The organism is Thermomonospora sp. CIF 1 (assembly GCF_001896795.1).
Taxonomy (GTDB): domain Bacteria; phylum Actinomycetota; class Actinomycetes; order Streptosporangiales; family Streptosporangiaceae; genus Thermomonospora; species Thermomonospora curvata.
Genome location: NZ_MOYN02000023.1, coordinates 450863 through 508060 on the forward strand (window position 1 = coordinate 450863; position 57198 = coordinate 508060).

The 57198-nt window shown below is 73.0% G+C and carries 49 protein-coding genes (2 of these 49 only partly in view); 20 read left to right on the forward strand and 29 right to left on the reverse strand.

Annotated elements, in window-relative coordinates:
• Both BUE48_RS20390 and BUE48_RS20395 read left to right on the forward strand, forming a co-directional pair.
• Positions 1-2622 carry the 3' portion of a bifunctional glycosyltransferase/CDP-glycerol:glycerophosphate glycerophosphotransferase gene (locus BUE48_RS20390; RefSeq protein ID WP_286990756.1) on the forward strand. Its footprint begins 825 nt before the window's first position, so 2622 of the gene's 3447 nt are visible here — the last part of the coding sequence; its start codon lies off the left edge, out of view; the stop codon is at positions 2620-2622.
• A gap of 183 nt (positions 2623-2805) precedes the next feature.
• Complete coding sequence (locus BUE48_RS20395; RefSeq protein ID WP_012854411.1) at positions 2806-3774, forward strand: CDP-alcohol phosphatidyltransferase family protein; 969 nt, start codon at positions 2806-2808, stop codon at positions 3772-3774.
• Between the two features lie 70 nt (positions 3775-3844).
• On the opposite strand, the gene BUE48_RS20400 is transcribed toward BUE48_RS20395, so the two are convergent.
• Positions 3845-5443, reverse strand: a complete 1599-nt coding sequence (locus BUE48_RS20400; RefSeq protein WP_286990757.1) for a hypothetical protein — start codon at positions 5441-5443, stop codon at positions 3845-3847.
• 316 nt (positions 5444-5759) lie between these two features.
• Here BUE48_RS20400 and BUE48_RS20405 point away from each other — a divergent pair, with 316 nt between their 5' ends.
• The 4 genes from BUE48_RS20405 to BUE48_RS20420 all read left to right on the forward strand — a co-directional run bounded on the left by BUE48_RS20405 (position 5760) and on the right by BUE48_RS20420 (position 10135).
• Positions 5760-6374 (forward strand): HD domain-containing protein, encoded by a 615-nt coding sequence (locus BUE48_RS20405; RefSeq protein WP_286990758.1) that lies wholly within the window; start codon positions 5760-5762, stop codon positions 6372-6374.
• Between the two features lie 8 nt (positions 6375-6382).
• Complete coding sequence (locus BUE48_RS20410) at positions 6383-6868, forward strand: SRPBCC family protein (protein WP_041440165.1); 486 nt, start codon at positions 6383-6385, stop codon at positions 6866-6868.
• 31 nt (positions 6869-6899) lie between these two features.
• Entirely contained in the window at positions 6900-7616 is a 717-nt protein-coding gene (locus BUE48_RS20415; RefSeq protein ID WP_012854415.1) for an acetoacetate decarboxylase family protein, read from the forward strand.
• Between the two features lie 119 nt (positions 7617-7735).
• Entirely contained in the window at positions 7736-10135 is a 2400-nt protein-coding gene (locus BUE48_RS20420; protein ID WP_012854416.1) for a HelD family protein, read from the forward strand.
• Here the strand turns inward: BUE48_RS20420 and BUE48_RS20425 are convergent.
• The 6 genes from BUE48_RS20425 to BUE48_RS20450 all read right to left on the reverse strand — a co-directional run bounded on the left by BUE48_RS20425 (position 10132) and on the right by BUE48_RS20450 (position 16006).
• A complete protein-coding gene (locus tag BUE48_RS20425) occupies positions 10132-11013 on the reverse strand; it encodes a glycosyltransferase family 2 protein (RefSeq protein WP_041442487.1) in 882 nt (293 codons plus the stop codon). The two genes, BUE48_RS20420 and BUE48_RS20425, sit on opposite strands and share 4 nt — an antisense overlap.
• 157 nt (positions 11014-11170) lie before the next feature.
• On the reverse strand, positions 11171-11992 hold the full coding sequence (locus tag BUE48_RS20430; RefSeq protein WP_012854418.1) for a CDP-alcohol phosphatidyltransferase family protein: 822 nt from the start codon (positions 11990-11992) through the stop codon (positions 11171-11173).
• Positions 11970-13043 carry an iron-containing alcohol dehydrogenase family protein gene (locus BUE48_RS20435; protein ID WP_012854419.1) on the reverse strand — a complete coding sequence of 358 codons (1074 nt, stop codon included), beginning with the start codon at positions 13041-13043 and terminating at the stop codon, positions 11970-11972. Before BUE48_RS20435 ends, BUE48_RS20430 begins: the two co-directional genes overlap by 23 nt.
• Before the next feature lie 4 nt (positions 13044-13047).
• A complete protein-coding gene (locus BUE48_RS20440) occupies positions 13048-13779 on the reverse strand; it encodes a phosphocholine cytidylyltransferase family protein (protein WP_012854420.1) in 732 nt (243 codons plus the stop codon).
• Positions 13776-14486: a DUF5941 domain-containing protein gene (locus BUE48_RS20445; RefSeq protein ID WP_012854421.1), complete on the reverse strand. Its 711-nt coding sequence runs from the start codon at positions 14484-14486 to the stop codon at positions 13776-13778. The genes BUE48_RS20440 and BUE48_RS20445 overlap by 4 nt, the downstream gene beginning before the upstream one ends.
• Positions 14483-16006, reverse strand: a complete 1524-nt coding sequence (locus BUE48_RS20450) for a CDP-alcohol phosphatidyltransferase family protein (RefSeq protein WP_012854422.1) — start codon at positions 16004-16006, stop codon at positions 14483-14485. The genes BUE48_RS20445 and BUE48_RS20450 overlap by 4 nt, the downstream gene beginning before the upstream one ends.
• A 96-nt stretch (positions 16007-16102) precedes the next feature.
• Between BUE48_RS20450 and ispD the strand changes: the two genes are divergently transcribed.
• Both ispD and BUE48_RS20460 read left to right on the forward strand, forming a co-directional pair.
• On the forward strand, positions 16103-16831 hold the full coding sequence (gene ispD / locus BUE48_RS20455; RefSeq protein ID WP_012854423.1) for a 2-C-methyl-D-erythritol 4-phosphate cytidylyltransferase: 729 nt from the start codon (positions 16103-16105) through the stop codon (positions 16829-16831).
• Complete coding sequence (locus BUE48_RS20460; RefSeq protein ID WP_012854424.1) at positions 16828-17634, forward strand: glycerophosphodiester phosphodiesterase; 807 nt, start codon at positions 16828-16830, stop codon at positions 17632-17634. Before ispD ends, BUE48_RS20460 begins: the two co-directional genes overlap by 4 nt.
• Before the next feature lie 410 nt (positions 17635-18044).
• Here the strand turns inward: BUE48_RS20460 and BUE48_RS20465 are convergent, their stop codons facing one another.
• Entirely contained in the window at positions 18045-19076 is a 1032-nt protein-coding gene (locus tag BUE48_RS20465; RefSeq protein WP_012854425.1) for a glycosyltransferase family 2 protein, read from the reverse strand.
• A 498-nt stretch (positions 19077-19574) separates the two neighbouring features.
• Here BUE48_RS20465 and BUE48_RS20470 point away from each other — a divergent pair, with 498 nt between their 5' ends.
• The gene (locus BUE48_RS20470; RefSeq protein ID WP_012854426.1) at positions 19575-21224 is read left to right on the forward strand and encodes an LCP family protein; all 1650 of its coding nucleotides are present in this window, start codon (positions 19575-19577) and stop codon (positions 21222-21224) included.
• A 70-nt stretch (positions 21225-21294) separates the two neighbouring features.
• Here the strand turns inward: BUE48_RS20470 and BUE48_RS20475 are convergent, their stop codons facing one another.
• Positions 21295-22467: an acyl-CoA dehydrogenase gene (locus BUE48_RS20475; protein ID WP_012852930.1), complete on the reverse strand. Its 1173-nt coding sequence runs from the start codon at positions 22465-22467 to the stop codon at positions 21295-21297.
• 152 nt (positions 22468-22619) lie between these two features.
• Between BUE48_RS20475 and BUE48_RS20480 the strand changes: the two genes are divergently transcribed.
• Both BUE48_RS20480 and BUE48_RS20485 read left to right on the forward strand, forming a co-directional pair.
• Entirely contained in the window at positions 22620-24164 is a 1545-nt protein-coding gene (locus BUE48_RS20480) for a serine/threonine-protein kinase (protein WP_012854427.1), read from the forward strand.
• Positions 24165-24177: 13 nt separating this feature from the next.
• Entirely contained in the window at positions 24178-24597 is a 420-nt protein-coding gene (locus BUE48_RS20485; protein ID WP_012854428.1) for a CoA-binding protein, read from the forward strand.
• A 3-nt stretch (positions 24598-24600) separates the two neighbouring features.
• Here BUE48_RS20485 and purE read toward each other — a convergent pair whose 3' ends face one another.
• Both purE and BUE48_RS20495 read right to left on the reverse strand, forming a co-directional pair.
• On the reverse strand, positions 24601-25110 hold the full coding sequence (gene purE / locus BUE48_RS20490) for a 5-(carboxyamino)imidazole ribonucleotide mutase (protein ID WP_286990759.1): 510 nt from the start codon (positions 25108-25110) through the stop codon (positions 24601-24603).
• Positions 25107-26279 (reverse strand): 5-(carboxyamino)imidazole ribonucleotide synthase, encoded by a 1173-nt coding sequence (locus BUE48_RS20495; protein WP_083789909.1) that lies wholly within the window; start codon positions 26277-26279, stop codon positions 25107-25109. The genes purE and BUE48_RS20495 overlap by 4 nt, the downstream gene beginning before the upstream one ends.
• 226 nt (positions 26280-26505) lie before the next feature.
• Here BUE48_RS20495 and BUE48_RS20500 point away from each other — a divergent pair, with 226 nt between their 5' ends.
• Positions 26506-27141, forward strand: coding sequence for a GtrA family protein (locus BUE48_RS20500; RefSeq protein ID WP_286990760.1), 636 nt, complete (start codon positions 26506-26508; stop codon positions 27139-27141).
• A gap of 16 nt (positions 27142-27157) precedes the next feature.
• Here BUE48_RS20500 and BUE48_RS20505 read toward each other — a convergent pair whose 3' ends face one another.
• From BUE48_RS20505 to BUE48_RS20515, 3 genes are all read right to left on the reverse strand, one after another.
• The gene (locus BUE48_RS20505; RefSeq protein ID WP_012854432.1) at positions 27158-28435 is read right to left on the reverse strand and encodes a sensor histidine kinase; all 1278 of its coding nucleotides are present in this window, start codon (positions 28433-28435) and stop codon (positions 27158-27160) included.
• A gap of 441 nt (positions 28436-28876) precedes the next feature.
• Positions 28877-29548: a response regulator transcription factor gene (locus BUE48_RS20510; protein WP_012854433.1), complete on the reverse strand. Its 672-nt coding sequence runs from the start codon at positions 29546-29548 to the stop codon at positions 28877-28879.
• A 398-nt stretch (positions 29549-29946) separates the two neighbouring features.
• Positions 29947-31989 carry a glycogen debranching protein gene (locus tag BUE48_RS20515; protein WP_286990761.1) on the reverse strand — a complete coding sequence of 681 codons (2043 nt, stop codon included), beginning with the start codon at positions 31987-31989 and terminating at the stop codon, positions 29947-29949.
• Between the two features lie 113 nt (positions 31990-32102).
• On the opposite strand from BUE48_RS20515, the gene BUE48_RS20520 reads away from it, so the two are divergent.
• Together BUE48_RS20520 and bfr are read left to right on the forward strand one after the other, a co-directional pair.
• A complete protein-coding gene (locus BUE48_RS20520; protein ID WP_012854435.1) occupies positions 32103-32465 on the forward strand; it encodes a (2Fe-2S)-binding protein in 363 nt (120 codons plus the stop codon).
• A 164-nt stretch (positions 32466-32629) separates the two neighbouring features.
• Positions 32630-33127 carry a bacterioferritin gene (gene bfr / locus BUE48_RS20525; RefSeq protein WP_012854436.1) on the forward strand — a complete coding sequence of 166 codons (498 nt, stop codon included), beginning with the start codon at positions 32630-32632 and terminating at the stop codon, positions 33125-33127.
• Between the two features lie 77 nt (positions 33128-33204).
• Here bfr and BUE48_RS20530 read toward each other — a convergent pair whose 3' ends face one another.
• The 3 genes from BUE48_RS20530 to BUE48_RS20540 form a co-directional block, all read right to left on the reverse strand.
• A complete protein-coding gene (locus BUE48_RS20530) occupies positions 33205-34251 on the reverse strand; it encodes an adenylate/guanylate cyclase domain-containing protein (RefSeq protein ID WP_012854437.1) in 1047 nt (348 codons plus the stop codon).
• 192 nt (positions 34252-34443) lie between these two features.
• On the reverse strand, positions 34444-35313 hold the full coding sequence (locus tag BUE48_RS20535; RefSeq protein WP_286990762.1) for a biotin--[acetyl-CoA-carboxylase] ligase: 870 nt from the start codon (positions 35311-35313) through the stop codon (positions 34444-34446).
• A gap of 23 nt (positions 35314-35336) precedes the next feature.
• Positions 35337-38015: a phosphoenolpyruvate carboxylase gene (locus BUE48_RS20540; protein ID WP_012854440.1), complete on the reverse strand. Its 2679-nt coding sequence runs from the start codon at positions 38013-38015 to the stop codon at positions 35337-35339.
• Between the two features lie 115 nt (positions 38016-38130).
• On the opposite strand from BUE48_RS20540, the gene BUE48_RS20545 reads away from it, so the two are divergent.
• From BUE48_RS20545 to BUE48_RS20565, 5 genes are all read left to right on the forward strand, one after another.
• Complete coding sequence (locus BUE48_RS20545) at positions 38131-39723, forward strand: acyl-CoA carboxylase subunit beta (protein WP_286990763.1); 1593 nt, start codon at positions 38131-38133, stop codon at positions 39721-39723.
• 60 nt (positions 39724-39783) lie between these two features.
• Entirely contained in the window at positions 39784-40005 is a 222-nt protein-coding gene (locus BUE48_RS20550; RefSeq protein WP_012854442.1) for an acyl-CoA carboxylase subunit epsilon, read from the forward strand.
• Positions 40006-40167: 162 nt separating this feature from the next.
• Positions 40168-41169: an NYN domain-containing protein gene (locus BUE48_RS20555; RefSeq protein WP_012854443.1), complete on the forward strand. Its 1002-nt coding sequence runs from the start codon at positions 40168-40170 to the stop codon at positions 41167-41169.
• A gap of 61 nt (positions 41170-41230) precedes the next feature.
• The gene (locus tag BUE48_RS20560) at positions 41231-42685 is read left to right on the forward strand and encodes a DNA-3-methyladenine glycosylase 2 family protein (protein WP_286990764.1); all 1455 of its coding nucleotides are present in this window, start codon (positions 41231-41233) and stop codon (positions 42683-42685) included.
• Complete coding sequence (locus tag BUE48_RS20565) at positions 42682-43236, forward strand: methylated-DNA--[protein]-cysteine S-methyltransferase (RefSeq protein WP_012854445.1); 555 nt, start codon at positions 42682-42684, stop codon at positions 43234-43236. Before BUE48_RS20560 ends, BUE48_RS20565 begins: the two co-directional genes overlap by 4 nt.
• Here BUE48_RS20565 and BUE48_RS20570 read toward each other — a convergent pair.
• The 12 genes from BUE48_RS20570 to BUE48_RS20625 all read right to left on the reverse strand — a co-directional run bounded on the left by BUE48_RS20570 (position 43190) and on the right by BUE48_RS20625 (position 54375).
• On the reverse strand, positions 43190-46174 hold the full coding sequence (locus tag BUE48_RS20570; protein WP_286990765.1) for a bacterial transcriptional activator domain-containing protein: 2985 nt from the start codon (positions 46172-46174) through the stop codon (positions 43190-43192). The two genes, BUE48_RS20565 and BUE48_RS20570, sit on opposite strands and share 47 nt — an antisense overlap.
• 7 nt (positions 46175-46181) lie before the next feature.
• Positions 46182-46631, reverse strand: coding sequence for a TadE/TadG family type IV pilus assembly protein (locus BUE48_RS20575; protein ID WP_286990766.1), 450 nt, complete (start codon positions 46629-46631; stop codon positions 46182-46184).
• Positions 46628-47095, reverse strand: coding sequence for a TadE family protein (locus BUE48_RS20580; RefSeq protein ID WP_012854448.1), 468 nt, complete (start codon positions 47093-47095; stop codon positions 46628-46630). The genes BUE48_RS20575 and BUE48_RS20580 overlap by 4 nt, the downstream gene beginning before the upstream one ends.
• 2 nt (positions 47096-47097) lie before the next feature.
• On the reverse strand, positions 47098-47529 hold the full coding sequence (locus BUE48_RS20585; RefSeq protein WP_012854449.1) for a TadE/TadG family type IV pilus assembly protein: 432 nt from the start codon (positions 47527-47529) through the stop codon (positions 47098-47100).
• 7 nt (positions 47530-47536) lie between these two features.
• Complete coding sequence (locus BUE48_RS20590) at positions 47537-47755, reverse strand: hypothetical protein (RefSeq protein WP_012854450.1); 219 nt, start codon at positions 47753-47755, stop codon at positions 47537-47539.
• Between the two features lie 36 nt (positions 47756-47791).
• A complete protein-coding gene (locus BUE48_RS20595) occupies positions 47792-48700 on the reverse strand; it encodes a type II secretion system F family protein (RefSeq protein ID WP_041440168.1) in 909 nt (302 codons plus the stop codon).
• An 85-nt stretch (positions 48701-48785) separates the two neighbouring features.
• A complete protein-coding gene (locus BUE48_RS20600; RefSeq protein WP_012854452.1) occupies positions 48786-49781 on the reverse strand; it encodes a type II secretion system F family protein in 996 nt (331 codons plus the stop codon).
• Positions 49778-51079, reverse strand: a complete 1302-nt coding sequence (locus BUE48_RS20605) for a TadA family conjugal transfer-associated ATPase (protein ID WP_012854453.1) — start codon at positions 51077-51079, stop codon at positions 49778-49780. Before BUE48_RS20605 ends, BUE48_RS20600 begins: the two co-directional genes overlap by 4 nt.
• Positions 51080-52000: a CpaE/TadZ family protein gene (locus BUE48_RS20610; protein ID WP_012854454.1), complete on the reverse strand. Its 921-nt coding sequence runs from the start codon at positions 51998-52000 to the stop codon at positions 51080-51082.
• 2 nt (positions 52001-52002) lie between these two features.
• Complete coding sequence (locus BUE48_RS20615; RefSeq protein ID WP_012854455.1) at positions 52003-52896, reverse strand: hypothetical protein; 894 nt, start codon at positions 52894-52896, stop codon at positions 52003-52005.
• Positions 52897-53123: 227 nt separating this feature from the next.
• A complete protein-coding gene (locus BUE48_RS20620) occupies positions 53124-53645 on the reverse strand; it encodes a YbaK/EbsC family protein (protein WP_012854456.1) in 522 nt (173 codons plus the stop codon).
• Positions 53635-54375 carry a TetR/AcrR family transcriptional regulator gene (locus BUE48_RS20625; protein ID WP_012854457.1) on the reverse strand — a complete coding sequence of 247 codons (741 nt, stop codon included), beginning with the start codon at positions 54373-54375 and terminating at the stop codon, positions 53635-53637. Before BUE48_RS20625 ends, BUE48_RS20620 begins: the two co-directional genes overlap by 11 nt.
• Positions 54376-54561: 186 nt before the next feature.
• Here BUE48_RS20625 and BUE48_RS20630 point away from each other — a divergent pair, with 186 nt between their 5' ends.
• Positions 54562-57198 carry the 5' portion of an FtsK/SpoIIIE domain-containing protein gene (locus tag BUE48_RS20630; protein WP_286990767.1) on the forward strand. The gene runs 1872 nt beyond the window's last position, so 2637 of the gene's 4509 nt are visible here — the first part of the coding sequence; it begins with the start codon at positions 54562-54564; its stop codon lies off the right edge, out of view.

The window sequence follows — 57198 nt, forward strand, 5'->3', positions numbered from 1 at the left end:
CTGGGCGCCGAGCTGGCCGGGCTGCTGGACGGCCAGATCCTGCGCGCGGTTCCGGCCATCACCCGGCTGCAGCTGCACCTGCTGTCCCGCCGCCGGCTGCCGGAGCTGCTGGAAGTGCTGCACTTCGTCACCATCGGCGGGCTGAAGGAGGCCCCGGTGGTGCGCCGCGGCCGCAAGCGCACCTGGTACGCCGCCTACCCCTACTTCGAAGACCCCGAACTGGACATCCCCGTCGAGGTCTACGACGTCACCGACGAGCTGCTGCCGGTGGCCCGCCTCGACAAGGCCACCTGGGTGGACGGGCGGCTGCGCGTGGAGGGCCACGCCTACATCCCGCGCCTGGAGTCCGGCTCGCCGGAGGACTCGCGCATCCGGCTGTGGCTGCGCGGCCCGCACCGGCTGCTGCGGATACCGCTGAAGGTGGAGCGGGTGCGCCGTCCCGACGTGACCGCCGCCAGCGGCCAGGCCGTCGCCTCCCACGACTGGGCCGGGTTCGTCACCCACATCGACCCGTCCTCCTTCAAGGTGCTGGGCCGCTGGCAGACCGGCGACTGGAAACTGGGCCTGGAGGTCTCCTGCCAGGGCATGCGCCGCCGCCGCACCCTGGGCGCCCCCACCGCGGCGAACCGGCGCTGGCCCCAGGACATGGAGATCGCCCCCGGCGTGCATGTGCACGTCCTGGAGCTGGGCCGCAGCATGGTGATGCGGGTCCGCAGCGTCACCGCGCGGCTGACCGGCCACCGCCTGGGCAAGGACGCGCTGGAGCTGACGGGCTGGGTGACGCAGGACCCGCGCAGCGGCCTGATCGCCACCTCCGAGCAGAGCCGCGAGCAGGTGCGCGGCGAGGTGGAGACCGAGCCGCGCCCCGACGGCCGGCTGGGCTTTCGCGCCCGTCTCCCGCTGAGCGGGCTGCTCGCCGAGGGCGAGGGCGGCTGGGAGCTCTCCCTGGGCGAAGAGCACAAGGTGCTGTTCGGCGAGGACCTGGGAGAGGCCAGGTACCTGGTCCGCGACGGGGCCGAGCCGCTGGAGCTGGCCCTGCTGCGCAGCCGCTTCGGCAACCTGCGCGTGGTGCTGCGGACGCCGCGCCCGGTGGTGACGGGGGCCAAGTGGTCCGGTGACGACGAGCTGACGCTGGAGGGCACCTACTGCGGCTCCGACCGCCCAAGCCACCTGCTGCTGCGCCACCAGCGCTTCGCCGAGACCTTCCGGCTGCCCCTGGCCTGGGACGGCGACCGCTTCGCCGTCTCCTTCCGCCCGGCCGCCATGCCGTTCTTCGGCATGCACCGTCCGCTCGGCAAGGGACGGTGGGACCTGCTGGTGCCCACCCCGGGCGGCGGCGAGGCGCCGGTGCTGGTCGAACGCGGCCGTCTCCGCCTGATGCCCGGCCCCCACCGCGCCGGGGTGCACGAGTTCAACCTGCTCACCTACTCCGCCGAGGCGCTGCGGCTGCAGGTCAAGGTCGTCCTCGGCGAGGACGCCCAGGGGCCCTACGCCCAGGCGCAGCTGCGCAACCACGCCTACCCGCGCTACCGGCGCGAGCCGGTGCGGGACCTGGCGGTGTTCGACGCCTACCGGAGCCGGCAGTACTCGTGCAACCCGCGCGGCATCTTCGAGGAGCTGCGCCGCCGCGACCTGGGCATCGAGTGCGTGTGGGTCAGCAACGACGGCCAGTTCCCCACCCCCGAGGGCGCCCGGGTGGTGCTGACCAACAGCCGCGAGCACTACGAGGTGATGGCGCAGGCCCGCTTCATCTTCGCCAACTGGTCCCAGCGCCCCTGGTTCTCCAAGCGTCCCGGGCAGACGTACGTGCAGTGCTGGCACGGCACGCCGCTGAAGAAGCTGGGCTATGACGTCCACGACATGCCCTACAAGCGCACCCAGGGCGTGATCTGGATGGAGTACGACGTCCCCCAGTGGGACCTGCTGCTGTCGCAGAACGCCTTTTCCATCCCGCTGTTCCGCCGGGCGTTCCGCTACGACGGCGAGGTGCTGGAGAGCGGCTATCCCCGCAACGACCTGCTGCGCCGTCCCGAGCGGCACGAGCTGGCCGCCCAGGTGCGACGGCGGCTGGGCATCCCGGCCGGCAAGCGGGTCATCATGTACGCGCCCACCTGGCGGGACGACCTGTACCTGGACCTGAGCACCCGCGCCTTCCAGCTCAAGCTGGACATGGCCGCCGCGCAGGCCGCGCTCGGCGACGACCACGTGCTGCTGCTGCGCACCCACTACCTGGTGACCGACCGTCCCAAGGCCGAGCTCGGCGACTTCGTGATCGACGTGTCGAACTACCCCGACATCGCCGAGCTGTACCTGATCACCGATGTGCTGGTGACCGACTACTCCTCGGCGATGTTCGACTTCGCGGTCACCGGGCGCCCGATGGTCTTCTTCACCTACGACCTGGAGCGCTACCGCGACCACGTGCGGGGGTTCTACTTCGACTTCGAGGCCGAGGCGCCCGGCCCGCTGCTGCGGACCTCTGAGGAGGTCATCGAGACGCTGCGGGACCTGGACCGGATCTCGGCGGGCTACGGCGACGCGTACGCGGCCTTCGCCGCCCGGTACTGCCCGCACGACGACGGGTACGCCGCCGCCCGCGTATTGGATCACCTGTTGAAATAACGGGCGATTACGATAATTCAAAGTCTCCGGTATCTAAAACTGTCGTACCGGTAACCTGTGCTTTCCAGCCCACTTCGGGCCTGTTCGTCCGGATTTGGAGGATCCGGCAACCCCCCAGCCCCAGACCGCCCGCCGCGCTTCCCGGCGGTGGTCTGCGGGACCCCGATGAAAGGAATGCGCTCGATGGCCTTCACGCTCGAGGACGTTCGATCGAGAACGTACAAGGCGCGTGACGCTTGGTGGACGGTACTGCTGGTCGATCCGCTGGCCTCCCGGCTGGTGAAGTTCACCGCGAACCGGACCGGGATCACCCCCAACCAGCTCACCACCGGGGCGCTGCTGCTGGGCCTGGGCGCGGGCGCCTGCTTCGCCACCGCCGAGTCCACCTGGCTGCTGGTCGGCGCGCTGTTGTACCACCTGTCGTTCGTCCTCGACTGCATGGACGGCAAGATCGCCCGCCTCAAGGGCACCGGCTCGGTGTTCGGCGCCTGGCTGGACTACATCTTCGACCGGGTGCGGGTGCTGGCCTGCTCCATCGCCCTGATGGGCGGCCTGTACGCGGCCACCGGCAACGTCGCCTTCGTGTGGACCGGGCTGGCCGTGGTCTTCTTGGACATGCTGCGCTACCTGGACGCGCTGGAGATCTACAAGGTCCGCTCCCAGATGCGCTCGCGGCTGGTCAAGGCCCAGACCCGGGCGGCGGAGCTGGAGCTGGCCACCCGCCGGCTGCCGTCGGAGTCGGAGATGGACTCCATGCTCGGCGGCGACTACGACAAGCTGATCAGCGAGCTGCCCAAGCCGCACGAGCTGATGCAGCAGGGCTTCCACAAGCGGTTCCCCTGGTACGCCCGGGTGCGCAACGGCCTGCTGCGCGGCCGCATCCGCCCGCACCTGATCAGCGGCATCGAGTTCCAGATGTCGGTGTTCATCATCGCCCCGGTGCTGGCCGTGCTGATCGGCCCGACCGCGGTCATCTGGACCGCCGCGCTGGCCGGGGCGGGCCTGCTGTTCTTCGAGCTGGTGATCATTTACAAGTTCTACCTGTCCAGCCTGGACTTCGCGCGGGTGTCCGCCGAGCTGGAGGCCAAGATCGCCGAGTACGAGGCCCAGCTGCCGGCCGAGTCCGAGGTGCCGCTGGGCCGGGCCGTGTGAGCCTTCCTCGCGTCGCCTTCATCCGGCCGCAGACCCTCCGCCCGCCGACGGGGTCTGCGGCCGGTCGTCGTTACGGCCGGTGCTCCCCGGCGACCACCGTCTCCTCGGCGGCCGGCGCGGGTTCCTTCTCGCCCTCTTCCCTCTCGCCGTCTCGGACGGCCGCCGGCTCACCGGGCTCGTCCCCGGCGCGTCCGGCCGGCTCCTCCGGGGCGGCGTCCGCGGAAGGGACGGGCCCGGGGCGGGACTCGGGGATCAGGGCGAAGGCCGCGGCCAGGGCGGCGAAGGGGACGGCGGGCAGCACGTAGCGGTAGTCGAAGTCGGCGGTGGCGGCCGGAACCACCAGCAGCGCCAACGACACCGACCAGGGCAGCAGCACCCGCCCGCCCAGCCGCCGGATCCGCACCACCATGCCGACCAGCCCCACCAGCAGGAACCCGCCGAGGACGGGGCCGGGCAGATACACCGCGCTCTGGTAGTCGCGGACCCACCCGCCGTACGGCTCGACGACCCGCGGCTCCGCCGTCCGCCCCCCGTAGGCGTAGGCGACCGCGGCGTCCTTTTCGGTGAGGGACGCCCCCGGCTGGAAGTGGTATTTGTCCTCCGTCCAGGGCGTCGGGTAGGGGTCGCGTCCCCAGGCGAAGGCCCGCAGGGTGTCGCGGACGATGACCGCGGCGTAGTCGCCGGGCTGGGCGGCGATGGCGGCCCAGGCGAACTCCCCGGCCAGCTCGTTGGCCCGGGGGTCTTCGATGCCGCCGGGCAGGTGGTTGAAGCCGGAGTCCGGCCCCCACATCGCCGCATAGGCCGGCGCCATCCGGGTGCCGGACGGCAGCCGCTCGGGGCACAGCACCGCCACCTCGGGCCGCGGCCTGATCAGCGAGCAGTCGGCGAAGTCGACGGTACGCCCATACAGCCAGACCTGGTCGGAGTCGCTGAGGGCGAACCGGCCGTGCGCCGAGGAGTACCAGGACATGTAGCCCACCACCGGGACCGCGCAGGCCAGCGCGGCCGCCGCGACCGCCCGCCACCCGGCGCGGCGGGCCAGCATGCCCACCGCCAGCACCGCCAGCAGCGGCAGCCCGACCGAGCGGGTCAGCGCGGCGCACGCCATCAGCAGCCCGACCAGCGCCCCGGTCCACCAGCGCATCCGCACCCGCCACAGGGTCACCGTCACCGCCGCCGTCAGCAGGAAGGTGAACAGCAGGTCGGCCATCAGCAGGTGCTCCAGCTGGATCTGGAAGGCGTCCAGCAGCACCGGCGCGGCGAAGACGGCCCCCAGCAGGCCGGGCAGCAGCCTGCGGTGCGGCCAGGCCGCCCGCGCCGCCCGCCGCACCAGCGCATAGACCAGCACCCCGATGGCCACGCCCAGCGCATGCTGCACGATGACGACCACCAGCAGGCTGTGGGCGGGGCTCAGCAGCCACAAGAACACCGAATACCCGCTGGGCCGCAGGGTGGAGGGCCGAAACAGCAGCGCCGCCTCCAGGTAGGCGTAGGAGTCGCCGAACCACAGCACCGACGGGTAGCCCAGCACGGCGAGCCAGCGCACTCCCACCGCCACCGCCAGGACGACCGCGAACGGCCCATGCGCTACGACGAGCCCGCCCAGCCCCGCCACGACCGCGCGGACGCCCCGGACGATCGGCCGTGCCGCGTTCTCCACGTCTTTCACGCCGCCCTCTCCAGCCCACCACCGCCCCGCCGCCCGCTCAGGACGGCGGCGCCCGGCCCCAATCAGTTGACGCGTGCCTCCCTGCGACGGGTTCGCACGAAGGTTCCCAGAACCCACGGCACGCCGGGGCGTTTTTTCAAGATCGTCAGATCAGGATCTAGATCATTCCGGCAGGCGGCACCCACCGCAAACACCTGCAGAAATGGCGCACCGCACCAGGAATCGCCCCACGTGTCCACGACCGGGCAGAGCGGGCGCGGCGAAGGGTCCACCGTCCCGGTGGCACGGAGGCCTCCGCCGGGAGGAGGATCGTCGCATGGAGATGTTCACCGACTGGCGCACCTGGGAGCGGGCGCGCGCCGAGCTGCAGGCCCGTTCCCTGGCGGCCGGCGATCTGGAGGTGCTGGAGCGGGCCGTGGCGGCGGCGCGCCGCTGGCACGGTTCGCAGCAGCGCCCCTCCGGCGCCCCCTACCTGGAGCACCTGCTGGAGACCCTGGAGGTGCTGGTGCGCGGCGCCCAGGTCACCGACGTGGAGATCCTGGCCGCGGCGGTGCTGCACGATGTGGTGGAGGACACCGAGGCCACCGTCTCCGCCGTGGAGGCCGAGTTCGGGCCGGTGGTGGCCGAGCTGGTCGACTGGGTGACCGCCCCGCCGGCCACTGGGCGGGGACGGCAGGCCAAACGCGCCGCCAAGGCCGCCTACCTGCGGCGGCTGCGCGAGGCCCCGCCGGAGGCGATCACGGTGAAACTGGCCGACCGGATCAGCAACGTGCAGACCCTCGACCGGATGCCGCCGGACTTCCAGCGCCGCTACTACGCCGAGACGGTCACCTACATCCTGCCGCTGGCCCAGAGCCTGCCGGATGCGCGCGGGCGGTGGTTCACCGGCTGGTACGAGTCCTGGCGGCGGCATTTCGCCCATCTGGGATGATCTTGCGCATGGAACGGGAGTGGGTGGCCGAAGAGAGCATCCGGATCGAGGCCGAGCCCGCCCGCGTCTACGCGGCGGTGGCGGAGCTGCGGCGGATGGGACGCTGGAGCCCGGAGTGCTTCGCCGTGTGGACGCGCCGCGGCCTCGCCGAGGAGGGCACCAGGTTCGTCGGCTTCAACCGGATCGGCTGGCGGGTCTGGTTCACCACCGGGCGCGTCACGGCGGCGGTGCCCGGCCAGGTGTTCGCCTTCCGGGTCAGCAGCTTCGGCATCCCGGTGGCGCTGTGGGGCTACCGGCTGGAGGACGTCGGCGGCGGCGCCACCCGGCTCACCGAGTACTGGGAGGACCTGCGGCGCAACCACCGCGGCGCCGCGCTGGTCTCGCTGCTGGGCCGCATCTTCACCGGGGTGGCGGCGGGCGATAGGGCCGCACTCAACCGGCGGGGCATGCGCACCACCCTGGAGCGGATCAAGGCCGCCTGCGAAGGGCCGTGACAGAAAAACAAGAACCTGTTCTACTTGTGGTGTGAGCACCCATCTCATCCAGGGCCGCAAGGTCGCCATGCCGGTGCAGATCCGCCGGGCCGCCGTGGCCTCGGCGATGTTCGCGGTGCCGGCCGGCACCGCGCAGCAGATCATCGACTACTCGGGCCTGCAGGTGCTGCGTCCGCTGCCCGGGCGGGCGATCTGCTCGCTGGCGTTCGTCCGCTACGTCGACGGCGACCTGGGCCCCTACCACGAGTTCGCGGTGGCCTTCCTGGTCCGCGACCCCCTGGGCGGGTCCGGCCCGGGGCGGAACGTGGGCGTGTTCATCCACTGGCTGCCGGTCGATCAGGGCTTCACCTTGGAGGCCGGCCGCTCCATCTGGGGCTTCCCCAAGCTCATGGCCGAGCTGCCGCTGGACCTGGACGGCGCGGTCAGGCGCTGCGCGGTCCGGGTGGACGGGCAACTGGTGGCCGCGGTGGCGATCCGCCCCGGGCTGCCGGTGCCCACCCGCGGCGCCGCGCCCGAGGTCGTGGCGTTCTCCTGCCTGGACGGCGTCACCCGCCGCGTGCCCTGGTCGGTGCGGCCCGAAGGGGTCCGCTTCCGGCCGGGCGGGGCCGTGGTACGGGTCGGCGACCCCGCTGGCCACCCGGTCGCCGACGAGCTGCACCGCCTGGGCCTGCACCGGGCCCGCGCGCTCAGCAGCACCACCGCCGCGCAGGTGCGCATGACCTTCCACGACGCCCAGCCGCTCGGCTGAGACCTCGCTTCCCGGCGAGCGGGCCGGATCGCCCGGCCCGCTCGCCCGGGCATGACCGCTACCGGCTGCGACCCGCGTAAGCTTTGTCTTTCGTGCCTTCGCGAAAGGAAGCAGCCCGCATGTCGTCGTCCCAGGTCACCGGACGGCCGACCACGGTCAAGGACGCCGAGATCGCCGTCGAGCAGCGCCGCGTCGACCAGGCGCACGCCCGGCTGGAGGAGATGCGCGCCGAGGCCCAGGCCATGATCGAGGAGGGCTACCGGCAGGCGCTGGCCGGCACCAAGGGCTCCCTGGTGGACCGGGACGCCATGGTGTACCAGGCGGCGCTGCGCGTCCAGGCCCTCAACGTCGCCGACGACGGGCTGGTGTTCGGCCGGCTCGACCTGGCCGACGGCCAGACCCGCTACATCGGCCGGATCGGGGTGCGCACCCGCGACCACGAGCCGATGGTCATCGACTGGCGCGCCCCGGCCGCCGAGGCGTTCTACCGCGCCACCCCCGAAGACCCCCAGGGCGTGGTGCGGCGGCGAGTGCTGCACACCCGCGGGCGCACCGTGGTGGACCTGGAGGACGACCTGCTCGACCCGTCGGCCGCCGACTCGCTCACCATCGTCGGCGACGGCGCGTTCATCGCCTCCCTGGCCCGCACCCGCGAAGGGACGATGCGCGACATCGTCGCCACCATCCAGCGCGAGCAGGACGAGGTGATCCGCGCCCCCGCCGACGGCACCGTGCTGGTGCGCGGCGCCCCCGGCACCGGCAAGACCGCCGTCGCCCTGCACCGGGTGGCCTACCTGCTGTTTCGGCACCGCCGCCGGTTCGGCTCGCGAGGGGTGCTGGTGGTCGGCCCCAACCGGCGCTTCACCGCCTACATCGAACGGGTGCTGCCGTCCCTGGGCGAGGGCTCGGCGACGCTGCGCTCCCTGGGCGACCTGGTGGAGGGGGTGTCGGCCACCGTCCACGACCCGCCCGAGCTGGCCGCGCTGAAGGGCTCGGCGGCGATGGCGCCGGTGCTGCGGCGCGCGGTCACCGACCATCCCCCCGGCGCCCCCGACAAGCTGCGCGTCGTGCACGGCGGCGTGGTGGTCGAACTGGGCCGTCCCCAGCTCGACAAGCTCCGCACCTCGCTGCACCGGCGCAGCACGGGCAGCGTCAACGCCTCCCGCCGCCGCGTCGCCGAGGCGCTGCTGGACGCCCTGTGGGAACGCTACGTCCACACCGGCGGCACCGAACCCGAACCGGACGAGCCCGTGCAGGGCGAGCTGGCGCTGTGGGAGGGCATCCTGGCCGAAGGCGGGCTGGCCCCGCTGGATGAGCAGGACCGGCCCTCCTCCCCCGCCGACCGCACCTCCCGGGAGGCGTTCGTCAAGAACGTGCGCGAGCAGCGGGCCTTCACCGACTTCCTGACCGCCTGGTGGCCGATCCGCCGCCCTCTGGACGTGCTGCGTTCCCTGGGGGATGCCGCCCGGCTGCGCCGCGCCGCCGGACGCGACCTGGACCGCGCGCAGGTGGAGCTGCTGGCCGCCTCCTGGCGGCGGGCCCTGGCGGGCGATCCCCCCACCCTCAGCTACCAGGACATCGCGCTGCTGGACGAGATCGACGCGCTGCTCGGCCCGCCGCCGCAGCCCTCGCGCGCCACGGCCCGCGAAGAGGACCCCTACGTGGTGGACGGGATCGACATCCTCACCGGCGAAGTGGTCGCCGACGAGGACTGGGAGCCGGGGCTGCAGGAGCTGACCACCACCATCGAGCGGCTGGAGCGCGCCCGCCGCGTGGACGACGAGGTCGCCGACGTCCGCCCCGAGTACGCCCACATCGTGGTGGACGAGGCCCAGGACCTGTCCCCCATGCAGTGGCGCATGCTCGGCCGCCGGGGCCGCCAGGCCACCTGGACGATCGTCGAGGACCCCGCCCAGAGCGCCTGGGAGGACCTGGAAGAGGCCCGCAAGGCGATGGAGGCCGCCCTGGACGGCCCGGCCGCCCGCCGCGGCCGGAGCCGCAGGCCGCGGCGCCGCCCCCGCCACGAGTACGAGCTGACCACCAACTACCGCAACACCACCGAGATCGCCGCGGTGTCCGCCCGGGTGCTGCGGCTGGCGCTGCCGGAGGCGCGCCCGGCCCGCGCGGTCCGCTCCTCCGGGCACCGGCCCGTCATCGACCTGGTCCCCGAAGAGGAGCTGCAGGCCGCCGCCCGGCGGGCCGTGCGGACCCTGCTGGAGCAGGTGGAGGGCACCATCGGCGTCATCGTCCCGCTGCCCGGCGACGCCTGGGGCGAATCGGACCGCCGCGCCCTGAGCGCCGGCTTCCCCGAGCGGGTTCAGGTCCTGGACGTGCTGGAGGCCAAGGGCCTGGAGTTCGACGCCGCGGTCATCTGCGCCCCGGAGACCATCGCCGCCCAGTCCCCGCGCGGCCTGCGGGTGCTGTACGTGGCGGTCTCCCGCGCCACCCAGCGCCTGACCGTGCTGACCGCCGACCCCGTCTGGCGGCGCCGGCTCGCCGGCGGGGAGAGCGCCCGTTAGATGATGGGCGGCCGCCCGGTGCGGGTCATCCGCCAGGCGGTGCGCCAGGAGATGGGACGGCGCGGCCCGGCGGGCGTGCGCCAGCCCTCCAGGAAGCCCTTGAACCAGGGCTTGAGGGCGGCCGGGCGGCGCTCGCGCAGCACCGTCATGGCCACCCACACCGCGCAGTAGGCCAGCGCCAGCGGCCACGGCAGGTTGCGGCGGGCCAGCCACACCCGGTTGCGGGCGTTGTAGCGGTAGAACATCGCGTGCCGGGTCGGCTGCACCGCCGGGTGGAACATCACCGCCTCGGCGTCGTAGAAGATCCGGTACCCGGCATCCAGGGCCCGCCAGGCCAGGTCGGTCTCCTCGTGGGCGTAGAAGAACTCCTCCGGCAGCCCGCCGGCCGCCTCGAAGGCCGAGCGGCGCACCGCGCACGCCCCGCCCAGGAACGTGGTGACCTCCGAGGAGCGTTCGGGGTCCCCGGCGCGCAGCCGCGGCACGTGCCGGCGCTCGCCCGGGCCGCCCTCGGGGTCGCGGATGCGGAAGGAGACGATGCCCAGCGACGGGTCGGCGGCGAAGCGGTCCCGCAGGTGCAGGCCGAGCCGGTCGGAGGCGTACCAGCCGTCGTCGTCCAAGAACAGCACGATGTCCCCGGTGGCCTCGGCCACCCCCCGGTTGCGGCCGGCCGGGATGCCGACGTTCTCCGGCAGCCGGACGATCGTGACGCGCGGGTCGGCGAAGACCGCATCGTCGCCGGGCGTCCAGTCGGCGGGCACGCCGTTGCCGACCAAGACGACCTCGACGTCGACGTCCTTTTGGTCCAGGGCGCTGCGCAGCGCCCGCGCCAGTTCGGCGGGCCGGTTGCCCATCGTCAGCACCACGACCGAAAAGCGCATCGTCTCCTCCGGCCGCAGCCCGGTCCCCGCGCCGCCGTGCGTTCTCAGCTCGCTCAACCGCCCCTCCCGCATCTGCGTCCGGCTGCAGTCTTTCACTTGCCCGCCGCGTCGCGGGCGGCTTGCCGCAACTCGCCGCTCACCGGCCTCCCGCACCGCCTCAGCGCAGCCGCCGGGAGGCGACCACGCTGATCAGGTGCAGCAGGGTCTGCACCACGGCCACCGCCGCGACCAGCCCGGTCAGCACCCGGGTGGTCACCGGGGTGTGCCCGCCGATCAGCACGTCCAGCACCCCGGTCAGCGCGATCAGCAGCGACAGCTCCACCGCGCCGATGATGCGGTGCACGCCCGCCGCCGAGGCCGCCTGGCGGGCCAGCGCCAGCCCGGTGGAGCGGGGCCGCAGCGCCCGCTCCCCCAGTGCCGGGACGACCGGCAGCCCGCTCTTGGCGCGGGCCACCACCACATTGTCGGTCTCGGCCTTGATCAGCACGGCGCCCAGCGCGGCGACCAGCCCCAGCTCCAGGTAGCCGCCGGAGGCCCACTCGCCCTGGGCGCGGGCGCCCAGCCCCACCAGCAGCGCCGCCTCCGCCAGGTAGTGGCCGATGCGGTCCAGGTAGACGCCGGTCGCCGAGGTCCGCTGCAGATAGCGGGCGACCTCCCCGTCCACGCAGTCCAGCAGCAGGTAGACCTGCACCAGCAGCGCCCCGGCCAGCGCCGCCCACAGCGGGTGGCCCGGCAGCGAGACCACCACGCCGGCCGCGACGCCGACCAGCATCATCAGGTAGGTCAGGTGGTTGGGGCTGAACCCCATCCGCAGCGCCGCCCACGACACGTACGGCGACAGCGACCGCATGTACAGCCGCCCCGCCCAGTGCTCCTCGTTGCGGCGCTCCTTGAGCCCCGGCGGCTGCCCGTGCGCGCGAACGTCGGCGACCGTGGCGGTGCGCCGGGACCGTACTTCAGCCTCCGTAGGAGCGGACATACTCGCCTACCGACTTCAACGCCGCGTCGTGGTCCAGGTTGAGCCGTTCCAGGATCGTGTAGCGGCCGGGGCGGGTCTGCGGGGCGTACACCACGGCCTCGGCGAACTGCTCTTCGGTCAGCCCGATGTCGCCGGGCAGCTTGGGCAGGCCGTGCCGGTCCAGGCACTCGATGATCTCCGCCAGCCGCCCGTTGCGTTCGCCCAGGAAACGCTCGCGCAGGAAGTAGCAGAAGGCCGCGCCGATCCCGGCCAGCTCCCCGTGGTTGGCGGTGCCGGGGAAGAGCTGGTCGATGGCGTGCAGGATCTCATGGTCGCCGCCGCTGGCCGGGCGGGAGGAGCCGGCGAAGGCCATCGCCATGCCCGACAGCACCAGCCCTTCGGCCAGCACCGTCAAGAACCGGTCGGACTCGATCGACTCCCGCTGGAACAGCAGCGCCTCGGCGGCGGTGCGGGCCAGCGTGAGCGCCAGCCGGTCCACCGGCTCGCCGCAGTCCTCGGCCGCCAGCAGCCAGTCGTCCACCGCCGAGAAGTTGGCGATCACATCGCCGATCCCGGCGCGCACCATGCGTTCGGGCGCGGCCCGCACGTAGTCCAGGTCCACGATCATGGCCAGCGGCATCGCCACGCCGAAGGAGCCCTTGCCCTTGTCGTGCCGCAGCGAGGCCACCGGCGAGCAGATGCCGTCGTGGGCCAAATTGGTGGCGACCGACACCATCGGGATGCCGGTCAGCGTGGCGGCGTACTTGGTGGCGTCGATGGTCTGCCCGCCGCCGATGCCCACCACCGCCTCGTACCAGCCCGAGCGCAGCTTGGCCGACAGCTCCACCGCCGCCTCCACGGTGCCGCCCGCCACGTGGAAGACCTCGCAGGACTTCAGCGACGGCCGGACCTGCTCGGCGATCGCATCGCCCTGGCCGGGCCCCACCGCGATGGCCACCCGTCCCTCGGTGGCGATCCGCCGGTCGGCCAGCAGTTCTCCCAACGCCGCCACCGCGCCCCGGCGCACCTCCACCGACAGCGGCGCCGGCAGCGACCGCATCAGCTGTGGCATGGATTCAGTACCCCTTGGCGATCCGGCGAGCCTTCTCCAGGTCGTTGTGGTCGTCGACCTCGACCCACTCCACCGCGCCGATCGGGGCGACGGCGATCTTGCCGCCCCGGTTGACCAGCTCCTGGTAGCCGTCCTCGTAGTACAGGTCGGGGTTGGCCTCCCAGGTGGCCTTGAGCGCGTCGGCCAGCTTCTCGGCCGCCGACGGCTCGATCAGCGTGGCGCCGATGTACTCGCCGTAGGCCTGGGCCGGGTCCATCTGCTTGGTGATGCGCGCCAGGTTGCCGTCGGCGTCGAGGGTGACCTTCATCTCCTCGTCGGCGAGCTTCTTCACGTTGTCCACGGCCAGGACGATCTCCGGCCCCCGGGCGGCCAGCAGGGTCTTCTCGACGCTCACCGGGTGGACGGTGTCGCCGTTGACCATGAGGACGCCCTTGGAGAAGTGCTCCCGGGCCAGCCACATGGAGTAGGCGTTGTTCCACTCCTCGGCCTTGTCGTTGTGGACGAGGGTGATGGAGACGCCGTACCGCTCCTCCAGCGCCGCCTTGCGCGCGGCCACGGCCTCGGCGCAGTAGCCGACCACGATGACCACGTCGGTCAGCCCGACCTCGGCCAGGTTGCCCAGGGCGATGTCGAGGATGGTGGTCTGGCCGTCCACCGGTACCAGGGCCTTGGGCAGAGTGTCCGTGTAAGGCCGCAGCCTCCGGCCCGCGCCCGCCGCGAGCACCATCCCGATCATGCCGTGCCTCCATCAGCGTTCACTTTGGACTCCTCCGCCCGGTCCTGGGGGGCGGCTTCCGCCTCTTCCTCCAAGTCCACCTGCACGCCACCGCCGCCCCGGCTCGCCCGTACCCAGGCGACCACGCTCTCCACGACGAACAGCAGGCCCAGGTAGCCGGTCAGCACCGCGTAAGCGGCCGCCAGCTGCCCGTACAGGCCCGCGAACGCCGCCACGAGCATCCGGCCCTCCCAGCCGAGCCCGGCCTGGAAGACCCGGCGGTGCGGCCACAGCCGCTGACGGGTGCGGTAGACGGTGTCGTAGTGGTGATAGGCGAGGACGGCCAGCAGAGCGTAGATCAGCGGTGCCGAGACGTCCTGCGCGAATCCCAAGACGGCCAGGTAACCATACTCGATACCACGGATGATGGTCGGGACGATCCAGTCAATCCGCCCGTTATGCCGGTGGGCCGCCGAGGGGCCGATCAGCAGCAGCGCCACCACCGGTGCGTACAGCAGCGGGATGGCGCGCTCCTCGGCCCCGGTGACCGCCAGCAGCGCCGCCGTGGTGATCGCGGCCAGCACGGTGCCCGGCAGCGGGACCATCCGGCCCAGCGTCAGCTGCCCGATGGCCGTGCAGAGGGGGCCGTCGTCCCGGTAGGCCTGCAGGCGTCCGGGAGGGGCGGCCACGGGCGCGGCGGGCCGGGCCTCGGTGAAGGGGATCGTCATCGGGTCAGCGACCTCAGCATCCGTCCGGTCAGGGTGTAGGCGGCCGCCACCGCGCCCCAGGCCAGGAGCGCGATGAAGGTCACCCGGGCGTTCCACAGCGCGGCGGTGACCGACACCACCGCGAAACGCTCGCCGATCGGGAAAACGATCATCTTCTTGGCCCAGTAGGCCGGGCCGGAACGGGTCCGCGCCATCACCCGCCGCGCCAGTCCCAGCGGGCCGGTGGGCCGGGGGGCCGCGGCGGGCGGGGTCAGGCCGTCGCCGGGCGAGGTGAGCGGGATCACCGGCGGCGCGGGGGCGGCCTGCCGGCGGGCCGCCCGGGCGGCGCCGAAAGAAAAGTCGATCATGTGGCGGCAGGTCTGCACGACCATCGCGGCCACCGCCAGCGCCCACACGTCCCCGCCGTGCACCGAGCTGCCGGCCGCGGCGGCGGTGGAGCCGACCGCCAGCCCGACGAAGACGGTGTACTCCTTGGCACGGTCGAAGGTGGCGTCCAGCCAGGCGCCGAAGGTGCTGAACTTGCGGGTGTAGCGGGCCAGCTGCCCGTCCACGCAGTCGAAGACGAACGCGAAGTAGTACAGCACCGCCCCGGCGACCATCCCCGCGCGGGTGCCCGTCGCAAAGCACACCGCCGCGCCCACCGCGATCGCCATGGACAGCGAGGTCACCATGTTGGGGGTCGCCCCGATCCGGGCCGCCAGGCGGGCGATGTGACGCGAGTAGGTGCTGACGGCGAAGGTGGTGAAGAAGCCGTCGTTGCTTTTGACCGCGGCGTCCAGCCGCACCCGGTCCTCGTCGATCGCCTCCACCGCGGCGCGGGCGGCCCGCACCTGCTCGGCGTCGCGCACCTGGGCGCACACCAGCGGCGGGGCCTGCAGCGGCGTCACCGTCACCCCCTCGCGGACCAGCCCCACCAGCAGCAGCGCCGGCAGCGGGGAGGCGGCCGCGCCGGGCAGGGCGTCGGGGGTCTCCAGCAGGGCGGCCAGCCGGTCGGCGACGCGGGCCAGCGTGATGCGGCGGGCCGGCGCGACCCACAACGCCCCGCAAAAGACCCGGTTGGGGGCGGTGACCTGGTGGAAGGCCGTCCCGGCCGAGACGATCCGGCCGCCGCCGACCCGCAGCGGGGGCGCATCCGGGCCGGCCTCATCCGGCGGCGCGGTCACCGCCGCGGCCACGCCCGTCCGCGTGGCGATCAGCCTGGCCAGCAGTTCCCCGCTGGCCACCGTGCCGGCCGGCAGCACCAGCAGCGGCTCCACCGCGCCGCGCGCCAGCTCGGCGATGACGCGCAGGTCCGCCGCCGGGGAGTCGGAGTCGATGATCTCCGAGGCCGGCAGGCCGCCGGTGTCGCGGACCTTGCGCAGCAGTGCCGCCGCCTCCGGACGGGCCAGCACCCGCACGTCCGGTACGTTGAGCGAAGCGAACTGGCCGAGCAGCCGCTGCAGGAGGGTCGGAGCGTTGGGGCCGCTCTCATATGGCAGGTCCGCGACGGGATCGGTCGCGAGCACCAACGCCACGGTCATCGGCACCTTCCAGCAGCGTCGGAAGACGGGGGTTCGAATAGGTCAGCGTAGCGGCTGCCGACCACTGCAAAGGGCCACACGAGGCATGAGGTGACAGTGACGACGATTGCGGTTGTTCTGGCCGGCGGCACCGGGCGGCGACTGGGCGCGGCCGCCCCCAAACAGCTGCTGGAGGTGGGCGGCCGGCCGATCCTGGAGCACGCGGTCGCCGCCTTCGCCGGTCACCGGGGCATCGACCGGATCCTCGTGGTGATGGCGCGCGGGCATGTGGCCGCGGCCGCCGAGCTGCTGGCGCCGTACCGGACGGGCCGCGCCGGCGGCAAGGTGTCGCAGATCATCGAGGGCGGCGCCACCCGCAGCGAGTCGACCCTGGCGGCGCTGGCCGCGCTGGCCGACGAGCCGGAGGAGACGCGGGTGCTGCTGCACGACGCCGCGCGTCCGTTCCTGCCCGGCGAGGTGATCGACCGCTGCCTGGCCGCGCTGGAAGAGCACCAGGCCGTGGCGGTCGGCGTGCCCGCCACCGACACCATCGTGGCGGTGCGGGACGGGCTGGTGGAGTCGATGCCGCCGCGCCACACGCTGTCCCGCTTCCAGACCCCCCAGGGCTTCCGGCTGGGCGTGCTGCGCAAGGCTTATGAGGCGGCCGCGGCCGACCCGGACTTCGCCGCCACCGACGACTGCGGCGTGGTGCACCGCTACCTGCCGCAGGTGCCGATCCGGGTGGTGGACGGCGATGAGCGCAACCTGAAGGTCACCCACCCGCTGGATCTGGTGCTCGCCGAGCACCTGGCCGCATCCCCCCGATCCCCCGAGGAGAACCAGTGATCTTCGATACCGACCGGCCGGTGGTGATCGGCCATCGCGGCGCCGGGTCCGGTGAGGTGCTGCTGCCCGGCTCGGCCGAGGCGGTCGCCGAGAACACCCTGGAGTCGATCCTGGGGGCGGTGCGCGCCGGGGCGTCCTGGGTCGAGATCGACGTGACCCGCACCGCCGATGACGAGCTGGTGCTGCGGCACGACCCGACCGGCACCGACGGGGCGTTCCTGGTGGAGCGCACCGCCGCGGAGTCGGGGCTGCCGCGCCTGGTGGAGGTGTTCGACGCGCTGCCGCCGGAGGTGGCGCTGGACATCGACGTCAAGACCGTGCTGGAGGACGCCGTCGATCCCCCGGCCCGGCGCACCGGGGCGCTGCTGGCGCCGCTGCTGCGGGCGGAGGCGCGGCGGCGGCCGTTGATGGTGACCTCCTTCGACCCGTCCCTGCTGCTGGGGCTGCGCGAGGAGGTGGCCGGGGTGCCGATGGGGCTGCTGACCTGGCTGCGGTTCCCGCTGTGGCATGCCATCGCGGCCGCCGCGGGGCTCGGGCTGGAGGCGGTGGGGGTGCACACCGGCTCGTGCGGGCTGGCCGCTCCCGACCCCCGGCTGCGCCCGCTGGAGCACAGCGTGGACGTGGCGCATAAGGCGGGGCTGGAGGTGCTGGCCTGGTGCCCCTCGGCCGAGGAGGCGCCCGACTACGCCGCCGCCGGGGTGGACGCGCTGGTCGTCAACGACGTGCCGGGGGTCATCGCGGCGCTGTCCGGCACGGGGGACGAGCCCGCGGAAGAGGCCTCGCAGGCCGCTGAGAGCGCCTGAGGAACCTTGAGAACGTTCGGGGAAAGGGGCCGCGTCCACTCCCCGGCTTCCTCGTCCTGGTCCCGCTCTCGGGAAGGGGCGGGCGAAGGTTGCGGCGCGGGCCGACCCGCGCCGATCACGCCGGGCACGATCCCCTGGCCCGGCGGAGCGCAGGGGCCGTGCGACGCAGGGGTGCGGCCGATTCGCCGGCGCGAAGGCCACGCCGCGGCGGCGAGCCCACCGGCGGGCCGGCACCGGCGCGACCGGTTCTCTTCAGCAGGCCGAAGTCATTCCTGCGAGAAAGCCGGTGAAGCCCATGCGGTGCACGCCGTGGACGACCGCGGCCGATCCCGGTGCCGGCGCCGGATCGGCCGCCTCCCGGCCCTGGGGTCAGCGCAGAACGCCCCTGCGCGCCCGGCTCTGCCGCGGGGTCAGTCCTTGGCCGGCCGGTTCTGGCCGAGTCCCCGCGGACTGGTCAAAAAGCCCACTCCCCAGGAGATGTGCATGGTCGCATACACCAGCGGCAGCCACAGCCAGGACTTCAGCGGCAGGCCGCGGCCGGTGACCAGGCTGCCCCCGACCATGATCACCGCGACGTAGCCGCCGGGCAGCAGCCAGCCCGGCCAAAAGCCCAGCAGCCCCAGCACCGTCCCGGCGGCCATTCCCAGCACCGCCAGCGGCGGCGCCAGGTAGCGCATGTTGAGCGTGCCCTGGTGCTCGCGGCCGACCACCCGGCGCCAGCGCCCGGTGTGGAAGTACTGCTTGGCCAGCGACTTCAGGTCGGGCCGGGGCCGGTAGGTGACCCGCATCCGGGGGGTGAACCACACGATCCCGCCGGTCTTGCGGATGCGGTGGTTCATCTCCCAGTCCTGGGCGCGCACGAACGTCTCGTCGTAGCCGCCCACCCGCTCCAGCGCGCTGCGCCGGAAGGTGCCCAGGTAGACGGTCTCGACCTCGCCGGCCTCGCCGCCGGTGTGGAACCGGGCCGACCCGACGCCGATCTTGGAGGTCATGGCGCGGGCCACGGCCTTTTCGAACGGGGTGACGCCCTCGGCGGCCATCAGCCCGCCGACGTTGTCGGCGCCGGTCTCCTCCATGGTCTCCACCGCGGCCCGCACGTAGTCGGGGGGCAGCAGGGAGTGCCCGTCCACCCGGACCACGATGGAGTACTGCGACGCCTTGATGGCGATGTTGAGCCCCTGCGGGGTGCGTCCGCTGGGGTTGGGCACCACGATGATCCGGGGGTCCTCGGCGGCCAGCTTCTGGGCGATCTCCTCGGTGCGGTCCCGGGACGGGCCGACGGCCAGCACCAGTTCCATCTCGCCCGGGTAGTCCTGGTTGAGGATCGCCCGGACCGCATCGGCCAGGTGCCGCTCTTCGTTGAGCACCGGCATCACCACCGACACCGCCGGCCAGGTGCGATGTGCTGCTTCGGCGCTCTGCGCGTGGGGTGACGGATTCATCTGCACTCTCGGGGACGAACCCGGCACTGCCGACCGGGTCAAAGCCGCTACCTCTCTATTGAGCCAACCTGCGCCTTGGTGAGCCTTTTACGACACGCCGTTTGCACGATTCAGGACGGGCGCACCACGGCGAGCGCGGTGCGGCGCCCCGGGCGGCATGGCACCGGGCACCGCCGGGCCCCCGTTCCCCGAACCGCTGAGCCCGCGTGCCGAAAGGGCTCAGTGGGCCGCCGAGACGGACCTGTGGCGGCCTGGTGGCCGACACGGCCGGACAGATCCGGTGTAAGACCTCGATCGGAGTCCTCCTGCGGGGCCGGCCGGCGGTCGGGCCGAAGGGTCGGGCGATGCGTCCGATCATCCGGCCCCTCGCCGGGAGAGGTCAATTCGGCGCCACGTTACTCCAACGACACGGAGTGGAGGTAGCGAACGCAGCGGTGTCCACCACTTTAGGGTGGGGACATCCGCGGCAGGAAACGCACGGACGAGGGGGCACTGGCCATGCCGGACGTAGGCGACTCCGATCCGATCGAGCGCTACTTCCGCCCCCGTCCGGAAAGCCCGACCGGCCCGGAGGAGGGCACCGTCCCCGAACGGCCCGGCGAGGGGGTCACGGTGGACGGGGTGCCGGCGCCCAGGGTGACCGTGGAGGCCGCCGGCGGCGGCCCGCGCCGGCCCCGCCGCTCGATGAGCCACCGTTCGGCCGCCGGCGCCCGGCGGCAGCGCCGGTTCCTGATGACCGTGGGCGCGATGTCGGCGCTCGTGCTGGTGACCTCCGGGGGGGCCTGGGGGTTCCAGAACTATGTGACCGGCGCCCTGGACAAGGTGCGGGTCGGCGGGCTCGGCGACGGCGGCGGCCCCAAGGGGGCGATGACGATCCTGGTGGCGGGCGTGGACCGCCGGGACGGGCTGACGCCCGAGCAGCAGAAGGCGGCCCGGCTGGGCCGGGCCGAGGGCGAGCGCTCCGACACGATGATGCTGGTGCACATCTCGCGCGACCACGACCGGATCTCGGTGGTGAGCCTGCCGCGCGACTCGCTGGTGATCATCCCGGCGCACCGCTCCAACGGCTCCGAGGGCCCCAAGGGGACGCCGATCCCCGCCCGCTACGGCAAGCTGACCTGGGCCTACCAGTACGGCGGGCCGGATCTGACGGTGGCCACCGTCAAACGGGCCACCGGCGTGCCCATCGACCACTACATCGAGGTCAATTTCTACGGCTTCGTGAACATGGTGGACGCCATCGGCGGCGTGGACGTGTGCGTGGAGAAGGCCGTTTACGACAAAAAGAGCGGGCTGAAGCTGCCCGCCGGCACCACCCACGTCAACGGGCTGCAGGCGCTGGCCTTCGCCCGGGCCCGCTACAGCATCGGCAACGGCAGCGACCTGGGCCGCATCGAGCGCCAGCAGCAGTTCATGGCCTCCCTGCTCAAGCAGGCGCTCAACACCAAGACCCTCAGCGACCCGGTCAAGTCCACCCGGTTCCTCAATGCCGCATTGAAGACGCTGCGGGTGGACGAGAAGCTGGCCAAGAACCTGCCCGCCCTGGCCGATCAGATGAAGGACCTGTCCACCGACAACGTCACCTTCGTCAAGATCCCGCTCAAGAGCGAGAATTACATGACGCCGATCAACGGGTCGGCGCCCCAGTCCACCGTGCTGTGGGACCGGGAGAAGGCCGAAGAGGTGTTCGCCAAGATCCGGCGGGATCAGCCGTTCGATCCTCCCTCGCCCAAGCCGGCCTCTCCCTCGCCCACCGTGGACCCCGACGCTCCCACCGTGCAGCCCCGTGACATCAACGTGGTGGTCCGCAACGGCGTGGGCACCCCCGGTCTGGCCGCCAGGGCCGCCGGCGACCTGCGCCGGGTGGGTTTCGGCACCTCGGTGCCGCCCGGGGTGGCCCGCACCGGCCTGCGCACCACCCAGATCCACTACGGGTCGGCCAATGTGGACGCCGCCAAGACGCTGGCCGCCGCCATCCCCGGCGCCCGTCTCAAGAAGGTTCCGTCCCTCGGCGACACCATCCAGGTCATCGTGGGTTCCGACTGGAAGGGCGCCAAGAAGGTCAAGATCGCCTCACTGCCCGGCGCGCCGTCCGATGAGGACACCGGCCCTCAGGTGAGCACGGCCTCGCAGAAGCTGTGCAAGTGACGATCACGACGGCGGCCCCGGCCGGTGGTGCCGGCCGGGGCCCCGGGTGGACGCCCGTTTCAGCGGTCGGCTACTTCTTCAGCAGTTGGCGGGCCATCACCATCCGCTGAATCTGATTCGTCCCCTCATAAATCTGCGTGATCTTCGCATCCCGCATCATCCGCTCCACCGGGAAATCCCGCGTATACCCATACCCACCCAGCAACTGCACCGCATCCGTGGTCACCTTCATCGCCACATCCGACGCCAAACACTTACACGCCGAGGACACAAAGGTCAGATCCGGCACACTCTCCCCACGCATCACCCGCTCAGACTTGACCGCCGCATGATAAGTCAACTGCCGCGCCGCCTCGATCTGCATCGCCATATCGGCCAGCATGAACTGCACACCCTGAAAATCAGCGACCGGCCGACCGAACTGACGACGCTCCTTCACATACCCCAGCGCATAATCCAACGCCCCCTGCGCAATCCCCAACGCCTGGGCGGCAATGGTGATCCGCGTGTGATCCAACGTCGCCAACGCCGTCTTGAACCCGGTGCCCTCCGCCCCGATCATCCGCTCGGCCGGCACCCGCACATCCTCCAAGATCACCTGACGGGTGGGCGACCCCTTGATCCCCAGCTTGCGCTCCGGCGGCCCGAACGACACCCCCTCATCGTCCTTGTCCACCACGAACGCCGAGATCCCCCGCGCCCCCTTACCCGGATCGGTGACCGCCATCACCGTGTAGTACTGCGACACCCCCGCATTGGTGATCCACATCTTCACCCCGTTGAGCACCCAGGCATCCCCATCACGCACCGCCCGGGTCTTCATCGAGGCCGCATCCGACCCGGCCTCCGGCTCCGACAGCGCATAGGAGAACATCGCCTCCCCCCGCGCCACCGGCGCCAGATACCGCCGCTTCAGCTCCTCAGAACCGGCCAGCAGCAACGGCATCGTGCCCAGCTTGTTGACCGCCGGGATCAACGACGAAGAGGCGCACACCCGCGCCACCTCCTCGATCACGATCACCGTGGCCAGCGCATCGGCCCCGGCACCCCCATAAGCCTCCGGGATGTGCACCGCATGCAACTCCGCCGCCACCAGCGCATCCAACGCCTCCTGCGGAAAGGCGCCGCTCTCATCCACCTGCGCGGCATACGGAGCGATCTTGGTCTCAGCCAGCTCACGCACCGTCCGCCGCAGCAACTCATGCTCCTCCGACGGGGCGTACGCGGGAAAATCGGCACTCATACCGCGAATGCTACCCGTCGGTAACCAAAGTCGGTCCGGCGCCTTCCCGCCACCGGCCGCGGGCCCGCGGCCGGTGGCGATGACAGCGGCGGCGAGGCCGCGATAGAACGGGGTTCGCCCCGCCCGACACCACGGTTGGAGGTACGAGCCGCGTGGAGGCTCTGGCGAGCACCGATCCGCAGATGGTCGGCCGGTACCGGCTGGAGGCCAGGCTGGGCGCCGGCGGGATGGGCCGGGTCTTCTTGGGACGTTCGCCCGGCGGGCGGGCGGTGGCCGTCAAGGTGATCCGGCCGGAGCTGGCGGCCGACGCCGAGTTCCGGCGGCGGTTCGCCGCCGAAGTGGCGGCGGCGCGCCGGGTCGGCGGGTTCCACACCGCCCCCGTGGTGGACGCCGACCCGGACGGCGACCCGCCCTGGCTGGTCACCGCCTACGTGCCCGGGCCGTCGCTGGCGAAGGTGCTCACCGAGCACGGGGCGCTGCCCGAGGAGGCGCTGCGCGGCCTGGCCGCCGGGCTGGCCGAGGCCCTGGAGGCCATTCACCGGGCCGGGCTGGTGCACCGCGACTTCAAGCCGTCCAACATCCTGCTGGCCGAGGACGGGCCGCGCGTCATCGACTTCGGCATCGCCCGCGCCCTGGACGGCACCACGCTCACCCGCACCGGCGGCACGGTCGGCACGCCCGGCTTCATGGCGCCCGAGCAGATCACCGGGGATCAGGTCGGCCCGCCCGCCGACGTGTTCGCGTTCGGGACGGTGCTGTCGCGCGCCGCCGGCGTCGCTCCCTTCGGCAAGGGACCCGCCCACGTCCTGCTTTACCGGATCGTCTACCAGGAGCCGCAACTCGACGGGCTTCCCGGCTGGGTGCGGGAGGTGGTCGCCGAGTGCCTGGACAAGGACCCCGCCCGCCGCCCCACCGCCGAGGAGCTGCTGAGCAGGCTGGCCCTGCCCGCGGGCGAGGCCGACGCCGAGACCGTACGGCTCCCCGAGCGGTCCCGGCCCGCATCCGCAGAGGGGACGCCCACGCAGCCGCCGGCCTCCACCGTCGCCCCGGACCAGGTCCGTCTCCCCCAGGGGACCGGGCAGCCGGGCGAGGCCCGCTTCCCCCACATCAGGCGGAACGTCGCATACACCCTCGGGGAGTGCTTGTTCTATCTGCTTCTCGTCGGGATCGGGGCATTCCTGCTGAAGGAATTCGCGCCCCTGGTGCCCTCAGCGATCGGCCTGGACTGGGTGGAGACAACCGGGTGGCGGGGGGCGCTGAAGACGGTGTTCGTGCTGCTCGCGGCCTGCGTGGGCGGGCTGCTGGCCCTCTGCGGCGTGTTCATGTTGAGCCCTCCCTCGATAAGGGCCTCCCTCGGGCCGACCGAAAACGTCATTGACCAGACGGGGATCACCCAGATCTACGGCAAGCGCTTCAAACACACCGACTTCTACCCCTGGGAGCGGATCGGACAGCTCCAGGTCCGCCACTACCACGACGCGCTGGGGGCACCGAAAGACTCCTGGGGGCTGCTGATGCGGTTCGTGCCCGACGCGCAGCCGCCCATCTTCTACCGGTGGGAACGGGACGCCGGCGGCAAGCAGACCGGCTGGATGCTCATCCTCAGCGGCAAGGAGGTGCAGGCCACCCGGGAGGAGGTCGAGGCGGCGGTACGGCGTTTCGCCGGTTCCCTATGGGAAGCGCCGGACAGTTCCTGATGTTGTGCCGGGCATGAACGAGCGATACGCCGACCCGGATGTGATCACACGGCTGCTGGAGAAGTCACGCACCTGGGCCTTTGTGGGGCTGTCCGACAACCCCGCCCGGACCGTCTACGACCAGGCGCGCAAGCTGCAGGGACGGGGCAAGCGGATCATCCCGGTGCACCCGCAGGCCCAGGCGGTGCTGGGCGAGCGGGCCTATGCGACGCTGGCCGACATCCCCGCCGACATCGAGATCGACGTGGTGGGCGTGTACCGGCGGGCGCAGTTCGCCGGGAAGGTGGTGGACGAGGCGATCGCGCGGGGCGCCGGGGCGGTGTGGATGCCGTTCGACGTGATCGACGAGGCGGCCGCCGAGCGGGCGCTGGCGGCCGGACTGGACGTGGTGATGGACCGCTGCCCGGCGGTGGAGTGGGCGCTGCGCCACTGAACCTCAGGCGCCCTCGGCCCCCTGGGACTCGCGCAGCCGGGCGCCCTTGGCCTTGGCCTGCCGGTACAGGTCCTGCTGGAAGTCGCGCATCTTGGCCTGCAGCTCGGGGTCGGAGGCGGCCAGGATGCGCACGGCCAGCAGCCCGGCGTTGCGGGCGGCGCCGACCGCGACGGTGGCGACCGGGACGCCGGCGGGCATCTGCACGATGGACAGCAGCGAGTCCAGCCCGTCCAGGTGCTTGAGCGGGACCGGGACGCCGATCACCGGCAGCGGGGTCACCGAGGCCAGCATGCCGGGCAGGTGGGCGGCGCCCCCCGCCCCGGCGATGATCACGCGCAGGCCCCGCTCGGCGGCCTGCGCGCCGTAGGCGATCATGTCGTGCGGCATCCGGTGCGCGGAGACCACATCGGCCTCATACGGGACGCCGAACTCCTCCAGCGCCTCGGCGGCCTGCTTCATGACGGGCCAGTCGGAGTCGCTGCCCATCACCACGCCGACCAGCGGTGCCGTCATCTTCCCTCCTCGGCCGGTCCCAGCGCCGGGCCCCACCGCAGGTAGGCGGCGGCGTGGCGGGCCCGCTCCAGCGTCTCCTCCAGGTCGTCGCCCAGCGCGGTCACATGCCCGATCTTGCGGCCCAAACGCACCTGCTTGCCGTAAAAGTGCACTTTCACGGCCGGGTCGCGGGCCATCACGTGGATGTAGCGGGGGTAGATGTCCGCGTCATCGCCGCCCAGCACGTTGGCCATCACCACATGGCGGGCGGTGGGCTCGGCAGAGCCCAGCGGCAGGTCCAGCACGGCGCGCAGGTGCTGCTCGAACTGGGAGGTGCGGGCGCCCTCGATCGTCCAGTGCCCGGAGTTGTGCGGGCGCATCGCCAGCTCGTTGACCACCAGCCCGCTCTCCAGCTCGAACAGCTCCACCGCCAGCAGGCCGGTCACCCCGAGGCGTTCGGCGATCTCCAGGGCCAGCCGCTGGGCCTGGACGGCCCGCTCCTCCTCCAGCCCGGGGGCGGGGGCGATCACCTCGTGGCAGATGCCGTCCCGCTGCACGGTCTCCACCACCGGGTAGGCGGCGCCCTGCCCGTGCGGGGAGCGGGCGACCAGCGCGGCCAGTTCCCGGCGGAACGGCACGTGCTCCTCGGCCATCAGGGCGACCCCCTCGCCGAGCAGCCGCTCCACCAGGGCCGCGGCGCCGGCGTCCAGGTCGTCCAGGATCCACAGGCCCTTGCCGTCGTAGCCGCCGCGGGTGGCCTTGAGCACCAGCGGCAGCCCCACCTGGTCGGCGAACGCCCGCAGGGCCGCCATGGGGTCGTCGGCGGGCAGCGGCGCATAGCGCGGGCAGGGCGCGCCGATGGCGCTCAGCCGCTCGCGCATCACCAGCTTGTCCTGGGCGTGCAGCAGGGCCGCCGAACCGGGGCGGCAGATCGTGCCGGCCGACTCCAGTTCCTCAATCAGGGCGGGCGGGACGTGCTCGTGATCGAAGGTGACCACGTCACAGCCCTTGGCGAAGGAGCGCAGGTCCGCCGCGCTGGTGTGCTCGCCGATCCGCACGTCCGCGCAGACCAGCGCGGCCGAGTCCTGCGGGGAGGCGGCCAGGACCCGCAGCGGCGTCCCCAGTCCGATCGCCGCCTGCTGGGTCATCCGGGCCAGCTGCCCGCCCCCGATCATCCCCACGACCGGCATCCGCCCTGGTTCTCTCACGCCGAGAAGGTTATCGGCCCGCTCGCAGGTGAACGAACCCGGCGTGGACGGCGTCTCACCTGGTGTGGGCGGCGTGCTCTGGGGCACACCCGGTGCCGGGCGGCCGCCCGGCGCACCCGAAAGATCGCGCTTTGGGCGCCCTCGCCTTCGGGTGGCTCTATTCTCGATGGGCGACACTGCCCCGCGGCCGGAAGGACGGTTCTTCTTCGTGAGCCTGATCGCCAATCTCTACCGGCGGTTCGAGCACCTGGTGCGCGAGCTCGCGAAGTTCGGCAGCGTGGGCGCGATGGCGTTCGTCATCACCATCGGCACGGCCAACGCCCTGCAGTTCGGGTTGCATCTGGGGCCGCTGAAGTCCAACGCCGTGGCCACCGTGGTCGCCACCACGTTCGCCTACCTGGCCAACCGGTACTGGACGTTCCGGCACCGCGACCGGTCCGGGATGGGCCGCGAGTATGTGCTGTTCTTTGCGTTGAACGGCGTCGGGCTGGTGATCACCAATCTGGTGATCGGGTTCACGCACTACGGGCTGGGCCTGGACGACCCGGTGGCCTACAACGCCTCGCTGATCCTCGGTACCGGGATCGCCACGCTGTTCCGGTTCTGGTCCTACAAGAAGTGGGTGTTCCTGCCGGTGCAGGCGCCGCCGGTGGACCCGGCCTCCGGGCTTCCCGAGCCCGCCGAGGCCGTCCGGCCGCAGGCGGCCGGCGGCAAGCCGGTGAACGGGGCGGCCGTGAACGGGGCCGCCTCGCACGGAGCCTCGCACGGAGCATGGCGGGCGGCCTCCGGCGGCGCCCGGGTGCACGAGCACGCCCCCTCCTCGGTGGGCGATCGCCGCGGCTGAAAGACCCCGGCGCCTATCAGGTGGGGCCCACCACCACCGGCTCTTCGGCCAGCTGTATCTCGTTGACCTGGCGCAGGAACACCGCGAACACCGCCGGACGGGCCTGCAGCAGCTCCAGCCGGCCGCCGTCCACCACGGCCAGCGAGCGGGCCAGGTACAGGCCCAGCCCGGTGCCTTCGCCGCCGCTGACGCTGCGTTCGAAGATCCGGCGTTCCAGTTCGGGAGGCACGCCGGGGCCTTCGTCGCCGACCTCCACGACCACCGAGCCGGCGCTGTTCTTGGTGGTGATGGTGACCGTGCCGGCGCCGTGCACCAGCGAGTTGTCCAGCAAGGTGGCCAGGATCTGCGACAGCCCGGCCGGGCTGACCAGCCCGACCAGTCCGCGTTCGCCGGTCAGATGGATGTCCCGGCCGGCGCGGCGGAAGATCGGCCGCCACTCCTCCACCTGCTGGGCGACCACATCGTCCAGCCCGACCGGCTGGGCGGTGCCGGTGCGGTCGTGCCGGGCGCGGGCCAGCAGTTGCTCCACCACCGCCACCAGCCGCTCGGCCTGGGAGAGCGCGGCGGCGCCCTCCTCCCGGACGACCTCGGGCTGGTCGGCGGAGCGGACCATCTCCTCCAGCCGCATCGACAATGCGGTCAGCGGGGTGCGCAGCTGGTGGCTGGCGTCGGCGGCGAACTCGCGGCTGGCGGCCAGCAGGTCGGCCACGCGCACCGCGCTGCGGTCCAGCACCTCGGCGACCCGGTCCACTTCGGGGATGCCGTAGCGGCGGCGGCGCGGCCGGGCGTTGCCGGTGCCCAGCCGGTCGGCGGTCTCGGCCAGATCGCGCAGCGGCAGGGTGAACTTGCGGGCCTGGAACATGGCCAGCGCCACGGTGACCGCCAACCCCAGCAGCGCCAGGCCGCCGATCAGCAGCAGCTGGCGCAGCGCCTGCTCGTGCACCGCGGCGGCGGGCTGGGAGACCTGCACCCCGATCCCCCCGGCGGTGCGCGAATGGGTCAGCAGCTCGGTGCCCTTGGGGGGACGCTCCCCGGCGGTCATCACCGTGTCGTCCGGCAGGGTTATCACGATGTACCGCCCGGGGTACCCCTGGGCGACCCGGTCGGCGGTGACCATGCGACCGGTGCTCAGGCTGAGCTGCACCCCGCCGAGGATCGTGGCGGTCTCGCGTTCGAGCGACCGGTGGGCCTCTTCGTAAATGAGACGGTGCGTGGTGTAGGCGAGCGGGACGCCCAGCAGCAGGATGGCGACTACCGCCACCGCGAGGGTCGACAGCAGCAGCCGGCGCCTCATGGGGCCTCCTTCGGTCGAATGGATCCGCGGCCGTGGCGGCGGGCGGGACCGGTGCTCGGGACACCGCCCGCCGCTGCACGGCCACGGCCTGAATGTCGGACCTTCTCCGGTCGGCCCGCGGCCGACGCCGGCCGGTCATGACGACGACCCGGCGCGCGCTGCGCCGCGGTCGCGTCGCCGGGGCGGAAAAGGTCCCCATGAACCCTTCTCGACATCGCCGCCGGCAGAGCGCGGCGTCCCCGCGCGGCCGGGCCGGGTGCGCCATGCGGCCGCCGGGAACGATCCGGCTGAAAAGGGTTCGATGAACCTTTTCAACACGCCGCCTCCGCACGCCGGGACGGGGCCTTGCAGTCAGGGACGCTGCCGCGACCTGGAACGTCGCGGCAGCGGAGACCGCCCGGGCCCCGTCCCCGATGCCTTGGGCCAGGTGTTGGAAAGGGTTCAGTCACCGCGCTCGAAGCGGAACCCGACGCCTCGCACGGTGGTGATGTAGCGCGGGTTGGCGGCGTCGTCGCCCAGCTTGCGGCGCAGCCACGAGATGTGCATGTCCAGGGTCTTGGTGGAACCCCACCAGTTGGTGTCCCACACCTCCCGCATGATCTGTTCTCTGGTGACGACCTTGCCGGCGTCCCGGACCAGCACCCGCAGCAGGTCGAACTCCTTGGTGGTGAGCTGGAGCTCCTGATCGCCCATCCAGGCGCGGCGCGACTCGGCGTCGATCCGCACCCCTTGCACGATCGGGGTCTCGGTGCTGCCCCGCCGCAGCAGGGCGCGCACCCGGGCCAGCAGTTCGGCCAGCCGGAACGGTTTGGTGACGTAGTCGTCGGCGCCCGCGTCAAGCCCGACGACGGTGTCCACTTCGTCGGCCCGGGCGGTCAGGATCAGGATGGGCACGCCGTGTCCTTCCGAGCGCACCCGACGTGCCACTTCCAGCCCGTCGAGCTCGGGGAGCCCGAGGTCGAGCACGATGAGGTCGACCCCGCCGCCCAGCGCCCTTTCGAGCGCCTGGGGGCCGTCGGGGCTGACTTCAACGGTGTACCCCTCGCGCCGCAGTGCGCGGGCGAGAGGCTCGGAGATGGAGGTGTCGTCCTCAGCGAGCAGTACAGACGTCATGTGGGCATCGTATGGCTATTCATGAATGTTTCCGGGGCCACCGCGGGCCTCTTGACCTGCGGTTTGCCACGTGTAGTACATCCGCGAACACAGATATACCCCCCAAACCGGGAAGTAACCGTACGTGACTCCTCCCACGCCGGAAGTCACGCACCCGGCGCGCAGCGCTCCGTCGCCCGGCAGAACGGGCGTTGTGCCGCCCTTGTGGGCGGCTTCGCCGGGAAGCGGCCTGCGCCGCGGGGCGGCCGTCCCCAAACACCTCCGCGAACCGCCGCGAAAGGCGAGCGTCCCGGCATCATCGGCGATTCTGGGACTAAAGGTCGGCAACGGGTCGTCTTCTCCGCCGCTGCATCCCGTACGCCGGCCATGGCGGCGGGGACGCCTTGAGGGCCCGGCCGTCAGATGCGGCGCAGCACCTGGATCGAGCACCCGGCCACCGGCAGTACGTCACCGGCTTTGACGACGGCCGCGTCGTCTTCGGCCGGCCGGGCGTCGGCGGTGTCCAGAACCTTTCTCCAGGAGGCGCCGTAGTGTTCGGGCGGCAGCGTGAAGCACAGCTCACCGGGGTGAGCGTTGAAGATCAGCAGGAACGACTCGTCCCGGATGCGCCGGCCGTGCCGGCCCGCTTCGCCGATCGCCTCCCCGTTCAAGAAGACCTGCAGGGCCTTGGCGCGCGGCGCGCGCCAGTCGCGTTCGGTCATCTCCCGGCCGTCGGGGGTGAACCAGCCGATGTCGCCGTGGGGTGAGGCGGCCGTCCCGGCGAGCGGCCGCCCCCGTGCGAAGCGGCGCCGCCGGAAGATCGGGTGCGCCGCGCGCAGCCGGGTCAGCTCGCGCACGAAGTCCGGCAGCCGGCGGTCCTCGCGCAGCCGCCGCCAGTCCACCCGGGCGTCCTCGCCGTCCCGGCGGCAGGCGCCGCCCAGCTCGTCCCCCTGGAAGAGCAGCGGCACCCCTTGCGACAGGAACAACGTGGCCAGCAGATTGCGTTCGTGGCGTTCGCGCAGGGCCGGAGCGCCGGCGGGCTCCGCGCGGCCGCGTTTTCGGGAACGGCCGCCGCGACGCGCCCGGTCGCCTGGGGCGAAGCCGTCGTGACCGGTCACGAAGTTGATCGAGGCGCTGGGACGGCGGCCGTCGCCGGCGTACAAGTCCGGGGAGCCGGCCAGCCGGGAGGCGAGGTCGAGCACGGTGCCCGGCCGGCCGCGCCAGTAGCCGCGCACGGTGTCGCGGTAGCGGACGTTCCACTCGGCCCACAGCGGCGGCAGGCCTCCCGCCCGGCGGCCGTCTTCGCCCGCACCGGGCGGCGCGGCGATCAGCTTGACCCGGGAGACCACCGGGTCCTGCTGCACCAGGTCGAAGAAGGCGCTCAGGTGGCCGGCCTCGCCCGGCGCGGCGGTCAGGGCGAAGCGGAAGCCGTCCACGTGCATCTCGGTGACCCAGTACCGCAGCGAGTCCATGATCATCTGCAGGACGTGGGGGGAGCGCATCAGGAAGCCGTTGCCGGCGGCGCCCGCGTAGTAGCGCGGGTCGTCGTCCGACAGTCGGTAGTAGGAGGGGTTGTCCAGGCCTTTGAACGACAGGGTCGGCCCCAGGTGGTCGCCTTCGGCGGTGTGACTGTAGGCCACGTCCAAGATGACCTCGATGCCCGCCTCGTGCAGGGACTTGACCATCGACTTGAACTCCAGGACCTGCTCGCCCCGGCCGCCGGAGGCGGAGTACTCGTTGTGCGGGGCGAAGAAGCCGATGGGGCCGCCGCCCCGGCCGGTGCGCGGGCGCCGCCGCGCCGGCGGGTCACCGCGGACGAACTGGTGCACCGGCATCAGCTCCACCGCGGTGACGCCCAGCTCGCGCAGGTACTCGGTCATCACCGGGTGGCCCAGCCCGGCGTAGGTGCCGCGCATCCGCGGCGGGATGTCGGGGTGGGCGATCGTCAGGCCTTTCACATGGGCCCTGTAGATCACCGTCTCGCAGTGGGGGGTGCGCGGCGGGCGGTCGTCCCCCCAGTCGAAGTAGGGGTTGACCACCACCGAGCGCATGGTGTGGGGGGCGGAGTCCAGGTCGTTGCGCGACCAGGGGTCGCCGAAGGCGTGGCCGAAGCACGCCTGGTGCCAGTCCACCCGCCCTTCGATCGCCAGGGCGTAGGGGTCCAGCAGCAGCTTGCTGGGGTTGCAGCGCAGTCCCCGCTCCGGCTCATACGGGCCGTGCACCCGGAAGCCGTAGCGCCGGCCGGGCATGACGCCCGGTAAGTAGCCGTGCCAGACGAAGCCGTCCACTTCCGGCAGGGTGATGCGGGTCTCCCCGCCCTGCGGTGCGGTGTCGTCGAAGGCGTCGTCGAACAGGCACAGCTCCACCCGTTCGGCCGCCTCGGAGAACACCGCGAAGTTGGTTCCCGCCCCGTCGAAGCGGGCTCCCAGGGGATACGCCTGCCCCGGCCAGAGATCACCCACCGGTCACCTCCTCGATGCGAGGGGTCCCTTCCCCGCCGGCCGGGCTCCACACGGCGGGACGGGGCTCTGGCCAAAGCGGACATCCATCGGTTACCTTAGGGAAGCCTTACCTAATGAGGCTGCCCCGACGGCTGTGCGCCCCCGCGCCCTTCTGGGAGGTCCCCGACCGGATGTACGTGTGCATCTGCAACGAAGTCACCGAGGACGACGTGCACAACTGCATGGCCGCCGGTGCGGGGACGGTCCGGGAGGTCAAGGCGGCGTGCGGCATGAAGCCCGGCTGCGGGGTGTGCACCCGGCGGCTGTATGCCATGGTCCGGGAGAACCGCGCCGCCACGCCGGTGCAGGCCGTCGACGACCTGCCGCCGGTCGAGGAGGCGCCCGCCGATCCGTTCGCTCCCACGCCCATGGCGCCGCTGCAGGGAGTGCAGGTCCCGCTCGGCATGCCTGCCGTTCCGGGCTCGTCGGCCGCATAGGCCACCACCGCCGCCGAGAGTTTTTGAGGAGGATTCCCGCCACTCACCCCTAACCGGCATAACGCGCACTCCACCCCGGGATGGGCGGTTGTCCTGTGATGTTCATTGCCAACCGGGGGATTTATGCTGTCCTAATAAGCCTTCCGCGTGGAAACATGGACCGCATGGAAGGCGACAAGGAGATCATCGCGCTGCTCAACGAGCAGCTCACGGCCGAGCTCACCGCCATCAACCAGTACTTCCTGCATGCCAAGATGCAGCAGAACTGGGGCTACACCAGGCTCGCCAAGCACACCCGGGACGAATCCTTCGACGAGATGCGGCACGCCGAGCGGCTGACCGACCGCATCCTCTTCCTGGAAGGCCTGCCCAACTACCAGAAGATCAACCCGCTGCGCATCGGGCAGACCGTCTTCGAGCAGCTGGAGGCGGACCTGGCGATCGAGATGGAGGCGGTGGCCCGGCTGCGGCACGGCATCGAGCTGATGCGCTCGCGCGGCGACATCACCTCCGCGCGGATCTTCGAAGACATCCTCGAGGACGAGGAAAAGCACATCGACTACCTGGAGACCGAGCTCAGCCTCGTCCGCTCCCTGGGTGAGCAGAACTACCTGCAGCGCCTCACCGACTCCCCGGACGACGCCGACTACGGCGACGCCTGACCCGAAAGCCGGAACGTCGGCCGTCCCCTCCGCTCTCGCCATGCCGACGCACGGGCGGGACGGCCGGAGGCCGAGCCTCAGCGGCCGGTGGCGCGGCGCAGCACATAGGGCTGGATGATGCCCAGGCCGCGGGCGGGACGGCGGACGATGCGGGTGACGGTGTAATCCTCCGACTTCTCCAGCGCGGCGGCCAGCTCGGCGTCGATGACGACCGTGCCGGGACGGGCGATGGAGGTCAGCCGGGCGGCCAGATTGACGGTGGTGCCGAAGACGTCGCCGCGCATGGGCAGCACCGGGCCGTATGCCACGCCCACCCGCACGTCCGGCATCTCGGTCTCGTCCTTGATGGCCTCGGCGATGCTCAAGGCGATCTCCCCGCCCAGCTCGGGGGAGTCGGCGCTGAAGAGCACCTCATCGCCCAAAGTCTTGATCAGGCGCCCGCCGCGGGAGGCCACCACGTCGGCGGTGGTCTCCTCAAAGCGCTCCACCACCCGGGCCAGCTCCGGTTCCTCCAGCTCGCGGCTCATCTGGGTGAAGGAGACCATGTCGGCGAACCCGACGGTGGCCAGCGGGCGGGTGGCGTCGGACTCGCCGGCGGTGGCGGCCAGCGCCAGCGCGCGGGTGCCGGCGGCGGCCAGCTGGCGCCGCCAGGCGTGCACCACCAGCGGTTCCAGCTCATCGATGTGCTTTTCGGCCAGCTCGGCCAGCGCGCGCAGCGACTCGGGGGTGGGCGGCTCCAGCTCGTCTTGACCGGTCAGGCTGGTGAGCAGGTCCACCTGCCATTCGGCCAGGCGGGTCATGGTCTGGCCGAAGGCGCGCACCAGGCGGATCACCCCGTCCTCATCCAGCACGCCCTCGTCCATCAGGCGCCGCAGCTGGCACAGGGCGTCGATGTCGCGGTCGGTGAAGGCCACCGCGTCATCGCTCAGGTGCGGGTAGCCCAAGGCCCGCCACAGCCGCTGGGAGAACTCCTTGGTCACCCCGCCGAGGCGGATCGCATCCACCCGGTTGTAGCGCAGCTCGCCGCCCAGCAGCAGCTCCTCGAACCGCCGGGGGTCGGGCAGGACGCCCTCCTCCCCCTCCGGCCGGGGGCGGCCGCCGCTATCGCCGCTCGCGGACGTCATCGGCCGGACCCCCGACAGGCCGGTACGGCTCGGCGCACGGCCGCGTCACCGCCGGGACCTCGTCTGTCTTCACCCGTCCCAAGTCACCACCCGATTCGATCACCAGCAAGGGGCACGTACCGACCCACGCCAGATATCGTGACAGAAATGAGGCCGGATTGGTGCCCCAAGCGTGAAACATCCCACTTCCGGTCACCGAACGTGCACCACATCGCCGGCCCCGACCGTCTGCTCGCCCTCCGGCGTGACCACCACCAGACAGCCGGCGGCATCGACGTCGGCGACACGGCCGGTGATCTCCTGGTCGCCGGGCATCACGACGCGGACCTGCCGGCCCAGCGTGGCGCACAGGTCCCGGTAGGCGGCGCGCAGGCCGCTGCCCTCTGCGTCGCCGCCCTGCGCCGTCCACCGCCGGTACCAGTCCTCCAGCTCGCGCAGGATCGCCCGCAGCAACGCCTCCCGTTCCCGGAAGGCGGCGCCCTCCAGCAGCAGTGAGGTCGCCGTCGGCACCGGCAGTTCCCCTTCGCGCAGGCTCACGTTCAGCCCGACGCCCATGACCACGGCGTCCCCCACCCGCTCGGCGAGGATCCCGCCCAGCTTGCGGTCGCCCACCATCAGGTCGTTGGGCCATTTGAGGCGGACGTCCAAGGCGGCGGCCCGCCCGTTCCGCCGCGCGGAACCCTCGGTGAGGTCCTCGGTGACGCGGCCGGTGACGCGGCGCAGCGCCTCGGCCGCCGCCAGCCCGGTCAACAGCGGCAGCCAGCCCAGCGCCGCCGCCTCGACGGGCGGGCGCAGCAGCACCGAGAACGTCAGGCCCGAGCGCGGCGGCGCCGTCCAGGACCGGCCCAGCCGTCCCCGCCCGGCGCGCTGCGACTCGGCGACCAGCACCGCCCCTTCCGGCTCGCCCCGGCGGGCGGCCTCGGCCAGATCGACGTTGGTGGAGCCGGTCTCGGCGACGACCCGCACCCGCCGCCACAGCGACTCGGGCCGCACCAGCATCCGGTTGAGCGCCCGCTCGTTCAGCGGTGGCCGGGCCAGGTCGGTGAAGGGTGACTCGCTCACACCCCCATCCAACCCCACGGGCGTCAGCCGGTGTTCTGCAGCCCGGCGGCCACGCCGTTGACCGACAGCAGCAGCAGCTCCTCCAGGCGGGCGCGTTCGGCGTCGTCGGCCACGCCCTCCCGCAGCGCGGTCAGCGCCCGCAGCTGCAGCAGCGACAGGGCGTCCACATAGGGGTTGCGCAGTTCGACCGCGCGGGAGAGCACCCGCCGGTTCTCCAGCAGCCGCCGGTGCCCGGTGACCGCCAGCACCAGGGAGCGGGTGCGGTCGTACTCGGCCAGCACCCGCTCGGTCAGCTCCGGACGGCCGCCCAGCGCCAGGTAGCGCTCGGCGATGGCGCGGTCGGCCTTGGCCAGGCTCATCTCGGCGTTGTCGAGCATCACCGCAAACAGCGGCCAGGACCGGTAGGCCTCCTGCAGCTCCGCCAGCCCCGCCTCGTCGTCCCCGCCGCCGAGCACCGCCTCCAGGCCGCTGCCCAGCCCGTACCAGCCGGGCAGGTTGACCCGGGTCTGGGTCCAGGCGAACACCCAGGGGATGGCGCGCAGGTCCTCCAGGCTGCGGGTGGCGGTGCGGCGCGCCGGACGGGAGCCGATGCGCAGCCGGGAGATCTCCTCCAGCGGGCTGACCCGGGCGAACCACTCGGCGAAGCCCTCGGTCTCGATCAGGGCGCGGAAGGCGGCCTGGGCGGCGGCGCTGATCCGGTCGGCCAGCGGGCGGAAGCGCACGGCGGCCTCGTGGGCGCGGGCCTCCACCGCCGGAGTGGAGGCCAGCATGATCGCGTTGGTGACCTGTTCGATGTGCCGTTTGGCGATCTCGCGCTGGCCGTAGCGGGCGAAGATGACCTCGCCCTGCTCGGTGACCTTGAACCGGCCGTTCACCGAGCCGGGCGCCTGCGCCAGGATCGCCCGGTTGGCCGGGCCGCCGCCGCGGCCCAGCGAGCCGCCGCGGCCGTGGAAGAGGGTGAGGGTGATGCCGTTGCGGGCGGCCCAGGCCGCCAGCGCCGCCTGCGCGTCATACAGCCGCAGCGTGGCGCTGGTGGGGCCGAGCTGCTTGGCCGAGTCCGAGTAGCCGAGCATGACCTCCAGCCGCCGCCCGGTCTCGGCCAGCCGGCGCTGCACCGCCGGCAGCTTGAGCATGCCCTCCAGCACCGACGGGGCCCGGTCCAGGTCCTCGCCGGTTTCGAACAAGGGCACCACGTCCAGGACGGGGGCGTGGTCGCCCAGGGATTCGGCCAGCTCGTAGACGGCGGCGATGTCGTCGGCCGAGCGGGTGAAGGAGACCACATAGCGGTGGCAGGCCCGCACCCCGAAGCGCCGCTGGATCCAGGAGACGACGCGGAGGGTGTCGAGGACCTCCTCGGTCATCTCGCTGAGCGCCCCGCCCGCCCGGACCTCGGCCAGGGCCTTTTCGTGCACCTGCGAGTGCTGGCGGATCTCCAGCTCGGCCAGGTGGAACCCGAACGTCTCGGTCTGCCAGATCAGGTGCTGCAGCTCCCCGTAGGCCTGCCGGACGGCCCCGGCGCCGGCCAGCGACTCCTGCACCAGGCGCAGGTCGGCCAGCAGCTCCTCCGGGGAGCGGTAGGCCATGTCGGCGTGCCGGGCGCGCGTGGCGGCGATGCGCTCGGCCACATACAGCAGGTACTGGCGGTGCGGCTCCTCCGGGGAGCGCTTGGCCAGCTCGGCGATCAGCAGGGGGTAGGCGGTGCGGGCGGCGTCCAGCGCGTTGCGCAGCGCGGCCGACGGCGGGGTGGTGGCGGAGCTGACGGTCAGCCGGCGGCCGATGCGGGTGCAGGCGTTCTCCAGGGCGCGCAGCACGTGGTCGGACTGGATCAGCACCGCCTCGCGGGTGATCTGCGCGGTCACATACGGGTTGCCGTCCCGGTCGCCGCCGATCCAGCTGCCGAAGCGCAGGTAGGCGTGGGCGCGGGGCGGGCGGGCGCCGCTGGCCGGGCCGCTCGCCCCCACGTCCAGGGCGCTGTCGAGGGCGCGGTACAGCTGCGGGACGACCCGGAAGATGGTCTCGTCGAAGGCCGCCATCGCGGTGCGGACCTCATCCAGCGGGTCCATCTGGGTGTGGCGGCGCAGCGCGGTGCGCCACAGCAGGTCGATCTCCTCGCGCAGCTGCCGGCGGATCTCGTCCCGCTCGGCGGCGCCCTTGCGGGGGTCGTTGAAGTCCTGCAGCAGCGCGCTGATCCGCATGATCGCGGTGACCACGGCGCGGCGGCGGGCCTCGGTGGGGTGGGCGGTGAAGACCGGCCGGAACTCCAGCCCGTCCAGCACCTGCGCCAGGCGGTGCTCGCCGGTGCCGCGGATCTGCGCCACCGCCGCCGCCAGCGAGCCGGAGACCGGGTGGGCCGGGTCGGTGTCCCGCTCGCGCAGGGCGCGGATGCGGTGGTGCTCCTCGGCCAGGTTGGTCAGGTGGAAGTAGACGGTGAAGGCCCGCGCGACCAGCTCGGCGCGCTCCAGGTCCCAGCCGGCCACCAGCGCGGCGGCCTCGTCGATGGAGACGCGGCCCTGGCGGGCGTCGATGACGGCGTGCCGCAGCCGCTCCACGTCCTCCAGCAGATCCGGGCCGCCGTACTCGACGAGGATCTCGCCCAGCATGGCGCCCAGCAGCCGGACGTCCCGCCGCAGCGGCTCGGGCATTTCCTCGCGCAGCGCTTTGCGTTGCTCCGAGGGGACCTGGCCGGCGGCCGAGTCGCGCATATTGGTAGCCACGAGGCCAGCGTAGCCATCCGATCCCCCCGCGAAACGGACGGACCGACCGGTAACCGGGACCTGACGGAAGTTCGCCGGTGGCACCTGGTTACTCTTTTCAGCCATGGCGATGCATGCTCCCGAGCCCACGGGCGATATCGACATCCACACCACCGCCGGCAAGATCGCGGATTTGGAGCGCCGCAGGTACGAGGCGGTGCACGCCGGTTCGGCCAAAGCGGTGGAAAAGCAGCACGCCAAGGGCAAGATGACCGCCCGGGAGCGGATCGACGCGCTGCTGGACCCGGGGTCCTTCGTGGAATTCGACGAGCTGGCCCGGCACCGTTCCACCAACTTCGGGATGGACAAGCACCGTCCCTACGGCGACGGCGTCGTCACCGGCTACGGCACCATCGACGGCCGGCACGTGGCGGTCTTCAGCCAGGACTTCACCGTCTCCGGCGGGTCGCTGGGCGAGGTCTTCGGCGAAAAGATCTGCAAGGTCATGGACCACGCCCTCAAGACCGGCTGCCCGGTGATCGGGATCAACGACTCCGGCGGCGCCCGCATCCAGGAGGGCGTGGTGGCCCTCGGCCTGTATGCGGAGATCTTCAAGCGCAACGTGCACGCCTCCGGCGTGATCCCGCAGATCTCGCTGATCATGGGGCCGTGCGCGGGCGGCGCGGTCTACTCCCCCGCCATCACCGACTTCATCGTGATGGTCGACAAGACCTCGCACATGTTCATCACCGGCCCGGACGTGATCAAGACCGTCACCGGTGAGACCGTCACCATGGAGGAGCTGGGCGGCGCCCACACCCACAACACCAAGTCGGGGGTGGCGCACTACCAGGCGGCCGACGAAGAGGACGCCTTCGAATACGTCAAGGCGCTGCTGTCGTACCTGCCGTCCAACAACATGTCCGACCCGCCCTCCTACGACGTGCAGGCCGATCCCACCGAGCCAGCCCCGGAGCTGGACACGCTGATCCCGGACTCGGCCAACCAGCCCTACGACATGCACACCGTCATCGAGCACGTCCTCGACGACGGGGACTTCCTGGAGATCCAGCCGCTGTATGCGCCCAACATCATCGTCGGCTTCGGCCGGGTGGAGGGCCGCTCGGTGGGCGTGGTCGCCAACCAGCCGATGCAGTTCGCCGGCACCCTCGACATCGCCGCCTCCGAGAAGGCGGCCCGGTTCGTGCGCACCTGCGACGCCTTCAACATCCCGGTGCTGACCTTCGTGGACGTGCCCGGCTTCCTGCCCGGCACCGACCAGGAGTACGGCGGCATCATCCGGCGCGGCGCCAAGCTGCTGTACGCCTACGCCGAGGCCACCGTCCCGCTGGTCACCGTGATCACCCGCAAGGCCTACGGCGGCGCCTACGACGTCATGGGCTCCAAGCACCTGGGCGCCGACATCAACCTGGCCTGGCCGACCGCGCAGATCGCGGTGATGGGCGCCCAGGGCGCGGTCAACATCCTCTACCGCCGGGAGCTGGCCGCCGCCGAGGACCCCGAGGCGCTGCGCGCCCGGCTGATCACCGAGTACGAGGACACGCTGGCCAACCCCTACATCGCCGCCGAGCGGGGCTATGTGGACGCGGTGATCAAGCCGTCGGAGACGCGGGGCCATGTGATCCGGGCGCTGCGGGCGCTGCGCGACAAGCGGGCCTCGCTGCCGCCCAAGAAGCACGGCAACATTCCGCTGTGACCCGGCGACTGCGATTCGGCAATGTCGTTTCCGGCCCCGGCGGGCCGGCAAGGAGGCTGCATGAGCGCTGAGGGCAGGCCGTTCCTTCAGGTCATCCGAGGCGACGCCACCGCGGAGGAGGTCGCCGCCCTGGTGGCGGTGCTGTCGGCGCGGGCCGCGGCGGCCGCGCGGTCCGCCGCCGCTCCGGCCCGCCGCTCGGGCTGGGCCGACCGGTCCCGGATGATGCGCCGGCCGCTGCCGCACGGCCCCGGAGCCTGGCGGGCCGCCGTCCTGCCGCACTGACCTTCCGGACGGTCTCCGGGCGCCTTTATGGGCGCCGCATTGCGGACACGCCCGGCGCCTGGCGGTTTGCCCCACCGGCCACGCAGGTCAACGGGGCCGCGGCGAAGCAGGGTCCATGGTTTCGCTCCGCAAGCGTGCGTACGCGAATAAGGTAGGAAGCCCATGGCTACCTCGGAGCATGTTCCCCAGCCTGCCCGCTACGCCGTCTTCGTGGACGCGGGGTACCTCTACGCTGCCTCGGGGGCACTGCTCCTGGACGCCACGTCCCGCCGCGAGTACCGGGTGGCGGCCGAACAGCTCATCAACGCCCTCATCGACTACGCCGCCAAGGAACTGCGCGGCGAGCTGCTGCGGGTCTACTGGTTCGACGCCGCTCCGCGCCGCCAGCCCACCGTGGACCAGCGGGTGATCGCCAACCTGCCGCGGGTGAAGCTGCGGCTGGGAAACCTCAACGCCCAGGGGCAGCAAAAGGGCGTGGACGCCCAGTTGCGCGCCGACCTGGAGGCGCTGGCCCGCCATCGCGCCATCACCGACGCGGTGCTGCTGGCCGGGGACGAGGACATGCTGCCGGCCGTGGAGGCCGCCCAGCGCTACGGGGTGCTGGTGCACCTGTGGGGGGTGGAACCCACCCACGGCTCCAACCAGGCCGAGTGGCTGGTGTGGGAGTCCGACACGGTGGAGGTGCTGTCGGCGGACTTCCTGCGCCCCTATTTCACCAAGGCCAAGGCGCTGCCCGTCCCCCCGGCCGCCGCATCCCGGGAGGCGGCGGTGCACTCCAAGAACTCCTCGGTGCCCTCCCCGGCCCAGGTGTTCGCCGGCCGCTCCCCCTCCACCCGGCCGATCCCCGGCGTCGGGACGCGCCCGGGCGGTGCGCTGCCGTCCTCGGGCCACAACGGCAAGCTCGGCCCGGACCGCCACCAGATGGAGGAGATCGGCGAGCACGTGGCGCAAAAGTGGATCTTCGAGCGGGGCCGCGACAACATCCGCGACCTGCTGCCCGGCCCGATCCTGCCCCCGGTCATCGACAAGGAGCTGCTGATCGAGGCGGAAAAGGAGCTGGGCCGTTCGCTGCGCCCCTACCAGGAGGCCCGCACCTGGCTGCGCGACGGGTTCTGGGAGCGGGTCTACCGGGAGTTCGGCATCGGCATCGGCAAGTCCGGCTGAGCCGACCAGGCGGTCCGATTCCCGCCAGCCCGGCGCGGCGGCCTGGGGTTTACTCGAAGACGTGCTGGATTTCGACTCCTGCTACCGGGCGATCAGCGCCCGGGACGCCCGGTTCGACGGGCGGTTCTTCACCGCGGTCACCTCGACCGGCGTCTACTGCCGCCCGATCTGCCCGGCGCGCACCCCGGCACGGCACAACGTGCGGTTCTACCGGGACGCGGCGGCGGCCGAGGCGGCCGGGTTCCGCCCCTGCAAACGGTGCCGGCCGGAGGCCGCCCCGGGGTCGGCCGCCTGGGACTTCAAAGGCGACCTGGTGCGGCGGGCGCTGCGGCTGATCGAAGAGGGCGTGGTGGACGAGCAGGGGGTGCGGGGCCTGGCCCGGCGGCTGGCGGTGACCGAACGGCATCTGCACCGGCTGTTCACCGCCGAGCTGGGCGCCTCGCCGCTGGCGGTGGCGCGCAGCCGGCGGCTGCGGCTGGCGTTGCGGCTGCTGCGCGAGACGTCCATGCCGGTGACGGACGTGGCGTTCGCCGCCGGGTTCGGCAGCGTCCGGCAGTTCAACGCGACGCTGCGCGAGGTCTACGGGCAGACGCCCTCCCAGCTGCGCGGGGCGCGGCCGGCCGCCGGCTCCGGGCTGGAGCTGCGGCTGGCGGTGCGTCCGCCGTTCGACGCCCGCGCCCTGCTGGAGTTCCTGGCGTCCCAGGCGATCCCCGGGGTGGAGGAGGCCGGCGCGGAGCGTTACGCCCGCACCGGCCCGGGAGGCTGCCGGATCGAGCTGCTGATGCGGCCGGACCATGTGCTGCTGCGCGTCGACGCCCCCGACCTGCGGGGCGTGGCCCGCCTGGTGGCGCGCTGCCGCAGGCTGCTGGACCTGGACGCCGACCCGCAGGCGGTGAGCCGCACGCTGGGCGCCGACCGGCTGCTGGCCCCGCTGGTGGCGGCGCGGCCGGGGCTGCGGGTGCCGGGCGCCTTCGACGGCTTCGAACTGGCCGTGCGGGCGGTGCTGGGCCGCCTGGCGTCACCGGCGGCGGCCGGCGCCCTGGCCGGACGGCTGGCGGCCCGCTGCGGGCGGCCGCTGCCGGAGCCGGCGGGCACGCTGACCCACTGCTTCCCCACCGCCGCGCAGGTCGCCGGCGCCGACCTGTCCGGCCTGGGCCTCAGCGACGCCCAGCGGCGCGCGCTGCAGGCCCTGGCCCGCGCGGTGGCCGCAGGCGAGCTGGATTTGGACGGCGGCGCCGACCCCGCCGAGACCGCCCGCCGGCTGCTGGAGCTGCCCGGCTTCGACCCGTGGACGGCCGAGTACGTGGCCATGCGCGCCCTGGGCGACCCGGACGCCTTCCCCGCCACCGACCCGGGCCTGCGCAGCGCCGTGCACGCCCTGGCCGCAGACGGCGCGGCCTCCCCCGCCGAGCTGGTCGGACGCGCCGAACGCTGGCGTCCCTGGCGCGCCTATGCGGCCATGCACCTGTGGACGTCCCTGCCGGCGATCCCGCAACGGACTTTGGAGAAGGTTTGACGATCAACACGACCGTGCTGCAGACCCCGATCGGCCCGCTGGCGCTGCTGGAGCACGACGGCGCCCTGGTCGGAGCCGGTTTCACCGCCGACCCCGCCGAGCTGCACGCGCGATTGCACCCGTCCCTGCGCGCCCTGGAGCTGCGGCCGGTCGGCGACCTGGGCGCCATCACCAAGGCCCACCTCGCCTACTTCGACGGCGACCTGACCGCCTTGGACGCCCTCCCCGTCCACCACCCCGCCTCGCAGCGGCGGGAGCGGTTGTGGCGGGCGCTGCGGCGGGTCGGTCCCGGGCAGACCGTGACCTACGCGGAACTGGCCGTGCTGGCGGGCATGGACCGCACCGCCGCCCGCGCCGCGGGCCAGGCGTGCGCCCAGAACCTCATCGCCCCGGCCATCCCCTGTCACCGCGTCCTGCCCTCCGGCGGCGCCCCCAAAGGACGCCTGGGCGGCTACTACTACGGCCTGGAACGCAAGGCGTGGCTGCTGAGCCACGAATCGGCCGTCACCGGTGGGCGACCTGACGCCAGTGCGGCACCAGCTCCTCGATGAGGGCCTCGGTCTCCGGCTGCAGGTGGTCCATCAGCGGGTCGCGGCCGAGCCTGCGGCGCAGCTCGTCCACCACCACCTGCACCTGGGTGGCGTCGCCGGTGGCGTGGGTGGCGCGCAGCAGGTCGCGCCACAGGCCCTCGTCGTCGGGGACCATGCGCAGCCCGGCCCGGGCGGCGTTCACCGCGCCGTGGGCGTCGCCCTCCTCCAGCCGCAGCACGGCCAGGCGGTGGGCGACGTCGATGACGCGGGCGGTGGCCTCGTACTCCAGCTGGTCGGCGGCCAGCCAGCCGTAGCGGCCGCGCGGCCGGTCGGCCAGCAGCGGGCCGCGCACCAGGTCCAGGGCGTAGGACAGGTAGGCGGTCTCAGAGGCCGGTTCGGCCGCCGAACGCCACACCAGCCAGCGGAACACCGACCAGTCCACCCGCACCTCCGAGCCGAGCCGGATGCGTCCGCGCTCGTCGTAGTAGAGGTTGGGACGGCCGCGCGAGTCGCGGCCCAGCCAGTCGGAGACGCGGGCGATGCAGGCGTCGCGCACCCCGGCGCTGACGCCGCGCGGCCAGATCGCCCCGCTCAGCACCGTGGGGTGCACCCCGCCGGGATGGGTGGCCAGGTACACCAGCACCTCGGTGCACAGCGCCCGGCGGCTTTCGTCCATCGGGCCCGGCGCGTCCACCTCGATCGGGCCGAGCAGCCGGATGTCCACTTCGGGACGGTGGTCGAAGGACGGCGGCTGCTCCCCGTCGGCGGGGCCCGGCAGCGGAGCGCCCTGGGTGCGGGAGGCGGTGCGGAACAGGTCGGCCACCGCCTGGTAGTGCTCGGGGCGCACCAGCTGGGCCTGCACGTCGAAGCCCAGCACCCCGGCGTGCAGCCGGCCGTCGGCGGTGACGTCCCAGGTCCAGGTGGCGCCCGGCACCTCGCCGGCGACCAGGTAGCCGGAGGCCATGCGCCGGCCGGTGCGGGCCAGCGCCACCAGGCGGGCCGTCTCGGCGTCGGTGGGCTGGTCGGCCATGATCAGGTAGTGCGGCATCCACGCCTCGCCGAACACGCCGCGGCAGCGGCCGGTCAGCACCGAGTCGGCGCCGGAGGCGGCCAGCGCCTGGCGCACCTCCTCGCTGCGGCCCTCCAGCTCCGGCAGCGCCTCCTGCAGGGAGGCCACGGTGCGGATGCGGTCGGGGGCGATCTCGGCGAGGTTGCGCGCCAGGTCGGGGTCGAAGCCGACCAGGGTGATGCGCATGTGGTCCGACCAGCGGTTGGTGGCCAGCTCCAGGGCGATGGCGGCCAGCGCCGCCCGCCGGGTCTCCTCCGGGCCGCGCACCGCGATCAGCCCCTGGGCGGCCTCCAGGTCCACCAGGATCCGGCCGTTGGCGTTGGTGCCGATGGACACCAGGCCCGGGTAGGGGGCCAGCACGTCGCCCAGCGCGGCCTCCCGCAGGGCGGGCAGCGTGTCGGCCGACAGCCGCCACACCTGCCCGTCGTCGAAGGCGCGCCAGGGCTCGGGCGGGTTGGGGTCGGCGGGGGCGACCCACAGGTCCAGGCTCTCGGCGCCCAGGTGGACGCCGTAGACGGTGGGCAGGGTGCGGCCCCGGTCGGCCAGCGCCCGTGACAGCTGGCGCAGGCTCAGGTCCAGCAGCTGGGCTCCCTCGGGGTCCTGGCCGACGCGCAGCGCCTCCTCGGCGCGGGCGGCCTCCCCCTCGGGACGGGCGATCATGGTGCCGAATCCGCGGTGCCACATCTGCTCGCGGCGCCGCCGGCCCAGCGCCGTCAGCACGCCGGCGGCCAGCAGCGAGGCCGCCGCCAGCCCGTGCGGCCAGCCCAGGTCGATCGACGGCAGCGGCAGCCCGGTGACCGGCGGCGGCCCCTCGTCGGCGGGTTCGAGCCGGTGGGCGTGCGGCTGCTGGGCCGGCTCGTCCGGCCGGGCGGGGGCCTGCTCGGCGGGACGCTGCGGGGCCTGCGCGGCCGGCGGCTGCGGGACCTGTTCGGCGGGCGGCGCAGGGGTCTGTGCGGCGGGTGGTTGCGAAGGCGGAGCAGACGGCGCGGGCGGGGCCTCTTCGGGGGCCTGCCGGGGTGTTTCCCGCCCGTCCTGGCCGCGGGGTTCGGGGTCGGGCTTGGGATGCCCGTAGCGGAAGTACTCCTCCAGGTCTTCGACCGGCACGACCTGGACGCCGACGGCGTCGGCGGGCATCTCCAGGATCCAGCCGGGCCGGATGAGGCTGGCGTAGGTCAGCTTGCTGCCGTCGGGCTGCACCCGGCCCTTGTTCAGCTCGTAGATCTCCTTGTAGCGGCGGCCCTCGCCCAGGCACCGCTCGGCGATCTCCCACAGGCTCTCGTGGTGGCGGCCCTGCGGCGGCTGCACCCGGTAGATCTTGGTGGTCTGCGTCTTTTCGGTCGGTTCGGCCGCGACGCTCTCGGCGAGGGCGCGCGCCCCTTCTTCGGCCGTGCCGGACGGCTCGGCCCGCGCAAGCGGCGTGGTGGCCGCCACCGGCCGGAAGTGGTCGGTCTGCACCGCGGCCACCGGCGCGGTGGAGGGCATGTCCCGGCCCGAGAAGGCGGGCATGACCGCACTGGCGGTGGTGAACAGCAGCAGCGCGGCCAGCACCAGCCGGTGCACCAGCGGCTGCAGCCCGCCGGCCAGCGGCACCCGGACCGGCACCCCGACGCCGCGGATCCCGGCGTGCACCTCCACCAGGACGCAGATCACCAGTTGCAGCCAGGCCAGCCACACCAGGGTGACCAGCACGGTGATGATCGCCGAGGGGCCGATCCGGCCGGTCAGGTCCTCCAGGGTGGGCATCCGCTCCGGCAGCGGCGAGCCGAAGGCCAGCAGCAGCGCGCACGGCACCCCGACGACCAGCGCCGACAGCGCCACCAGCGCCCCCAGCCCGGCCAGTATCTCCCCGGCGCTGCGCCTGCGGATCCCGACTGCATCGCGTGGTGACATCGTGCCTCTAGGGGGTCTCGCCGGTCTCTGGATGGGCGGATGCCGTCGAGGTCATCGTAAAGTGCCCCAGCCCCGGCACGATGGCCAGCAGCTGCGGCCGCACCCGGATCGTCACGGTGATGCGGACCTCCTCGGCTCCCGGCAGGCAGTCGCGGTCGGCGACCTCCTGCCCGTAGGCGTCCAGCAGGTCGTAGGCGCTGGCGCAGGCGGCGGCGGCGTCGATCCTGGGCTCGCCGGTGGCGCGCAGCGTCTGGACGTCGATTTCGTTGGCGCCGGCGCGGGCGGCCTGTTCGGCCATGTCGGCGGCGCGCTGCCGGGCGTGGATGGCCAGCCCGCCGTCCACCAGCAGCCCCGCCAGCAGCAGCACCGACGGGGTGAGCAGCACGGTGTACATGGCGATGGTGCCGCGGTCGCCGTCCGTCCCGGCCCGCCGCAGGGCTCCTCGCAAGACCTTCACCGGCCCTCCGCTGCAAAGTCGGTGCCCCGGTAGCTGTAGGTGTCGATGGGGGCCACGGCGTTGCCGGTGAACGTGCGGGTGGCCGGCAGCCCCAGGAACATCAGGTCGCCGAGGTCCACGGTGCAGGTCACGGTGACGGCGACCCGCCCGCCGGGCCCCCACTGCCGGGTGTCGGTGGCGATGGCGGGGCCTCCCCGGCACCAGTGGGTGCCGCGCAGGGTGTCGGTGCCGACCCGGTGGGCCAGCCGCCGGGCCTGCTCGGCGCTGCGCGCCACGGAGGCGGCGCGCACCGCGTCGCGGGCCGCCCCGTCGATCTGGCTCTGGGCGTCCACGTAGCGGCCCACGGCGGCCAGCAGCATCAAAAACAGCACGAAGATGGGCGTCATCAACACCAGTTCCAGCGACATGCCGCCGCCGTCGTCCCGCCCGGCGCGGCATATCGCGCGTCTGCTGATCGCCGGCATGGTCACTCGCAGTCGATGTCGCCGTCGTCGGGCCGGAAGCATTCGACCGGGCCGCCGGCCCGCTGGCGCACCTGCAGCGCCCGGCTGCTCAGGAACGGCACGACCCGCACCGCCGTGCCGCTGACCTCCACCCAGCGGTTGTCGTCGGCGTCGGCGTCGGTGACGACCCGCAGGTCGCTCAGCAGCCTGGACCCATAGCCGCGCACCGAGCGCACCGCCCGTTCCCTGGCCTCGGCCCGCCAGGAGCCGCCGGGCTCGCTGCGGGCCACCCGCGCCCCGCTCTGGGCCGCCGCCAGCGCCACATGCCGGGCGTGGAAGATCATCGTGAACTGCACGACGCTGAGGATGACCAGGATCAGGATCGGGGTGAGCAGCGCCAGTTCCATCGACGAGGCGCCCAGGTCCGAGCGCCTGGCCCGTGCCGTGGCCGCCATGCCCCGGTCATTTCTCGTATTGGGTGCTGATGTTGTTGGCGGCGTTGCCGACTTGCGTGCGGACGACCCCGTAGACCGTCAACGCGATGGCGGCCAGCATGCCGGTGATGATCGCCCATTCGATCGCGGACACCCCCAGCCCGCGGTCGGCGGTGCGGGCCCGGTGGATGCGGACGGCGAGCATGGCGCGCAGGTAGATGAGGACGGGGTTGTCGAAGAGGTTCACGAGGGCTCCTCGGGGTCGAAGGTCACACACAGGGGGTCATGTCACCAGTATTCGGATCAGCGCCGGAAATCCCAGGAACACCAGGAAACCGAAGCAGAACAGCAATTGGGCGATCAGCATCGACTGGGAGCGTTCGCCCGCCTTGCCCTCCAGCTCCGACAGTTCCCGGCTGCGCATGGAGGCCGCCCGCGCCGCCAGCGATTGGCGGATCTTGGCGCCGTCGTCGGCCACCAGCGTCAACGCCGCCGCCAGGTCGCGCAGCTCGGCCACGTTCACCTCCTCGCCCAGCCGGCCCAGCGCCTGCCAGGGGGTCTGCCCGACGATCCGGGCGTTGGCCAGCGCCTCCCGGATCCGCACCATCGCCCAGCCGTCGCCCACCTGGGCGGCCGTCATCAGCGCCTCCGGCACGCCCCGGCCGCCGGCCAGGTTCATCGCCACCAGGTCCAAAAAGGCCCCGACCACATGGCGGAAGTCGCGGCGGCGCTGCGCGGCCTCCTGCCGCAGCTGCAGGTCCGGCAGGAAGAAGAAGAACCCCGCCATGATCAGCGCCATCCAGGCGGGCACCGCCAGCGAGTCGCCCAGCCCCACCAGCGCCGCGTACCCCACCAGCACGGGCATGAAGATCAGCGCGGCGGCCGGCAGCAGGAACTTGGTGGCCAAGAACCCCTCGTATGAGCGTTCCAGCAGCGCCAGGTCGGCCCGCACCGACCGCTGCTCCCAGCCCCGCGACTCATAGAAGCGGACCAGCGCGCGTCCCACCCGGGCGCGCAGCCCGCTGATCTCCTCCATGCCGGGGGAGACGCGCCGCTGCCGTTCGGCGGTGTCCTGCGCCCGGGCCCGGTCGAAGGCCGCCAGGCTCGCCGCCAGCCCCGGCCGCGCCGGGAACAGCGCCCGCACCAGCAGGTACAGCCCCAGCCCGACGGTGGCCCCGGCCAGCATCGCCATCGTCACGCCCGCTCACCCCCCTCCGGGCCGGAGGCGCCGTCCCCGCACCGGGAGACCGGGACGCGCTCCGCGCAGCCCACGACCGTCACGACCGGCCACCTCCCGCGGGTCCGGCACCGCCGCCGCCGGCGTCCATGGCGTGGCGGCCGCGCAGCGGCGGGGTGAGGGTGCCCTGCCAGCCGGCCACGGTGGCGGGGACCTCGCGGGGCACGCCGGGACGGGCCTGTGCCGGGGCGCTCAGCAGGCGCTGCGGCATGTCGTAGCGGGCCAGGCGGCGCAGCCACAGGAACGCCGCCGCATACAGGGCGAGCACCACGCACAGCACCATCTGGCCCAGCAGCCCGTCGTAGGGCTCCACATAGGAGCGGTTGAAGATGGTCAGCAGCAGCGCCGTGCCCACCGACACGCCCACCACGACGTTGACGCTGCGCCGGGTGGCCCGCCGGTCGGCCTCCACCCGGCGGCGCATGTCCAGCTCGGCGCGGGCCGAGGCGGACAGCGCGGTGAGCATGTCGCGCAGCCCGGGGCCGCGCAGCCGGGCGTTGAGGATCAGCGCGGCGACCACCAGGTCGGCCGAGGGGTCGTTGAGGTCGTCGGCGAAGCGGCGCAGCGCCTCGGGCATCGGCATGCGGGTGTGCAGCCGGTCCACCAGGGTGCGCAGCGGCTGCTGCAGGGCCGGGGCGGCGGCCCGCACCGAGGAGGGGATGGCCTGTTCCAGCCCGACCGCGCCGGCGATGGTGTCGCGCAGCGACTCGGTCCAGGCGGCCAGGGCCTCCAGCCGGGCCATCGCGCGGCGCTCCTCGGCGGCCCCGCCGACGAGGCCCTCCCAGCCCAGCACCAGCAGGGCGGCGCCGATGGCGGCCACCGGCCAGCGGGTCACCACCAGCACCGCCACCCCGGCGAGCACCGAGACGGCGCTGCGGGTGGTCAGGGTGCGGATCAGCTCTTGGCGGCCGCGCCGCCGCGGGGGCTTGCCGGGCCGCACCGGCAGGCCTCGGATCGCCGCCGCCAGCAGCACCAGCCCGCCGCCGGCCAGGCCGCCGGCGACGATGGCGGCCAGCACGTCCGGGGCGAAGATCACCAGCCACCTCCCGTCGCGGCGTCATAGCCGTAGGCGGCCAGCTCATCGGCGCAGGAGATGGGGGCGGCCGGCACCACGTGCCCGTCGGGGCCCATCGCGAACACCTCCGACGACAGCACCCGCTGGTCGCAGCCGGTGACCTCGCGGACGCTGGAGACGAAGCGGCGCAGCCGGCCGCCGCGGCCGTAGTCGTTGCGTTTTTCGATGAAGACCACGAAGTCGATGGCCCCGGCGATGAGCATGTGGGTGGCCTCCACCGGCAGCCGCTCTTCGGCCTGGATGGCGTAGGTGGCGATCCGGTTGAACACCTCCATGGAGGAGTTGGCGTGGATGGTCGACAGCGACCCGTCGTTGCCCTGGGTCATCGCGTTGAGCATGGTGACGATCTCGTCGCCCAGCACCTCGCCGACGATGACCCGGGAGGGGTTCATGCGCAGCGACCGGCGCACCAGCTCGGCCATGGAGATGGCGCCCTGCCCCTCGGAGTTGGGCAGCCGTTCTTCGAAGGCCACCACGTTGGGGTGCAGGTCGGGGAAGGCGTCCAGCCCCAGTTCCAGGGCGCGTTCCACGGTGATCAGCCGCTCGTGGGGCGGGATCTCGTTGGCCAGGGCGCGCAGCAGGGTGGTCTTCCCGGCGTTGGTGGCCCCGGCGATCATGATGTTCTTGCGGGCCAGCACCGCGGCGCGCAGGAAACGGCCCAGCTCGGGGGTGAGGGTGCCGTTGCCGACCAGGTCCGACAGGAAGACCTTGCCCAGCCGGGCCCGGCGGATCGACAGCGCCGGGCGCACCGTGACGTCCATGACCGCCGACAGCCGGGACCCATCGGGCAGCCGCAGGTCCAGTTGGGGGTTGGCGGTGTCGAAGGGCCGGGAGGACAGTCCCGAGTAGGCGGCCAGGATCTGGATGAGCTCGATGAGTTCTTCGTCGGAGTCGGCGACCGGCTCGCCCATCACCTCCCGCCCGTCGGCGTAGCTGATGAACACCCGGTCGCAGCCGTTGATGTCGATGTTCTCGATCTCGGGGTCTTCCAGCAGCGGCTGCAGCCGGCCCACCCCGAACAGCGCCGCGTGCACCGCGCCGGCCAGCGCCTCTTCCTCTTCGGCGCTGGGCGGGCGGCGGCCGGCGGCCAGTTCGGCCCGCGCGTACTCCTCCAGCACCTGGGCGATGAGGGCGCGGGCGAACTGCCGTTCGTCCTCGGCCGACATGGGGGGCAGCCCGCTGGCGGCGTCCAGTCTGCGCTGGGCGGCCAGCCGGTCCCCCACTTCCTGGCGCAACCGTTTGACCAGCGCGTGATCCACTTATCGCCCCCTCTCGCGCAGCTGCGCTCCGGACGCCGCGTCCGGCTCGGGTTGCGGCGCGGCGGCGCGGCGGCGTTCGTCGGGACGCGGCACGCCCGGCGGCCAGGGGGTGCGGCCGGCGGCCTGCGGGGCGGCCGGCTGCGGGCCGCGGGGGGTGGCCGACAGGCGTCCGACCAGGGTGGCGGCGACTTCGCGGGCCGAGCGGATCAGCAGGGAGCGGTCCAGCCGCCCGCCCCAGCGGCCGCTCAGCATCTGGGCGCCCTTGGGGTCGAGGGCGAGGCCGCCGAGCACGGTGGCCGGCAGCTGGGAGCCGGTGACGATCCGGTCCACCTCGGCGATGGTGCTGCGGAACTCGCGCGGGTCGGCCAGCACCACGATCCCGATCGGCGGGCCCTCGGGCAGGTCCTTGGCCAGGGCGTTCACCCGTTCCCGCAGGTGGGCGACCTGTTCCAGGGTGGCGCGGCACAGCAGCACCACCATGTCGGCCTCGCGGATCAGATCGATCAGCGGGGAGCCGGCGCCCAGCCGTCCGCAGTCGGCCAGCACGTCCACCGGGGCCAGCCCGGCGAAGGCCCGGCCCAGCGGCCCCCACAGCCAGGTCATGCCCTGGGCCTGCTCGGCGGTGGTGATGCCGACCAGCACGTCCAGCCCGCCCACCAGGCGCTGGCAGTGCTCGGCGATCTGCTCGGGGCGCAGTCCGCGGCGGGCGGTGGCGGCCAGGCTGAGCAGGCCGCGGGAGGGGTTGAGCATGGCGGTGCGCCGGTCGTCGTCGCCGGCCGCCGGCAGCCGGTAGACCAGGTCGCCGCCGGCCTGGTCGCACTCGGCGACCAGCACCGGACGCGGCCAGACCGCCCCCAGCGCCACGGCCGCGGTCGTCACCCCGGGCGCCCCCTTGTCGGCCGCGAGCGCGATCAATGCCACGGTCAGCCCCCGGTCGGGTTGTCGGTGCGGCCGCTGGGCGCGCCGCCTGGGCTTTGCTGTCCCGGGGAGGGAGTGCCCGCCTCACCGGAGGGCGGGGCGGCCCCGTCCTGCCCGCCCGCGGGGTCGGGCGGGTTGGACGGCTTGCCGGCGGGCTTGCCGGCGCCCGGCTGCGGCACCCTGGTGCCCTCGGGCACCAGCGCCACGGCGACCGCCCCGGCGGAGGCGGCCTGGGTGAGCTGCGGCGCGTCGGCGGGCGGCACCGCCACGTCCACCATCGTCTGGTCGCCGCGCAGCCGTTCGTCGTCGCCGCCCTCGATGCCCACCACGATGGCGTCCGCCGACAGCAGCGTGCCGGGCCGCGGGCCGGGGCCCTGGCCGCTGCCGACGGCGTACACGCTGACCCGCTGCCCGGTCTGCAGTTTGGCGGCGGGCATCTGGCCGGGTTTGAGCGCCAGCCCGACCACCACCCGGCCCTGGGCGGCGTCGTTGACGGGGCTGACCATCCCGTCGGTCAGCAGCGCGCCCGCCACCAGCGGGACGGCGGCATAGCCGGTGACCACTTTGTGACGTTCCGACCAGCTGATGTACTCGATGCCGGTGTCGCCGATCTGGACCTCCCGCAGCGCGCTCATCGGGATCTGCTGGCCGGCCGCCACCGGCTGGGCGATCTGGATGGCCGACACCCGCTGACCGCTGACGATCACCAGATAGGCGCTGGTCAGCGCGCCGCCGAGGATGAGCAGCACGGCCAGTGCGGCCAGCGCGGGCTTGCGTTCGCGGGGCGGCACGGGCAGCCGCTGCCCGGTGGCGGCGCCCAGGCCGCCGCGCCCGAGCCCGGCCGTGCCGGCGGGACCGCCGTTCGAACCGCTGGTGACCGTCGACTGACTGGCCTTCATGGGCGTGAATACTCCGATACGGGGGCTGATCGAGCGATCCATGCTCTCGATGCGGGCAAGGCCGCGTCAATGGATTCGTCGAGGATATGCCCTCTTGTAACGCGCGTGGGCTTGGTTACCAGCAAATTCAATGATCACATAATGGCTTACGAGCCGTCACGGCGTCCGCTTACTCGCTTCGGTAAGGCGGATGTCGGTTAACTGGCGTCACATATGTCGCAGACGTCTCAAGCCACCGGGCGGCCCAGCGCGATCACCTCGGCGCTGTCCAGGCCGGCCAGGGCCGCTCCGGGGACCAGCAGCTTGGAGCGGCGCAGCCCGCTGCCGATGACGACCTCGGGCGCGGCCGCGACCGCCTCGTCCACCAGCACCGGCCAGTCCTTCGGCAGGCCGATGGGGGTGATGCCGCCGTACTCCATGCCGGTGAGCCGGGTGGCCTCCGCCATGGGGGCGAAGGACGCCTTGCGCGCGCCCAGGTGGCGGCGCACCGCCCCGTTGATGTCGGCGCGGTGGGTGGCCAGCACCATGCAGGCGGCCATGCGCACCTCCCCGCCCCGCTTGGCGGCCACGATGACGCAGTTGGCGGACGCGCCGAGGGGCACCTTGTAGTGCTCGCAGAACGCGGCGGTGTCGGCCAGCTCCGGGTCGATCTCGGCCACCATCGCCCGCTGCGGCGGCGCCGTGCGGACGGGCTCGGCCAGCAGGTCCGGGCGGGTTTCGGCGGGCACCCAGTCCAGTTCACCGATCATGGGCCGATTCTCCCACCGGCGCCGGCAGGCCGATGAGCGTCCCCAGCTCGGCCACCGCGCGCTCAAACATCGCCGCCCGGTGCTCCAGGACGCCGTTGAACTGGCCGAACAGCTCGAAACTGACCCACCCGTACACCCCTGACCAAGCGGTCATCGCCCGCATGATCACCTCGTCGGGCAGCCCCGGCATGACCTGCCGGCGCACCCGCTCCAGGTCCTCGGCCACGGCCGCTGGAAAGCCCTGCTCCGCCGCGGCGGCCCCGGGCGGGGCGGCCAGCACCCCGGCGCGGTGGGCGTCGGCGACGATGCGGCAGAAGACCAAGGTGGCGCGCAGCGCGGGGGCGACGGTGTCCTGCGGCGCCCGGTAGCCGGGGACGGGGGACCCGTACAGCAGGGCGTACTCGTGCGGGTGGGCCAGCGCCCAGTCACGGACGGCACGGCAGGCGGCCCGCCAGCGTCCCCCGTGGTCGGCGGGGTCGCAGCCGGCGTCGGCGCGCTCCACCGCCCGGCCCAGCGCGGTGTAGCCCTCAATGATCAGCGTGGTGAGCAGGTCGTCCTTGCTGGGGAAATAGCGGTAGATCGCCGAGGAGGCCATGCCCATTTCGCGGGCCACCGCGCGCAGCGACAGCCCGGCCGCCCCCTCGGTGGCCAGGTGCCGCCGGGCGAGCTCCACGATTTCGCGGGTCAGTTCCGCGCGCACCCGTTCCCGCACGCCCCGGCTCCTGCTCATGGCGGCTCTCCCTCCGTCCCCGTCGGGCCGGCGACACGCTAGCAGAGCGGTGCAGGCAAATGAGAGCACCGCTTCCCCATCACCCTTCGGTGCCGATATCGCGGGCCGGGTGTCGCGCAGGCGGCCGGTAATTAAGCTGACCGGCGGGCGCCCGGCTGCGAAAGGGCCGAAGGGCTGGAGGAGTGCATGCGGATCTCGCTCACCGTGCTGACCGGCCGCGGGCCGCGCGACATCGTGATCGATGCGGATTCCGAAATGACCGTGGGAAATGCAACCCAGGCCATTTTCGCAGCCCTGGAGGGCGATTCCGCTGCGTTCGGCGCTTCCGCAGGCCCCGATGACCGATCACAGCGGGCGCTGTGGGCGAACGGCCGGATGCTGGCCCCCCAGGCCCAGGCCGTCCGGGAGCTGCGCGACGGGACGGTGGTGGCCATCGACCGGCGGGCGGCGGCGGCCACGCTGCTGCAGGAGCCGACCGGGCTGGTGGAGGTCCGGGTGGTGGCGGGCCCGGCGGCCGGCGCGGTGCACCGGCTGGGCCTGGGCACCCACACCCTCGGCGGCCGCGACGCCGACCTGATCGTGGACGATCCCGCCATCCCGCCCCGCTCGCTGCGCATCACCGTCCAGCGCGGCTCCGTGGAGGTGGAGGCCTCCTCCCGCACCCGCGCCGTGCTGGACGGGCGGCGCCTGGAGGAGCGGGCGGCATGGCCGTTCGGCGGGATGCTGGCGGTCGGCTCCACCATGCTCAGCCTGGCCCCGTGCACCGCCCCCGACGCGCACCTGGAGCCGCTGCCCGGCGGCGGGCTGGCCTTCAACCGGCCGCCGCGGATCGTCCCGCAGGCGCAGCCGGCGCGCCTGGAGGTGCCGCGCCGCCCCGAACGCGGCCCCCGCGAGCGGCTGCGGCTGTTCGGCGCGCTGCTGTTCTCGGCGTTCGGGCTGGTCATGGCGTATGTGCTGGGCCAGTGGTGGTGGGCGCTGCTGGCGCTGAGCTGGCCGCTGATCCAAGTCGGCGAATGGCTGAGCGACCGGCTGCACGGGCGCAAGTCCTACCGGCGGGCGCTGAAGGAGTACCAGGCGCGCAGCGCGTCCTTCGGCGATGAGCTGGAGGCGCTGCGCCGCAGGGACGAGGCCGAGCGGCGGGCGATGTGGCCGGACCCGGCCGAGATACTGATCACCGCGACCGGTCCCCGGCGGCGGCTGTGGGAGCGCCGCATCAGCGACGACGACGCCCTGCACCTGCGGGTGGGGCTGGCCGACCTGCCCGCCCGCATCGAGCTGGTGGGCGACGAGGAGGGCACGGTGCCCACGCCCACCGCCCGCGCCGTCCCGGTGACGCTGGACGTGGGCGAGCTCGGCGTGATCGGGCTGACCGGGCCGCGCGCCGCCTCGCGGGCGCTGGCGCGCTGGCTGGTGGCCCAGGCGACGGTCCTGCACAGCCCCCGCGACCTGGCCGTCGTGGTGCTGTCGGCCCGCGAGGACGGCGCCGAGCACTGGAACTGGGTGCGCTGGCTGCCGCACTGCGCCCCGCGCCGCGGGGAGGACTGCCTGGCGCTGGTCGGCGCCGACGCCGAATCGGTGGCCCGCCGGGTCACCGAGCTGGCCATCCGCATCACCGAGCGCCGCCGCGACCGGCACGGCGGCGCCGGCCCGCTCGCCGGCTCCCCCGCCGAGCCGGCCGACGCCCCCTTCAACGTGCTGATCGTGCTGGACGGGGCGCGGGCGCTGCGCCGGGTGCCGGGCATGCCGCAGGTGCTCTCCCGCGGCCCCGACTACGGGCTGCACGCCATCTGCATCGACGACGAAGAGCGCCTGCTGCCCGAAGAGTGCGCCGCCGTCATCGCCTGGCAGGAGGACGAGGGGGCGCCCTCCATCGTCCGGCTGCGCGGCCCCGGCCTGGAGGGCGTCGGCCCGGTGCTGGCCGACCAGGTGCCCGCGGCCTGGGCCGAGCGGGTGGCCCGCGCGCTGGCCCCGGTCCGCGACGTCTCCCGCCAGGACGCCGCCGAGACCATGCCCGAGCAGGTCCGGCTGCTGGACCTGCTGGGCATGCCCGACCCCACCCCCGAGCACGTCCGCGCCGCCTGGGACGCCTCGGGAGGCCGCACCACCCGGGTGCCGATCGGCCTGGCCGCCGACGGCCCCTTCCACATCGACCTGCGCACCGACGGCCCGCACGGGCTGATCGCCGGCACCACCGGGGCGGGCAAGTCGGAGCTGCTGCAGACCCTCATCGCCGCCCTGGCGGTGGCCAACCGCCCCGATGAGATGACGTTCGTGCTCATCGACTACAAGGGCGGGGCGGCGTTCGCCGACTGCGCGGCGCTGCCGCACACCGTGGGCATGGTCACCGACCTGGACGGGCACCTGACCGAGCGGGCGCTGCAGTCGCTGTCGGCCGAGCTGCGCCGCCGCGAGGAGATCCTGCTGGCCGCCGGGGCCAAGGACATCGACGACTACGCGGAGCTGCGCGACCGGGCCGCCGCCCCCCGCGGGCCCGGCCGCTACGCCCGCTCCCGCCCGGCCGCCTCGCACGTGGAGCTGCCGCCGCTGCCCCGCCTGGTGCTGGTCATCGACGAGTTCGCGGCGCTGGTGTCCGAGCTGCCGGAGTTCGTGGCCGGCCTGGTGGACATCGGGCGGCGGGGCCGGTCTTTGGGCGTGCACCTGATCTTGGCCACCCAGCGTCCGGCCGGGGTGGTCACCGCCGAGATCCGCGCCAACACCAATTTGCGGATCGCGCTGCGCGTCACCGACCCGCAGGAGTCCACCGACGTGCTCGACTCTCCCGAGGCCGCGCAGATCTCCCCGGCCACCCCCGGCCGCTGCTAC

Bases quoted from the DNA above. Each gene is read 5' to 3' on its own strand.
- BUE48_RS20395 (WP_012854411.1), top strand. From the start codon at position 2,806: ATGGCCTTCACGCTCGAGGACGTTCGATCGAGAACGTACAAGGCGCGT.
- BUE48_RS20405 (WP_286990758.1), top strand. From the start codon at position 5,760: ATGGAGATGTTCACCGACTGGCGCACCTGGGAGCGGGCGCGCGCCGAG.
- BUE48_RS20410 (WP_041440165.1), top strand. From the start codon at position 6,383: ATGGAACGGGAGTGGGTGGCCGAAGAGAGCATCCGGATCGAGGCCGAG.
- BUE48_RS20420 (WP_012854416.1), top strand. From the start codon at position 7,736: ATGTCGTCGTCCCAGGTCACCGGACGGCCGACCACGGTCAAGGACGCC.
- BUE48_RS20425 (WP_041442487.1), bottom strand. From the start codon at position 11,013: ATGCGCTTTTCGGTCGTGGTGCTGACGATGGGCAACCGGCCCGCCGAA.
- BUE48_RS20430 (WP_012854418.1), bottom strand. From the start codon at position 11,992: ATGTCCGCTCCTACGGAGGCTGAAGTACGGTCCCGGCGCACCGCCACG.
- BUE48_RS20435 (WP_012854419.1), bottom strand. From the start codon at position 13,043: ATGCCACAGCTGATGCGGTCGCTGCCGGCGCCGCTGTCGGTGGAGGTG.
- BUE48_RS20440 (WP_012854420.1), bottom strand. From the start codon at position 13,779: ATGATCGGGATGGTGCTCGCGGCGGGCGCGGGCCGGAGGCTGCGGCCT.
- BUE48_RS20445 (WP_012854421.1), bottom strand. From the start codon at position 14,486: ATGACGATCCCCTTCACCGAGGCCCGGCCCGCCGCGCCCGTGGCCGCC.
- BUE48_RS20450 (WP_012854422.1), bottom strand. From the start codon at position 16,006: ATGACCGTGGCGTTGGTGCTCGCGACCGATCCCGTCGCGGACCTGCCA.
- BUE48_RS20465 (WP_012854425.1), bottom strand. From the start codon at position 19,076: ATGAATCCGTCACCCCACGCGCAGAGCGCCGAAGCAGCACATCGCACC.
- BUE48_RS20470 (WP_012854426.1), top strand. From the start codon at position 19,575: ATGCCGGACGTAGGCGACTCCGATCCGATCGAGCGCTACTTCCGCCCC.
- BUE48_RS20475 (WP_012852930.1), bottom strand. From the start codon at position 22,467: ATGAGTGCCGATTTTCCCGCGTACGCCCCGTCGGAGGAGCATGAGTTG.
- BUE48_RS20485 (WP_012854428.1), top strand. From the start codon at position 24,178: ATGAACGAGCGATACGCCGACCCGGATGTGATCACACGGCTGCTGGAG.
- purE (WP_286990759.1), bottom strand. From the start codon at position 25,110: ATGACGGCACCGCTGGTCGGCGTGGTGATGGGCAGCGACTCCGACTGG.
- BUE48_RS20495 (WP_083789909.1), bottom strand. From the start codon at position 26,279: ATGCCGGTCGTGGGGATGATCGGGGGCGGGCAGCTGGCCCGGATGACC.
- BUE48_RS20505 (WP_012854432.1), bottom strand. From the start codon at position 28,435: ATGAGGCGCCGGCTGCTGCTGTCGACCCTCGCGGTGGCGGTAGTCGCC.
- BUE48_RS20510 (WP_012854433.1), bottom strand. From the start codon at position 29,548: ATGACGTCTGTACTGCTCGCTGAGGACGACACCTCCATCTCCGAGCCT.
- BUE48_RS20520 (WP_012854435.1), top strand. From the start codon at position 32,103: ATGAGGCTGCCCCGACGGCTGTGCGCCCCCGCGCCCTTCTGGGAGGTC.
- bfr (WP_012854436.1), top strand. From the start codon at position 32,630: ATGGAAGGCGACAAGGAGATCATCGCGCTGCTCAACGAGCAGCTCACG.
- BUE48_RS20530 (WP_012854437.1), bottom strand. From the start codon at position 34,251: ATGACGTCCGCGAGCGGCGATAGCGGCGGCCGCCCCCGGCCGGAGGGG.
- BUE48_RS20540 (WP_012854440.1), bottom strand. From the start codon at position 38,015: ATGCGCGACTCGGCCGCCGGCCAGGTCCCCTCGGAGCAACGCAAAGCG.
- BUE48_RS20545 (WP_286990763.1), top strand. From the start codon at position 38,131: ATGGCGATGCATGCTCCCGAGCCCACGGGCGATATCGACATCCACACC.
- BUE48_RS20550 (WP_012854442.1), top strand. From the start codon at position 39,784: ATGAGCGCTGAGGGCAGGCCGTTCCTTCAGGTCATCCGAGGCGACGCC.
- BUE48_RS20555 (WP_012854443.1), top strand. From the start codon at position 40,168: ATGGCTACCTCGGAGCATGTTCCCCAGCCTGCCCGCTACGCCGTCTTC.
- BUE48_RS20570 (WP_286990765.1), bottom strand. From the start codon at position 46,174: ATGTCACCACGCGATGCAGTCGGGATCCGCAGGCGCAGCGCCGGGGAG.
- BUE48_RS20580 (WP_012854448.1), bottom strand. From the start codon at position 47,095: ATGCCGGCGATCAGCAGACGCGCGATATGCCGCGCCGGGCGGGACGAC.
- BUE48_RS20585 (WP_012854449.1), bottom strand. From the start codon at position 47,529: ATGGCGGCCACGGCACGGGCCAGGCGCTCGGACCTGGGCGCCTCGTCG.
- BUE48_RS20595 (WP_041440168.1), bottom strand. From the start codon at position 48,700: ATGGCGATGCTGGCCGGGGCCACCGTCGGGCTGGGGCTGTACCTGCTG.
- BUE48_RS20615 (WP_012854455.1), bottom strand. From the start codon at position 52,896: ATGAAGGCCAGTCAGTCGACGGTCACCAGCGGTTCGAACGGCGGTCCC.
- BUE48_RS20620 (WP_012854456.1), bottom strand. From the start codon at position 53,645: ATGATCGGTGAACTGGACTGGGTGCCCGCCGAAACCCGCCCGGACCTG.
- BUE48_RS20625 (WP_012854457.1), bottom strand. From the start codon at position 54,375: ATGAGCAGGAGCCGGGGCGTGCGGGAACGGGTGCGCGCGGAACTGACC.